Source organism: Bradyrhizobium sp. C9 (assembly GCF_002532045.1).
Taxonomy (GTDB): Bacteria; Pseudomonadota; Alphaproteobacteria; order Rhizobiales; family Xanthobacteraceae; genus Bradyrhizobium.
The window spans coordinates 1-56,277 of record NZ_NWTG01000035.1; the positions used below are offsets into that span (position 1 = coordinate 1).

Annotated in this window: 53 protein-coding genes, 1 tRNA gene, 1 pseudogene and 1 riboswitch (1 of these 56 only partly in view); of the genes and pseudogenes, 21 read left to right on the forward strand and 34 right to left on the reverse strand. The window is 64.3% G+C overall.

The genetic code is table 11. The features are described 5' to 3' along the window. Positions 1-96: 96 nt before the first annotated feature. From CO675_RS36530 to CO675_RS36545, 4 genes and pseudogenes are all read right to left on the reverse strand, one after another. Positions 97-492, reverse strand: a pseudogene (locus tag CO675_RS36530) (endonuclease domain-containing protein). Between the two features lie 225 nt (positions 493-717). Further along, entirely contained in the window at positions 718-1,449 is a 732-nt protein-coding gene (locus tag CO675_RS36535) for an ABC transporter ATP-binding protein (protein WP_097676729.1), read from the reverse strand. Beyond that, positions 1,446-3,215 carry a branched-chain amino acid ABC transporter ATP-binding protein/permease gene (locus CO675_RS36540; RefSeq protein WP_097676730.1) on the reverse strand — a complete coding sequence of 590 codons (1,770 nt, stop codon included), beginning with the start codon at positions 3,213-3,215 and terminating at the stop codon, positions 1,446-1,448. The genes CO675_RS36535 and CO675_RS36540 overlap by 4 nt, the downstream gene beginning before the upstream one ends. Before the next feature lie 5 nt (positions 3,216-3,220). Next, positions 3,221-4,261 (reverse strand): branched-chain amino acid ABC transporter permease, encoded by a 1,041-nt coding sequence (locus CO675_RS36545; protein WP_198964876.1) that lies wholly within the window; start codon positions 4,259-4,261, stop codon positions 3,221-3,223. A gap of 179 nt (positions 4,262-4,440) precedes the next feature. Here CO675_RS36545 and CO675_RS36550 point away from each other — a divergent pair, with 179 nt between their 5' ends. After that, on the forward strand, positions 4,441-4,959 hold the full coding sequence (locus CO675_RS36550) for a MarR family winged helix-turn-helix transcriptional regulator (protein WP_097676731.1): 519 nt from the start codon (positions 4,441-4,443) through the stop codon (positions 4,957-4,959). 109 nt (positions 4,960-5,068) lie between these two features. Here CO675_RS36550 and CO675_RS36555 read toward each other — a convergent pair whose 3' ends face one another. The 11 genes from CO675_RS36555 to CO675_RS36605 form a co-directional block, all read right to left on the reverse strand. Continuing rightward, a complete protein-coding gene (locus CO675_RS36555; protein WP_097676732.1) occupies positions 5,069-6,352 on the reverse strand; it encodes a glycerate kinase type-2 family protein in 1,284 nt (427 codons plus the stop codon). Between the two features lie 21 nt (positions 6,353-6,373). Then, positions 6,374-7,606, reverse strand: a complete 1,233-nt coding sequence (locus CO675_RS36560) for an ABC transporter substrate-binding protein (RefSeq protein WP_097676733.1) — start codon at positions 7,604-7,606, stop codon at positions 6,374-6,376. A gap of 188 nt (positions 7,607-7,794) precedes the next feature. After that, positions 7,795-9,021, reverse strand: a complete 1,227-nt coding sequence (locus CO675_RS36565; RefSeq protein WP_097676734.1) for an ABC transporter substrate-binding protein — start codon at positions 9,019-9,021, stop codon at positions 7,795-7,797. A 160-nt stretch (positions 9,022-9,181) separates the two neighbouring features. Beyond that, positions 9,182-10,411, reverse strand: coding sequence for an ABC transporter substrate-binding protein (locus CO675_RS36570; protein WP_097676735.1), 1,230 nt, complete (start codon positions 10,409-10,411; stop codon positions 9,182-9,184). 228 nt (positions 10,412-10,639) lie between these two features. After that, positions 10,640-11,866, reverse strand: a complete 1,227-nt coding sequence (locus CO675_RS36575; RefSeq protein ID WP_097676736.1) for an ABC transporter substrate-binding protein — start codon at positions 11,864-11,866, stop codon at positions 10,640-10,642. 118 nt (positions 11,867-11,984) lie between these two features. Further along, positions 11,985-13,214 carry an ABC transporter substrate-binding protein gene (locus tag CO675_RS36580; RefSeq protein ID WP_092119463.1) on the reverse strand — a complete coding sequence of 410 codons (1,230 nt, stop codon included), beginning with the start codon at positions 13,212-13,214 and terminating at the stop codon, positions 11,985-11,987. 29 nt (positions 13,215-13,243) lie between these two features. Then, complete coding sequence (locus CO675_RS36585; protein WP_097676737.1) at positions 13,244-14,260, reverse strand: branched-chain amino acid ABC transporter permease; 1,017 nt, start codon at positions 14,258-14,260, stop codon at positions 13,244-13,246. Between the two features lie 2 nt (positions 14,261-14,262). Further along, positions 14,263-15,141 carry a branched-chain amino acid ABC transporter permease gene (locus tag CO675_RS36590; protein ID WP_097676738.1) on the reverse strand — a complete coding sequence of 293 codons (879 nt, stop codon included), beginning with the start codon at positions 15,139-15,141 and terminating at the stop codon, positions 14,263-14,265. 12 nt (positions 15,142-15,153) lie between these two features. After that, positions 15,154-15,867: an ABC transporter ATP-binding protein gene (locus CO675_RS36595; protein ID WP_097676739.1), complete on the reverse strand. Its 714-nt coding sequence runs from the start codon at positions 15,865-15,867 to the stop codon at positions 15,154-15,156. Beyond that, on the reverse strand, positions 15,864-16,661 hold the full coding sequence (locus CO675_RS36600) for an ABC transporter ATP-binding protein (RefSeq protein ID WP_050406254.1): 798 nt from the start codon (positions 16,659-16,661) through the stop codon (positions 15,864-15,866). The genes CO675_RS36595 and CO675_RS36600 overlap by 4 nt, the downstream gene beginning before the upstream one ends. A gap of 69 nt (positions 16,662-16,730) precedes the next feature. Beyond that, entirely contained in the window at positions 16,731-17,597 is an 867-nt protein-coding gene (locus tag CO675_RS36605) for an IclR family transcriptional regulator (protein ID WP_097676740.1), read from the reverse strand. Between the two features lie 169 nt (positions 17,598-17,766). Between CO675_RS36605 and CO675_RS36610 the strand changes: the two genes are divergently transcribed. From CO675_RS36610 to CO675_RS36630, 5 genes are all read left to right on the forward strand, one after another. Then, positions 17,767-19,863: a 3-hydroxyacyl-CoA dehydrogenase NAD-binding domain-containing protein gene (locus CO675_RS36610; protein WP_097676741.1), complete on the forward strand. Its 2,097-nt coding sequence runs from the start codon at positions 17,767-17,769 to the stop codon at positions 19,861-19,863. A 175-nt stretch (positions 19,864-20,038) separates the two neighbouring features. Beyond that, positions 20,039-21,724, forward strand: a complete 1,686-nt coding sequence (gene pimA / locus CO675_RS36615) for a dicarboxylate--CoA ligase PimA (RefSeq protein ID WP_097676742.1) — start codon at positions 20,039-20,041, stop codon at positions 21,722-21,724. A gap of 106 nt (positions 21,725-21,830) precedes the next feature. Further along, on the forward strand, positions 21,831-23,021 hold the full coding sequence (gene pimC / locus CO675_RS36620) for a pimeloyl-CoA dehydrogenase large subunit (protein ID WP_097676743.1): 1,191 nt from the start codon (positions 21,831-21,833) through the stop codon (positions 23,019-23,021). Positions 23,022-23,167: 146 nt separating this feature from the next. Continuing rightward, positions 23,168-24,313 (forward strand): pimeloyl-CoA dehydrogenase small subunit, encoded by a 1,146-nt coding sequence (gene pimD / locus CO675_RS36625; protein WP_097676744.1) that lies wholly within the window; start codon positions 23,168-23,170, stop codon positions 24,311-24,313. A 119-nt stretch (positions 24,314-24,432) separates the two neighbouring features. Continuing rightward, positions 24,433-25,206, forward strand: coding sequence for an SDR family NAD(P)-dependent oxidoreductase (locus CO675_RS36630; protein ID WP_097676745.1), 774 nt, complete (start codon positions 24,433-24,435; stop codon positions 25,204-25,206). 183 nt (positions 25,207-25,389) lie between these two features. Here CO675_RS36630 and CO675_RS36635 read toward each other — a convergent pair whose 3' ends face one another. Next, positions 25,390-26,598 carry an O-succinylhomoserine sulfhydrylase gene (locus CO675_RS36635; protein WP_097676746.1) on the reverse strand — a complete coding sequence of 403 codons (1,209 nt, stop codon included), beginning with the start codon at positions 26,596-26,598 and terminating at the stop codon, positions 25,390-25,392. A 76-nt stretch (positions 26,599-26,674) separates the two neighbouring features. Beyond that, positions 26,675-26,754, reverse strand: a riboswitch (SAM riboswitch). A gap of 122 nt (positions 26,755-26,876) precedes the next feature. On the opposite strand from CO675_RS36635, the gene CO675_RS36640 reads away from it, so the two are divergent. The 3 genes from CO675_RS36640 to CO675_RS36650 all read left to right on the forward strand — a co-directional run bounded on the left by CO675_RS36640 (position 26,877) and on the right by CO675_RS36650 (position 30,980). Further along, positions 26,877-27,983: a 2'-deoxycytidine 5'-triphosphate deaminase gene (locus CO675_RS36640; protein ID WP_097676747.1), complete on the forward strand. Its 1,107-nt coding sequence runs from the start codon at positions 26,877-26,879 to the stop codon at positions 27,981-27,983. A gap of 168 nt (positions 27,984-28,151) precedes the next feature. Next, positions 28,152-29,201, forward strand: a complete 1,050-nt coding sequence (locus CO675_RS36645; RefSeq protein WP_097676748.1) for a hypothetical protein — start codon at positions 28,152-28,154, stop codon at positions 29,199-29,201. A gap of 336 nt (positions 29,202-29,537) precedes the next feature. After that, the gene (locus CO675_RS36650) at positions 29,538-30,980 is read left to right on the forward strand and encodes an MATE family efflux transporter (RefSeq protein ID WP_097676749.1); all 1,443 of its coding nucleotides are present in this window, start codon (positions 29,538-29,540) and stop codon (positions 30,978-30,980) included. 147 nt (positions 30,981-31,127) lie between these two features. Here the strand turns inward: CO675_RS36650 and CO675_RS36655 are convergent, their stop codons facing one another. From CO675_RS36655 to CO675_RS36670, 4 genes are read right to left on the reverse strand one after another with little or no spacing between them, the layout of a single operon-like run. Next, positions 31,128-31,544 (reverse strand): SRPBCC family protein, encoded by a 417-nt coding sequence (locus CO675_RS36655; RefSeq protein WP_097676750.1) that lies wholly within the window; start codon positions 31,542-31,544, stop codon positions 31,128-31,130. A 36-nt stretch (positions 31,545-31,580) separates the two neighbouring features. After that, positions 31,581-31,940, reverse strand: coding sequence for a VOC family protein (locus CO675_RS36660; RefSeq protein ID WP_097676751.1), 360 nt, complete (start codon positions 31,938-31,940; stop codon positions 31,581-31,583). Between the two features lie 56 nt (positions 31,941-31,996). Then, the gene (locus CO675_RS36665) at positions 31,997-32,848 is read right to left on the reverse strand and encodes an AraC family transcriptional regulator (protein ID WP_097676752.1); all 852 of its coding nucleotides are present in this window, start codon (positions 32,846-32,848) and stop codon (positions 31,997-31,999) included. A gap of 9 nt (positions 32,849-32,857) precedes the next feature. Further along, positions 32,858-33,436 (reverse strand): methylated-DNA--[protein]-cysteine S-methyltransferase, encoded by a 579-nt coding sequence (locus CO675_RS36670; protein WP_097676753.1) that lies wholly within the window; start codon positions 33,434-33,436, stop codon positions 32,858-32,860. Positions 33,437-33,636: 200 nt separating this feature from the next. On the opposite strand from CO675_RS36670, the gene CO675_RS36675 reads away from it, so the two are divergent. The 3 genes from CO675_RS36675 to CO675_RS42055 all read left to right on the forward strand — a co-directional run bounded on the left by CO675_RS36675 (position 33,637) and on the right by CO675_RS42055 (position 35,677). Further along, complete coding sequence (locus CO675_RS36675; protein WP_245453071.1) at positions 33,637-35,157, forward strand: glycosyltransferase family protein; 1,521 nt, start codon at positions 33,637-33,639, stop codon at positions 35,155-35,157. A 107-nt stretch (positions 35,158-35,264) separates the two neighbouring features. Beyond that, positions 35,265-35,338 (forward strand) — tRNA-Gly (locus CO675_RS36680). Between the two features lie 144 nt (positions 35,339-35,482). After that, a complete protein-coding gene (locus tag CO675_RS42055; RefSeq protein ID WP_502693443.1) occupies positions 35,483-35,677 on the forward strand; it encodes a DUF3551 domain-containing protein in 195 nt (64 codons plus the stop codon). On the opposite strand, the gene CO675_RS41220 is transcribed toward CO675_RS42055, so the two are convergent. Both CO675_RS41220 and CO675_RS36690 read right to left on the reverse strand, forming a co-directional pair. Beyond that, positions 35,613-35,939, reverse strand: a complete 327-nt coding sequence (locus tag CO675_RS41220; protein ID WP_198964879.1) for a hypothetical protein — start codon at positions 35,937-35,939, stop codon at positions 35,613-35,615. The two genes, CO675_RS42055 and CO675_RS41220, sit on opposite strands and share 65 nt — an antisense overlap. 145 nt (positions 35,940-36,084) lie before the next feature. Then, entirely contained in the window at positions 36,085-37,104 is a 1,020-nt protein-coding gene (locus CO675_RS36690) for an LLM class flavin-dependent oxidoreductase (RefSeq protein WP_097676756.1), read from the reverse strand. Positions 37,105-37,350: 246 nt separating this feature from the next. Between CO675_RS36690 and CO675_RS36695 the strand changes: the two genes are divergently transcribed. Both CO675_RS36695 and CO675_RS36700 read left to right on the forward strand, forming a co-directional pair. After that, positions 37,351-38,517 (forward strand): NADH:flavin oxidoreductase/NADH oxidase, encoded by a 1,167-nt coding sequence (locus CO675_RS36695; RefSeq protein ID WP_097676757.1) that lies wholly within the window; start codon positions 37,351-37,353, stop codon positions 38,515-38,517. A gap of 38 nt (positions 38,518-38,555) precedes the next feature. After that, positions 38,556-39,485, forward strand: coding sequence for a dihydrodipicolinate synthase family protein (locus tag CO675_RS36700; protein WP_097676758.1), 930 nt, complete (start codon positions 38,556-38,558; stop codon positions 39,483-39,485). 362 nt (positions 39,486-39,847) lie between these two features. Here the strand turns inward: CO675_RS36700 and CO675_RS36705 are convergent, their stop codons facing one another. The 7 genes from CO675_RS36705 to CO675_RS36735 form a co-directional block, all read right to left on the reverse strand. Next, positions 39,848-41,017: a cytochrome P450 gene (locus CO675_RS36705; RefSeq protein ID WP_097676759.1), complete on the reverse strand. Its 1,170-nt coding sequence runs from the start codon at positions 41,015-41,017 to the stop codon at positions 39,848-39,850. Between the two features lie 103 nt (positions 41,018-41,120). After that, complete coding sequence (locus CO675_RS36710; RefSeq protein ID WP_097676760.1) at positions 41,121-41,918, reverse strand: helix-turn-helix transcriptional regulator; 798 nt, start codon at positions 41,916-41,918, stop codon at positions 41,121-41,123. 131 nt (positions 41,919-42,049) lie between these two features. Then, complete coding sequence (locus CO675_RS36715) at positions 42,050-42,412, reverse strand: nuclear transport factor 2 family protein (protein ID WP_097676777.1); 363 nt, start codon at positions 42,410-42,412, stop codon at positions 42,050-42,052. 94 nt (positions 42,413-42,506) lie between these two features. Beyond that, positions 42,507-42,827 (reverse strand): cupredoxin domain-containing protein, encoded by a 321-nt coding sequence (locus tag CO675_RS36720; protein ID WP_198964877.1) that lies wholly within the window; start codon positions 42,825-42,827, stop codon positions 42,507-42,509. Between the two features lie 11 nt (positions 42,828-42,838). After that, positions 42,839-43,360 (reverse strand): DUF4142 domain-containing protein, encoded by a 522-nt coding sequence (locus CO675_RS36725; RefSeq protein ID WP_097676761.1) that lies wholly within the window; start codon positions 43,358-43,360, stop codon positions 42,839-42,841. A 94-nt stretch (positions 43,361-43,454) separates the two neighbouring features. Further along, positions 43,455-44,144 (reverse strand): RNA polymerase sigma factor, encoded by a 690-nt coding sequence (locus CO675_RS36730; RefSeq protein ID WP_097676762.1) that lies wholly within the window; start codon positions 44,142-44,144, stop codon positions 43,455-43,457. Between the two features lie 104 nt (positions 44,145-44,248). Next, positions 44,249-45,196 (reverse strand): LysR family transcriptional regulator, encoded by a 948-nt coding sequence (locus CO675_RS36735; RefSeq protein ID WP_245453072.1) that lies wholly within the window; start codon positions 45,194-45,196, stop codon positions 44,249-44,251. A 68-nt stretch (positions 45,197-45,264) separates the two neighbouring features. On the opposite strand from CO675_RS36735, the gene CO675_RS36740 reads away from it, so the two are divergent. Then, complete coding sequence (locus tag CO675_RS36740; protein ID WP_245453073.1) at positions 45,265-46,341, forward strand: aromatic ring-hydroxylating dioxygenase subunit alpha; 1,077 nt, start codon at positions 45,265-45,267, stop codon at positions 46,339-46,341. Positions 46,342-46,538: 197 nt separating this feature from the next. Beyond that, on the forward strand, positions 46,539-47,690 hold the full coding sequence (locus CO675_RS36745) for an alpha/beta fold hydrolase (RefSeq protein ID WP_502693442.1): 1,152 nt from the start codon (positions 46,539-46,541) through the stop codon (positions 47,688-47,690). A 78-nt stretch (positions 47,691-47,768) separates the two neighbouring features. Here CO675_RS36745 and CO675_RS36750 read toward each other — a convergent pair whose 3' ends face one another. The 3 genes from CO675_RS36750 to CO675_RS36760 all read right to left on the reverse strand — a co-directional run bounded on the left by CO675_RS36750 (position 47,769) and on the right by CO675_RS36760 (position 50,652). Then, positions 47,769-48,119: a RidA family protein gene (locus CO675_RS36750; protein WP_097676765.1), complete on the reverse strand. Its 351-nt coding sequence runs from the start codon at positions 48,117-48,119 to the stop codon at positions 47,769-47,771. An 80-nt stretch (positions 48,120-48,199) separates the two neighbouring features. Continuing rightward, positions 48,200-49,123 (reverse strand): CE1 family esterase, encoded by a 924-nt coding sequence (locus tag CO675_RS36755; protein WP_097676766.1) that lies wholly within the window; start codon positions 49,121-49,123, stop codon positions 48,200-48,202. A gap of 71 nt (positions 49,124-49,194) precedes the next feature. After that, entirely contained in the window at positions 49,195-50,652 is a 1,458-nt protein-coding gene (locus tag CO675_RS36760; RefSeq protein ID WP_097676780.1) for a CDGSH iron-sulfur domain-containing protein, read from the reverse strand. Positions 50,653-50,757: 105 nt separating this feature from the next. On the opposite strand from CO675_RS36760, the gene CO675_RS36765 reads away from it, so the two are divergent. From CO675_RS36765 to CO675_RS36780, 3 genes are all read left to right on the forward strand, one after another. Next, on the forward strand, positions 50,758-51,105 hold the full coding sequence (locus CO675_RS36765) for a winged helix-turn-helix transcriptional regulator (protein ID WP_097676767.1): 348 nt from the start codon (positions 50,758-50,760) through the stop codon (positions 51,103-51,105). 53 nt (positions 51,106-51,158) lie between these two features. Next, a complete protein-coding gene (locus CO675_RS36775; RefSeq protein ID WP_143279206.1) occupies positions 51,159-52,061 on the forward strand; it encodes a type 2 periplasmic-binding domain-containing protein in 903 nt (300 codons plus the stop codon). Between the two features lie 196 nt (positions 52,062-52,257). Beyond that, positions 52,258-53,229, forward strand: coding sequence for an MBL fold metallo-hydrolase (locus tag CO675_RS36780; protein ID WP_158231360.1), 972 nt, complete (start codon positions 52,258-52,260; stop codon positions 53,227-53,229). A 192-nt stretch (positions 53,230-53,421) separates the two neighbouring features. Here CO675_RS36780 and CO675_RS40770 read toward each other — a convergent pair whose 3' ends face one another. Further along, positions 53,422-53,904, reverse strand: a complete 483-nt coding sequence (locus tag CO675_RS40770; protein WP_158231361.1) for a lipocalin-like domain-containing protein — start codon at positions 53,902-53,904, stop codon at positions 53,422-53,424. A gap of 302 nt (positions 53,905-54,206) precedes the next feature. Here CO675_RS40770 and CO675_RS40775 point away from each other — a divergent pair, with 302 nt between their 5' ends. Then, complete coding sequence (locus CO675_RS40775; protein WP_158231362.1) at positions 54,207-54,662, forward strand: lipocalin-like domain-containing protein; 456 nt, start codon at positions 54,207-54,209, stop codon at positions 54,660-54,662. 356 nt (positions 54,663-55,018) lie between these two features. Further along, positions 55,019-55,378, forward strand: coding sequence for a hypothetical protein (locus CO675_RS36795; protein ID WP_097676782.1), 360 nt, complete (start codon positions 55,019-55,021; stop codon positions 55,376-55,378). 91 nt (positions 55,379-55,469) lie between these two features. Here the strand turns inward: CO675_RS36795 and CO675_RS36800 are convergent, their stop codons facing one another. Continuing rightward, on the reverse strand, positions 55,470-56,277 hold the 3' portion of the coding sequence (locus tag CO675_RS36800; protein WP_097676772.1) for an FAD-binding dehydrogenase. 851 nt of this gene lie beyond the right edge of the window; the window shows 808 of its 1,659 coding nt (coding positions 852-1,659); its start codon lies off the right edge, out of view; it ends in the stop codon at positions 55,470-55,472.

Below are 56,277 nucleotides of genomic sequence, written 5' to 3' on the forward strand. Positions count from 1 at the left end.
CTTCTCTCCGTGCTTGGCCATATGCGATAGCCCTACCTGGAGGGGGAGGGTCGCTTCGCATCGCGTAAGCGATGTGAAGCGGGGTGGGGTGACGGTCTATCGTCGTCGATGGTGCTTCAGCGGCACGGCTTCGACCCCGCGAGCGCCGTAGATCTCGACATAGATGCGCTCCAGCACGGCGTTGAGGTCAGCCGTGATCTCCGAATTCCAGAACCGGATGACTCGATAGCCCTCTTTCTCCAGCCACTCCTGTCGTTCGCGATCGTGCTTCGCGGTCTCGTCCTCATTGTGGTGTCCGCCGTCGAGTTCGATAATCAGCCGTTTCGCCGGGAGAAGGAAGTCGACGATTTACGGGCCGATTGGCGCCTGTCGTCGGAAGTGTGTGCCGTCGGTCGGCAGCTCCTTTAGAGCTCGCCACAGAATCCGCTCGTGCGGCGTGGTATTCGCGCGCAGCTTCTTCGCAGTCGCTCTTCGGATCGATGCCGAGACCATTTGTGTGGCTTCACCCCACCCCGATCGCACCCGACGATGCTGCGCATCGCCGCGCGCGCTCGACCCTCCCCCTCCAGGGGAGGGTGAAGTGGAGCGCAATCCTTGCGCGAATGCAAGTCGATGGACGGCTGTTACCCTCCCCTGGAGGGGGAGGGTCGCTTCGCAGCGCGTCAGCGATGTGAAGCGGGGTGGGGTGACAGTCTCTCCGCTACGAAACTGCGCGTTCTAGATCGCGCTTTCGCCTTCGTGCTGGAAGCCGAGATAGCTCGCGGCGACGCCTTTGTTGGCGGCGATATCTTTCGCGGTGCCGGACAGCACGAACTCGCCGAGCTCCATCACATAGGCGCGATCGGCGATCTGCAGCGCGGCCTGGGCGTTCTGCTCGACCAGCAGCACCGAGACGCCGGCGGCGCGGAGCTCGCCGACGATGCGGAAGATGTCGGCGACGATGATCGGGGCGAGGCCGAGGCTCGGCTCGTCCAGCATCAGCAGTTTCGGCGCGCCCATCAGCGCGCGGCCCATCGCCAGCATCTGCTGCTCGCCGCCGGAGAGCGTACCGGCGAGCTGCTTGCGGCGCTCCTTGAGCCGCGGAAACAGCGTGTAGACCCGCTCCAGCGAAACGGCCGCGGTTGCCTTCGCGATCCGGAAGGCGCCGAGCTCGAGATTGTCCTCGACATTCATGGTGCCGAACAATTCGCGATGCTCGGGCACCAGGCTCAGGCCGGTGGCGACGCGGTCCTCGATGTCGAGCGGTGCCATGTCGACGCCCGCGAAGGTGGTGCGGCCCCGCAGCGGCAGCACGCCCATGATGGCGTTGAGCAAGGTGGTCTTGCCGGCGCCGTTGGCGCCGATGATGGTGACGATCTCGTTCTCGCCAACGTCGAGCGAGACGCCGCGCACGGCCTCGACCTTGCCGTAGGCGATATGAACGTCGGCAACCGTCAGCAACGCACTCATGCGGCGGCTCCGAGATAGGCCTTGATGACGTCGGGGTTGCGTTTGATCGCGGCCGGCGTGCCCTCGGCGATCTTGGTGCCGAAATCCAGCACCACGATGCGGTCGGCGAGATCCATCACGAATCCCATGTCGTGCTCGACCAGCAGCACCGACATGCCGCCGTCGCGCAATTGCCGCAGCAACGCGGCGAGCCGCTGCTTCTCCATGTGGCGCAGCCCGGCCGCCGGCTCGTCGAGCAGCAGCAGCATCGGGTCGACGCACAGCGCACGCGCGATCTCGACGATGCGCTGCTGGCCGAGCGACAGCGAGCCCGCGAGCTGGTCGATCTGCTCGGACAGGCCGACGCGCGCGATCTGCCGCGCGGCTTCCGCCAGCAACCTCGCCTCGTCAGCGCGGTCGAGCCGCAGCATGCTGGAGATCGCCCCGGAATTGCCGCGCAGATGCGCGCCGATCGCGACGTTCTCGAGCACGGTCATGTCGGGCACCAGCTTGACATGCTGGAACGTGCGGGCGACGCCGAGCTTGACGACCTCCTGCGGCGGGGCGTTTGCGACCTCGTTGCCGAGCACGGCGATCTTGCCGCTGGTTGCGGGCAGCACGCCGGTGATCAGGTTGAAGGTCGTGCTCTTGCCGGCGCCGTTCGGGCCGATCAGCGCGACGATCTCGCGGGCGTTGACGTCGAACGAGACGTCGTTCACCGCGAGCACGCCGCCGAACTGTTTGCGCGCCTTGTCGATGTGCAGCAGGATCGGAGAGGTCCCCGCCGCCCGCTCACGGTGTTCCAGCTTCACCGACGTGTCCGGCGTCTTTCGGGCCGGCTTGAACGGCAGGTGCGACATCAGCCAGGGCCAGACGCCCTGCGGTGCAAGCTGCAACAACAGCACCAGCATGATGCCGAACACGATGGTCTCGAGCTGGCTCTGGCCGCCGAAGATGTAGGGCAGGTAGCTCTGCAGCACCTCTTTCAGGATCACGACGATGCCGGCGCCGAGCACGCCGCCCCAGACGTAACCGGCGCCGCCGACGACGGCGATGAACAGATACTCGATGCCGGCCTGTGCGCCGAACGGCGTCGGGTTGGCGGCGCGCTGGAAATGCGCGTAGAGCCAGCCGGACAGGCCGGCCAGCACCGCGGCATAGATGAACACCAACAGCTTCGCACGCGGCGTCTGCACGCCGAACGCCTCGGCCGCGATATGCCCGCGCCGCAACGCGCGGATAGCGCGCCCGGTGCGGGAATCCAGCAGGTTCATGGTCAAGAGCGCGGAGAGCAGCACCGCGACCCAGATCGCGTAATAGATCGTGTCCGGGCTCAGCATCCTGAACGAGCCGATCGAGAGCGGCGGAATGCCCGAAATGCCGTCGTTGCGGCCGAGGAACTCGAGCTTGCTGAACAGATAGAACAGCCCGATGCCCCAGGCGATGGTGCCGAGCGGCAGATAGTGACCCGACAGCCGCACCGTGACGAGGCCGAGCAGCACCGCCGCAATGGCGCTGACCAAAAGCGAAGCCGGCAGCGTCAGCCACGGCGAGACGCCATAGGCGGTGGTCAGCACCGCCGTGGTGTAGGCGCCGAAGCCACAGAATGCGGCCTGTCCGAACGAGGTGAGGCCGCCGACGCCGGTGAGCAGCACCAGCCCCATCGCGACCAGCGCGGCGAGGCCGATATTGTCGAGCAGCACGATCCAGAACGGCGGGATGCCCGGCAGAAGCGGGATCACCGCCATCACGAGCGCAAAGATGATGAGAGGAAGCCGCTGCGTCATCGCGCTCAATCCTTCTCTTCCTCGACCTGGGGCGCTGCGAGCGAGCGCAGCACCAGGACGGGAAGGATCAGCGTGAACACGATGACTTCCTTGAAATTACTTGCGTAGAACGACGAGAAGGCCTCGACGATGCCGACCACGATGGCGGCGACCGCGGTCAGGGGATAGCTGACCAGGCCGCCGATGATGGCGGCAATGAAGCCCTTAAGGCCGATCAGGAAGCCGGTGTCGTAATAGAGCGTCGTGATCGGCACGATCAGGATGCCCGAAATCGCGCCGATCACGGAGGCGAGCAGGAATGCGATCTGGCCCGACAGCGTAGTGCGGATGCCGACCAGGCGGGCGCCGAGGCGATTGACCGCGGTGGCGCGCAGCGCCTTGCCGGTCTTGGTGTAGCCGAAGAACAGCCACAAGGCGACGATGAAGCCGACCGTCAGGGCATACACAGCAAGGCTCTGGCCGGTGAAGCGCAGCGGACCCGCAGTCACCGCGGCATTCGACAGCGCCGGGGCGCGCAGGCCCTCGGCGCCGAAGAACACCAGGCCGAGGCCTTGCAGCGCCAGATGGCAGCCGACCGAGGCGATCAGCAGCACCAGCACGGAAGTGTGCGCGATCGGCTGGAACGCGATGCGATAGAGGAACAGCCCGATCGCCGCCACGATCAAGAGCGCCAGCGCGATGTTGATGGCGATCGGCGTGTTGGGACCGACCAGCGCATAGACGAGGCCGAGCAGCGCGACGGGAAAGACGATGTTGAGCGCGACCGAGCGCATCACCAGGCGGGCATGCAGCGCCTTGCGGGCGAAGAACAGATCGAGCGCGAACGCGACAAGGCCCATCGCGACGGCAAGGCGTACGGTGCCGGGTACCTGCCCGGTCGCGAGCATGGCGTAGCTCAGCGCGCCGTAGGTGACGAATTCGCCCTGCGGGATCAGGATCACCCGCGTCACCGCGAACACCAGCACCAGGGCCAGCCCGAGCAGTGCGTAGATCGCGCCGTTGGTGATGCCGTCCTGCAGCAGGAACAGCATGATCGTCGTGTTCAAGGCCGAGCGCTCCCCCTTAAGCGTCGGGCGGCCGCAGCCGGCTGTGCCGGTCGGGTCGGCCGATGCCGGCTGTTGATAGCCGCCGATATTTGATATGGTGCATAACGATTATTAGATATAATCTCAAGGTCCCCGAGCGTCCCGCGGGGTTTTTGTACCGGGATTGCGAGCCTGGAGCGATGACTGTTTCCAAAACCGCCTCCGATGCCGTCAGATCGTCGCGTGCCCTGCGCCGGGAACCGGTCGATCCTGCCGGGGACGACAGCATGCTGCAACTGGGCGAACTGTCCGGACTGCTCGGCTATTCGCTGAAGCGTGCGCAGCTCAAGGTCTTCGAGGACTTCCTGCGCTGCGTCGCGCCGCTGCAACTGACGCCGGCGCAGTTCTCGGTGCTGCTGCTGCTGGACAAGAATCCGGGCCGCAACCAGACCGAGATCGCCAACACGCTCGGCATCCTCAGGCCGAATTTCGTCGCCATGCTCGACGCGCTGGAGAGCCGCGACCTTTGCGCGCGGATGCGCTCCACCAACGACCGGCGCTCCCACATCCTGGTCCTGACCGACAAGGGCCGCGCCGTGCTGGCGCGCGCCAAGAAGCTGGTCGCCAACAAGCACGAGGCGCGGCTGATCGAGGTGCTCGGCCCGGCCAACCACGCCGCGCTGCTGGAAATGCTGGCCAAGCTCGCGCAGGAGTTTTGAGAGACGATAGTCGCTCCACCGTCGTTGCGGGCGAAGCGAAGCAATCCATTCCTCCGCTCGGGGAAGCATGGATTGCTTCGTCGCTACGCTCCTCGCAATGACACGTGAATCAGTCCACCAAAATCACCCTGACGTCGTTGACGTTGGTCAGCGTCGGGCCGGTCAGCAGCAGATCCCCGGTCTGGGCGAAGAAGCCGGTGGCGTCGTTGTTCTCGAGGTAGGCCCTGGGATCGAGGCCGATCGATTTCATCTTCGCGAAGGTTGCCTGATCGATCACGGCTCCGGCGGGGTCGGTCGCGCTGCCGGCGCCGCCGTCGGCACCGTCGGTGTCGGCGGCGAGCGCCGAGATGTCGGGCGTTCCCTTGAGCAGGTCGGCCAGCGCCAGCGCGTATTCCTGGTTGGGGCCGCCGCGGCCATTGCCGCGCACCGTCACCGTGAGCTCGCCGCCGGAGATGATCGCAACGCGCTTGCCCTCGCTGCGCGCCTTCAATGCGAGCCGGGCGTGCCCGGCCGCGACGTCGCGCGCCTCGCCTTCGAGATCGGCGCCGAGCGCGATGGTCTCGTAGCCGGCGTCCTGCGCGACCTTCACCGCGGCGTCGATCGAGGCCTTGGGCTTTGCCAGCAGCTCGAACGTCGCGCGCGCAAAGGCGGGATCGCCCGGCTTGCAGCTCTCGTTCCTGGGATCGTCAAGGGCGCGGCGGACCGCGTCGTCGACCGAGAGATTGTACTTGGCGACCAGCGCGCGGGCGTCCGCCAGCGTGGTCGGATCCGGCACCGTCGGCCCCGAGGCGATCGCGGAGGGATCGTCATGCGGCACGTCCGAAATCGCCAGTGTGACGATCTCGGCGGCGTGCTGGCCGGCGCGTGCCAGCCGCCCCCCTTTGATGCGCGACAGATGCTTGCGGACGATGTTCATCTCGCCGATCGGCGCGCCGGAGCGCAGCAGCGCGCGGTTGACCTGCTGCTTCTGGGCAAAGCTCACGCCTTCGACGGGTGCGATCCAGTTCGCCGAGCCGCCGCCGGTCAGCAGCACCAGCAGCAGATCGTCGGACGTGGCTTCCGCTGCCAGCCGCAGCGTATCGTCGGCCGCGCGCAGGCCGGCTTCATCGGGCACCGGATGGCCGGCCTCGACCACCTTGATGCGGCGGGTCGGCACGCCATGGCCGTGCCGGGTGGTGGCGATGCCGACCAGCCGCGACGATTCGAGGCCGAGCGTGTCGAGATAATGCCGCTCCGCCGCCGCGGCCATGGCGCCGGCGCCCTTGCCGGCGGCGAGACAGATCACGCGTCCCTTCGGCGCCGGCCGCAGCCGCGATGCCAGCACGACATCGGGATGCGCAGCCGCCACAGCGGCATCGAAGATCGAACGCAGGAAAGGACGACGGTCGGTCATGGCTGTGCTTTCGTTACGCGGTCAGTTTCCGCCGACTTCGCCGCTGATGACGTCGCCGAACAATTGCCAGCGCTCGCCCTTGAACTGCATCAGCTGCAATTGCTCGATCGGCTGGAAGTCGGCGGGCCCGGTCGACAGCGTGACGCCGGGCAGCAGGCCGCCCTGCGCAAACTGCTTCAGGCTCGCCGCCTGCTTCATCACATTGGCGCGGGTGAGGTCGTCGCCGCAGCGGCGCAACACCTCGACCATCGTGGTCGCCATGTTGTAGCCGGTCATCGCCGAGGCATCGACGCGGTTGGTGTCGGGCAGGTACTTGGCGAGCAATTCGTCGAACGCCTTCATGCCGGCGTCGTCCTTCCACTGCGGATCGCTGGCGTCCTTGGCGTAGGCCGCCGAGATCACGCCCTGCGCATTGTCGAGGCCCGCCGGACGCATCACCGTCGCGGTGGAGGCCGAGACGTTGGAGACGATCGTCATTGGCTTCCAGTTCATCTCGCCGAGCTTCTTGATCGCCTGGGCGCCGAACTTCGGCGTGGTGAAGAAGATGATAACGTCGGGGTTGGCGGATTTCAGCCGGACCACATGGGAATCGATGGTGGGCTCGGCGACCTCGTAGCTTTCCTTGGCGACGATCCCCGCGGGATTGCCGGCGAAGCCGTCTTCGAGGCCCTTCAGGTAGTCCTTGCCCATGTCGTCGTTCTGGTAGAGCACGGCGACCTTGGCGGCGGGATTCTCCTTGTGCAGATACTTCGCGTAGATCCGCGACTCGCTCTGGTAGCTCGGCAGCCAGCCCATGGTCCACGGGAACGCCTTCGGATCGTTCCACTTGGTGGCGCCGGTGGCGACGAACAGCTGCGGCACCTTCTTGGCGTTGAGATATTTCTGGATTGCGGTGTTGGAGGCGGTGCCGAGCGTGCCGAACAGGAACAGCACCTCGTCGCTCTCGACCAGCTTGCGCGCCTGCTCGACCGCCTTCGGCGGCGAATAGGCATCGTCATAGGAGATGAAATTGATCTTGCGGCCGTTGATGCCGCCGTCGTCGTTGACCTTCTTGAACACCGCCGCCATCGCCTTGCCGACCACGCCATAGGCCGACGCAGGGCCGCTATAGGGCACGATGTTGCCGATCTTGATCTCGGTGTCGGTCGCACCGGTGTCGTATTTCTTCTGCGCCCATGCGGCATTGCCGGTCACGGCGGCGATGGCGAGGCCGAGCAGGGCGGTTGCGACACGGTGACGGATCGGCTTCGGCATTTCCCGAAAACTCCTTGTTGTTGCCGGCGCAAGGGCACCGGGTTCTCTGCGGTTGTTGCCGGTTTTCCTAGCGCATTGCCGGGCAAAGTGTAAGCAGGCATCGCCCGGGCGGGCCTGCCCATGGTGAATGAAAAGCCCCCTGCGACGGTATCGCAGGGGGCCATTGTCGGTCGATTGTCGGCAGGAAATCAGCCGCCGACGTCGGCGCTGATGATATCGCCGAACAGTTCCCATTTCTCGCCCTTGAACTTCATCAGCTGCAACTGGCTGATCGGGGCGAAATCGTTCGCGGCGGTGTTGATCTTGATGCCGGGCAGCAGCACTTCGGTGCGGAAGTCCTGCAGGCTCGCCGCCTGCTTCATGATGTTCTCGCGCGTGAGGTTGTCGCCGCACTGCTTGAGCACCTGAACCAGGGTCTGCGCCACGCCGTAGCCGACCACGGTGCCGCCGTCGAGCTTGTCGCCCTCGGGGAAGTCCTTGGCCATGAAGGCGTAGAATTCCTTCATGCCGGGATCATTGTCCCATTGCTTGTCGGATGCGTCCTTCAGGTAGGCGGCGGAGATGATGTCCTGCGCATTCTCGAAGCCGGCCGGTTTGATCACGCTGCCGACCGAGGCCGACACGTTGTTGAGGAAGTGCGTCGGCTTCCAGCCGATCTCGGCGACCTTCTTGATTGCCTGCGCCGCGAATTTCGGCGTCGCGATGTCGATGAAGACGTCGGCGTTGCTGGCCTTCAGCTTGACGATGTTGCTGTCGATGGTCGGCTGGGAGGTCTCGAAGCTCTCTTCGGCGACGATCATGCCGGCGGCCTTCTGGCCCAGGCCGTCCTTCAGGCCCTTCAGATAGTCCTTGCCGTAATCGTCGTTCTGGTAGAGCACGGCGATCTTGGCGTTCGGCATGTTCTTCAGGATGTACTTTGCGTAGATCTGAGTCTCGCTCTGGTAGTTGGGCTGCCAGCCCATGGTCCAGGGAAAGTCCTTCGGATCGTTCCACTTGGTGGCGCCGGTGGCGACGAACAGCTGCGGCACCTTCTTGGAGTTCATGTATTTCTGGATCGCCGAGTTCGACGGCGTGCCGAGCGAGTTGAAAATCAGCAGCACCTCGTCGCTTTCGACCAGCTTGCGCGCCTGCTCCACGGCTTTCGGCGGCGAGTAGGCGTCATCGTAGGAGATGAAGTTGATCTTGCGGCCGTTGATGCCGCCGGCGTCGTTGATTTTCTTGAAATAGGCGGCCTCGGTGCGGCCGATGATGCCGTAGGCGGAGGCCGGTCCGCTATAGGGCATGATGTTGCCGATCTTGATCTCGGTGTCGCTGGCGCCGGTGTCGTATTTCTTCTGGGCAAGCGCAGCGCTGCTGGATGTCGCGACGATCGCGAGCGCGGCGGCGAGGACTGCAAGTCTTGTGGTAGCGGACATCTATGTCTCTCTCCCTGTTGTCAGACGAATGTGTCGCGGCCCTCTTGTTTCGACGGCTCTGTTATTTGACTGCAATGATTAGCATTTCGGGCGGCCCGTCTCAATGAAAGCCCCTGCGACAATGCCGCAGGGGCTCTGGTCTTTAGTCGACAATTTCGGGTTAACCGCCGACGTCGCCGCTCAAAATCTCGCCAAAGCGCTCCCAGGTCTGGCCCTTGAAGCGGATCAATTGCAGTTGCGAGAGCGGCGCGAAATCGGTCGCCGAGGTGTTGACCTTGACGCCCGGCAACAGGCCGCCGGGTTCGTAATCGCGGATGCTGGCCGCCTGCTTCATGACGTTCTCGCGGGTCAGGTCGTCGCCGCACGCCTTGAGCACGTGCACGAGGCCCTGCGAGACGATGTAGGCGTACATCACGGAGGCATCGGCGCGGTTCGCTTCCGGATAGTATTTATCGAGGAACTCGTTCCAGGCGATCATTGCCTTGTCGGTCTTCCACTGCGGGTCGGTTGGATCCTTGAAATATTGCGACGAGATGATGTCCTGGGCATTCTCGAAGCCCGCGGGCTTGATCACGCTGCCGATCGATCCGGAGACGTTGTTGAGGAAATGCAGCGGATGCCAGTTGAGTTCGGCGTTCTTCTTGATCGCCTGCGCCGCGAATTTCGGCGTCGTGATGTTGAAGAACACGTCGGCGCCGGAGGCCTTGAGCCTGACGATGTGGGAGTCGATGGTCGGCTCCGTCACCTCGTAGCTGTCCTCGGCGACGATCATCGATGCCGCCTTGGCGCCGAGCCCGTCCTTGAAGCCCTTCAGATAATCCTTGCCGTAATCGTCGTTCTGGTAGAGCACGGCGATCTTGGCGTCCGGCTTGTTCTTCAGGATGTATTTTGCGTAGATGATGGACTCGCTCTGGTAGTTGGGCTGCCAGCCCATCGTCCAGGGAAATTCCCTCGGGTCGTTCCACTTGGTGGCGCCGGTCGCGACGAACAGCTGCGGCACCTTCTTCTGGTTCATGTATTTCTGGATCGCCGAGTTCGGCGGCGTGCCGAGCGAATTGAAGATCAGCAGCACCTCGTCGCTCTCGACGAGCTTGCGCGCCTGCTCGACGGTCTTCGGTGGTGTGTAGGCGTCGTCATAGCTGATGTAGGTGATCTTGCGGCCGTTGATGCCACCCTCGGCGTTGATCTTGCGGAAATAGGCCTCTTCGGTCTTGCCGATCACGCCATAGGCGGAAGCCGCTCCGCTGTAGGGCATGATGTTGCCGATCTTGATTTCGCTGTCGGAGGCGCCGATGTCGTATTTCTTCTGCGCGGCGGAGGGACTCGTGGTCGCTGCGAGCAATGCGAGGGCAGCCGAAATGGCCCCCAACCGCAAATGGATAGCAGGCATTTTGATCTCCCTTGGATCACGGTGAATGTGTGTCACGATTTTTGGAGTGGGAGCACTTTGCGGCTCCTTCCGACATTGAATACCTTTCGTCTGGTGCCAGCAACAGAAAGCCCCCCGCGGCGCTGCCGCGGAGGGCGTCATTTAGTCGAACGCGTTGCGAGGAAAGCCGGCGCTGCGGAATCGCTTCGCGACACACGCGAAGCGTTTGCGTGGAGATCGTGCGTCGTCCTAGTTGCTGAGCCCGCTCGAGATGATGTCGCCGAACAGCTCCCACTTCTCGCCCTTGAAGCGCATCAGCTGCAACTGCTTGATCGGCGCGAAGTCGGTGGCGGAGGTGTTGATGCTGATGCCCGGCAGCAGCGTGCCGGGGACATAGTCCTTCAGGCTCGCGGCCTGCTTCATGATGTTCGCACGGGTGAGATCGTCGCCGCACATCTCCAGCACCTGCGCCATGGTCTGTGCGGCGGCGTAACCGTAGGAGGTGGCGCCGTCGAGCTTGTTGGCGTCGGGATAATCCTTCTTGAGGAAGGCAAGGAATTTCTCCATGCCCGGATCCTTGTCCCATTGCGGATCGGCGCCGTCCTTGAGATAGGACGCGGACAGGATGCCCTGCGCGTTCTCGAAGCCGGCCGGCTGCATGACGCCGCCGACCGAGGCCGAGACATTGGCGACGAACTGCAACGGTGTCCACGCGATTTCGGCGGCCTTCTTGATCGCCTGCGCCGCGAATTTCGGTGACGTAATGCTGATGAAGGTATCGGCTCCGGCGGCCTTCAGCTTGACGATGTGATTGTCGATCGCAGGCTCCGACGTCTCGTAAGCCTCTTCGGCGACGATCATCGAGGCCTTGTCGCCGAAAGCGTCCTTCAGGCCCTTGAGGTAGTCCCTGCCGAAATCGTCGTTCTGGTAAAGCACGGCAACCTTGGCGTCTGCCTTGTGCTTCATGATGTATTTTGCGTAGACCCGCGCTTCGTCCTGGTACGACGGCTGCCAGCCCATGGTCCAGGGATAGTTCTTGGGGTCGTTCCACTTGGAGCCGCCGGAACCGACGAACAGCTGCGGCACCTGCTTCTCGTTCATGTACTTTCGGATCGAAGCGTTGGTTGCGGTACCGACCGAGCCGAACACCAGGAGGACCTCGTCGTCCTCAACCAGCTTGCGGGTTTGCTCCACCGTCTTGGCCGGCGAGTAGTTGTCGTCATAGGAGATGAACGTGATCTTGCGGCCGTGGATGCCGCCGGCCTGGTTGATCATCTTGAAGTAGGCCGCCTCGGTCCTGCCGATCACGCCATAGGCCGAGGCGGGGCCGCTGTAGGGTGCGGTGTTGCCGATCTTGATCTCGGTGTCGCTGGCCCCGGTGTCGTATTTCTTCTGCGCCAGCGCGACATTGCAGCTCGTCAGGATCAGAGCCAATGCGGACAACAGCGCCGTCAGGGACGGACGTGCGGCAGTCATGGTTTCCCCACCTCGAGTTCTTAGTTTGCAGTATTCAATACCATCGGCGCGGGGCGTCAACAAAAAGCCCCCGCGACGGAGATCGCGGAGGCTGTTGTTTTATTCCCGCAGTGCAACGTCACTCAGAGGGGACGTCGCCGGAAATGATGTCACCGAACAGTTCCCACTTCTGACCCTTGAAGCGCTGCATCTGAAGCTGGGCGATCGGGGCGAAGTCGGTGGCGGAGGTGTTGATCTTGACGCCGGGGAGCAGGGTGTCGGGCGTAAAGTCCTTCAGGCTCGCCGCTTGCTTCATGACGTTGGCGCGGGTCAGATCGTCGCCGCACATTTCCAGCACCTTGGCGAGCGTCTGCGCGGCACCGTAGCCGTAGACATAGCCGCCGTCGGTCTTGTCGGCGCCCGGCATGTACTTGTCGAGAAACTCCGACCACTTCTTCATGCCGGGGTCGTTATTCCACTGCGAGTCGGCGCCGTCCTTGGCATAGGCCGCCGACAGCACGCCCTGGGCGTTGTCGAAGCCGGCCGGCTGCATCACGCTGCCGACCGAGGCCGACACGTTGGTGATGATCTGCAGCGGCTTCCAGCCGAGCTCGGCGGTCTTCTTGATGGTCTGCGCGCCGAATTTCGGCGTGGTGTAGATCAGCAGCACGTCGGGATTGGCGGCCTTGATCTTGACGATGTGGCCGTCGATCGACGGCTCGGACACCTCGTAGCTCTCCTCCATGATGATGCTGGAGGCCGCCTTGGCGCCAAAACCGTCCTTGGTGCCCTTGAGGTAGTCTTTGCCGAAATCGTCGTTCTGATAGAGGATCGCGACCTTGGCGTCGGGCTTCTCCTTCATCAGCCACTTGGCATAGATCTGGGCTTCGCTCTGGTAGCTCGGCTGCCAGCCCATGGTCCACGGGAAGTTCTTCGGGTCGTTCCACTTGGTGGCGCCGGTGGCGACGAACAGCTGCGGGATCTTCTTGGAATTCAGGTACTTCTGGATCGCGGTGTTGGACGGCGTGCCGAGCGGGTTGAAGACCAGCAGCACTTCGTCGCTCTCGACCAGCTTGCGCACCTGCTCGACCGCCTTCGGCGGCGAATAGGCGTCGTCATAGCTGACGAAATTGACCTTGCGGCCGTTGATGCCGCCGCGGTCGTTGATCATCTTGAAGTAGGCTTCTTCGGTCTTGCCGATCACGCCGTAGGCGGAGGCCGGGCCCGAATACGGGATGATGTTGCCGACCTTGATCTCGGTATCGCTCGCGCCGGTGTCGTATTTCTTCTGGGCGAATGCGGCAGTGGACGTCGCGGCAACAGCGACGATCGCCGCGGAAATCGCGGCGATCCGAACGGTAGAAAGCATAATGTCTCCTGGTTTGGTTCTAAAGATTCTTAGTTCTTCTTGAGCTTTGCGGCCAGTTGCTGGGCAACGATCGCAACCTGCCTGGCGCCGTGCGGCACGAGGAAGATGACGAGGAACAGCAACACGCCGAACACCGCGCCGGAAAGACCCTTCGAGATGCCTTCGGCGATGTTCGGCACGAAGATGATGAAGGCGCTTCCGACGATCGAGCCGGGCAGCCAGCCGACGCCGCCGACCACCATGCCGAGGAACAGCGAGATCGCGAGCTGGATGGTGTAGCCGTCGGGCGCCACGAACTGCACCGCGATGGCGCCGAGACCGCCGGCAACGCCGGTGATGCCGGCCGAGACGCCGAACGCCAGCGTCTTGTACAGCGCGACGTCGACGCCCATCGCGGAGGCCGCGATCTCGTTGTCGCGGATCGCCATGAAGGCGCGGCCGGAGCGCGAGCGCAGCAGGTTGACCGAGGCGATGTAGATTCCAATCGAGACCGCCAGGGTGAAGTAGTAGAGCCACATGTCCTGCGACATCGGCAGCCCGAACGGGGCATCCGGCTTGGTGACGACGAGGCCCTGCACGCCGCCGGTCCAGTGCTCGAAATAGCCGAGCTTGAGCAGCTGCGGCATTGCGGTGGCGAGCGCGAAGGTCGCGAGCGCCAGATAGACGCCGGAAAGCCGCAGCGCCGGCTGGCCGAACAGGAAGCCGAAGCCGAAGCAGACGATGCCAGCGATCGGCAGCGTCAGGGCATAGTTCATGCCCGCATGCTCCATCAGAATCGCCGATGTATAGGCGCCGACGGCATAGAACGCGCTCTGGCCGAGCGAGAACTGGCCGCTTCCGCCGGTCAGGATGTTGAGCGCCATCACCGCAAGCGCGTAGATCAGAAGCATCGTCATCTGGAAGATGATGAAGTTCTTCACGAACAGCGGGATCAGGATCAGCGCGGCAAGTACGACCAGCGAGGTGCCGTAGCCCAGCGTCATGGCACGCTTGGGCACAGCCTCGACGGCGGCGGCTTCTGTGACGATTTCTTCAGCGGCGCTCATGATCAAACTCGCTTGACGATGGCGCGGCCGAACAGGCCTGCCGGTTTAACGACCAGGACGACGATGATCAGCGCAAGCGCGATCGGAAGTTTCAGCTCATTGCCGACACCGGGGATGTAGGTGCCGACGAGGTTCTCGAAGATGCCGACCAGGAAGCCGCCCATCACCGCGCCGAACGGCGAGGTCAGGCCGCCGAGCACGGCTGCGGCAAATCCGTAGATCAGCACGCCGAGCATCATGTTCGGCTCGAGGAACACCACCGGCGCAATCATCATGCCGGCGATCGAGCCGATCGCAGACGCCATGCCCCAGCCCAGCGCGATCATCCAGGAGGTGTTGATGCCGACCAGCCGCGCTGATTCAGGCAGCGAGGCGGCCGCCCGCATCGCAAGGCCGACCCGGGTGAAGCGGAAGAAGAAGAACAGCAGGAGCAGCATCAGCAGCGTGATGCCGATCATGCCGGCCTGGTGGGTCGAAATCAGCTGGCTGCCGAGGAACGGCGAGGAGCCGAACGGCGTCGGATACTGCTTGATGGTGAAGTCCCAGATCAGGCCGGCGACCGAGTTGATGATCGCATACAGCGCGATGAAGCCGGCGACGTTGGTCAGGATCGGGGCCTTGGCCAGCGGCTTGAACAGCAGCCGCTCGATGATGATGCCGGCGGCGAACGAAAAGGCGACGGTGAGCACGAAGGCGCCCCAATATGGCACGCCCCATTGCATCAGCTGCCAGGACACGAAGGTCGAGAACATCGCCATTTCGCCCTGGGCGAAATTCAAATGGTCGATGGCCTGGTAGATCATCACGACCGCGAGCGCCATGCAGGCATAGATCGCGCCCGTGGCGATGCCGGCCAGGACCTGGTTGGCAAAAAGCTCCATTGTGCCAGCTCCTCAGTAGCCGAGATAGGATTTGCGGACGTCTTCGTTGTTCGCGATGTCCTTGGCATTGCCCGACATCACGATCCGTCCGGTTTCGATCACATAGGCCTGGTCGGCGAGCTCGAGCGCGAGCTGCGCGTTCTGCTCGACCACCAGGATGGTCACCTTTTCCTCGCGATTGATCTTGCCGAGGATGCGGAACAGGTCGCGCACGATCAGCGGCGCGAGGCCGAATGACGGCTCGTCGAGCAGCATCAGGCGCGGCCGCAGCATCAGCGCGCGCGCCACCGCGAGCATCTGCTGCTCGCCGCCGGACAGCGTGCCGGCTTGCTGGGTGTAGCGCTGCTTCAGTACCGGGAAATGTTCGTACATCCGCTCGATGTCGGAGCCGATGGCGTTCTTGTCGGAACGGCTGATGGCCCCGAGCTGGAGATTTTCCTCCACCGTCATGTTGGTGAAGGTACCGCGGCCCTGCGGCACATGGGCGATGCCGAGGCGGACCACATTTTCAGTGGAACGGGTGCCGATCGGCTTGCCCTCGAACTCGATCGCGCCGGTCGAACGCACCATGTTGCAGATCGCCCGCAGCGTGGTGGTCTTGCCGGCGCCGTTGGCACCGAGCAGGGTGGTCAGCGAACCCTCGTTGAGCGAGAAGGAGAGGCCGTGCAGGGCCTGGACCTGACCGTAATAGGCGCGCAGGTCCTTGACGTTGAGCATCGCGGTCATTGGTCCTTGCTCCCCAGATAGGCCTTGATGACGTCGGGGTCGGCCTGGACCTGGGCCGGCGTGCCTTCGGCCAGCTTGCGGCCGAAATTGAGCGCGACGACGTGGTCGGCGATCGACATCACGAGACCCATGTGATGCTCGACCAGCAACACCGTAATTTTACGGTCATCGCGGATTTTGCGGATCAGGTCGCCGAGCACGTAGACTTCCTCGTGATTGAGGCCGCCGGCCGGCTCGTCGAGCAGCAGGATCTTCGGATCGGCGGCCAGGGCGCGCGCCAGCTCGACGCGCTTCTGGGTGCCGAACGGAAGTCCGGAGACCACGGTGTGGGCGACGTCCTCGAGATCGAGATAGCCGAGGATGTCGTGCACCTTCTTGTTCATGTCGCTCTCGCCGCGGCGAACCCAGGCGAGACGCAGCGAGTCGCTGACGATGTCGCTCGAGGTGCGGGCATGCGCGCCGACGCGCACATTGTCGATCACGGACAGATTGGGAAACAGCGCGACGTTCTGGAAGGTGCGGCCGATGCCGATCTCGGCGATCCGGTGCGGCGGCCGCGACAGGATGCTCTTGCCTTCCATCAGGATATCGCCGGACGACGGCTGGTAGAGCCGCGACAGGCAATTGAACAGCGTCGTCTTGCCGGCGCCGTTCGGTCCGATCAGGCCGAGGATCTGCCCATGGCGCATGTCGAACGACACGCCATTGAGTGCGATGATGCCGCCGAACACGACGCTGACGTCGCGAACCGCGAGCAGGGGATCATTCCCCTGCGCGAGCTGTGCCTGCGTCATCTCGTCTCGCCCGCCATCTCTGAGCGGTGCGAGCAGCCCTGCGATGGATTTCGCCGGACGCGATGGAGGCTATCTGATCCCCTCGGCCAAACGTGCAACTTTCCCTCCTACTCTAGACTTTTTGCTTTGTTCTTTTTTGGATTGCGGCGCTATTCCACCGAGCGCCTGCTCGATGTTCCTTACCATCGCGACAAGGCGAGGTCCAATGTCGTTGAGTAATCTGTCTTCCGTGAAGCGGAATGCCGGCGCGCCGCAATTGAAGGCGTAAGGACCGGTTCCGTCGTTCAATTTCAATGCAACGCCGGCTGCTGCGACGTCGTTCTGCCAGTCACCGGTGGACAGTGTGAAGCCGTGCTTCGCCACCGTCTCGCCGGAGCGCTCGATGCCGTCGCGGATCTTGGCCCAGCGACTGCCATAGTGATCCCGCAGCTCACGCAGTAGAGCCGCACGCTCTTCGGGTGGCAATGCCCAAATATAGGCACGCCCCATCGCGGTGGTCGCGATCGGCACCCGCGAGCCGACGTCGAGCTGCACGCCGAGCGCCAGGCCGTTCCGGCTCTGGCCGAAATAGATCATGCTGTGACGATCGCGGCCGCCGACAGCGACCGCGCCGCCGGTCGCGCGCATCACTTCTTCTCGATACGGCTCGGACAAATGCCGAACGCCGAGATTGGCGAGCGCGGCGTAGCCGAGCGCCATCGCCGACGGTGCGAGCTGATACTTTTCGAATTTCGGTACAGGTGTAAGGTATCCCAGCTTGGTCAGCGTGTAGGTCAGCCGGGAAATGGTTGGCTTCGGTAATTTGGTGCGGGCTGCAATCTCCTGATTGCCGAGCAGCCCGTCATTGGGTTGAAATGCACGCAGGACATCCAGTCCGCGGGAAAGCGCGACGACGAAATTCCGATCGGTCGCTGCTTTCTTGCTGGCGCGCTTCATTCCCTGCCCTTGTCATGCTCGTTGACAAGGCTCGTGCTTCAAAATAACCCTCCGTGTCAAGATGTGGAATTAAATTTCGCAGTGCGAAATTGGTCTAATCTAGCGGCTCGACGCAAGTCGTGCAGCTACTCAACGCAAGTTCAAGAACAAGCATCCAGGGAGAGTCCCGGTGAGTGAAGTCGTCAAGCTCGAACGTCATGACAATATTGCCGTCGTCACGGTTAACAGTCCGCCTGTGAATGCGCTGAGCGCTGCCGTGCGCGGCGGCATCTTCGAGTGCATCAAGAGCGCGATCGATGACGCGCAGGTCCAGGGCATCGTGCTGACCTGCGCCGGCCGCACCTTCATCGCCGGCGCCGACATCACCGAATTCGGCAAGCCGCCGAAGCCGCCCGGCCTCGCCGAAGTGCTGAGCCTGATGGAAAGCTCGCCGAAGCCGATCGTTGCCGCGATCCACGGCACCGCGCTCGGCGGCGGCCTCGAGGTCGCGCTGGCCTGCCACTATCGCGTCGCCACCAAGGACGCCAAGCTCGGCCTGCCCGAGGTGAAGCTCGGCTTGCTGCCGGGCGCCGGCGGCACCCAGCGCCTGCCGCGTGCGGTCGGTCCCGAGCTCGCGGTCAAGATGATCGTCGGCGGTGATCCGATCAGCGCGGATGCCGCGCTGAAGGCCGGCCTGATCGAGGAGATCGTCGAGGGTCCGGCGTCGGGCGGTGAGGCATTTGCGCGCAAGGTGGTCGCCGAGAAGCGTCCGCTGCGCAAGCTGCGCGACGACGACTCCAAGCTCGCCGCGGCCAAGGCCGACCGTTCGATCTTCACCAATGCGGTCGCCGCGCTGACCAAGAAGTCGCGCGGCCTCGAGGCGCCGTTCGCCGCCGCCGATGCCGTCGGCGCCGCGATCGACCTGCCGTTCGACGAAGGGCTGAAGAAGGAGCGCGAAGGCTTCCTCAAGCTGATGAACGGCGAACAGTCCAAGGCGCAGCGCTATGCGTTCTTCGCCGAGCGCGAAGCCGCCAAGATCTCCGGCGTTCCCGAGGGCACCAAGGGCCGCAACGTGGCGCGCGTCGCCATCCTCGGCGCCGGCACCATGGGCGGCGGCATTGCGATGTCGTTCGCCAATGCCGGCATCCCGGTCACCCTGATCGAGACCGGCGAGGAGCAGCTCAAGCGCGGCATGGGCATCATGCAGAAGAACTACGAGGCGACCGCCGCGCGCGGCGGTATCCCGGCGGACGCGCCCGCCAAGCGCATGGCGCTGATCAACGGCGTCGTCGGCATCGAGAACATCGGCGACGCCGATCTGGTGATTGAGGCGGTGTTCGAGACCATGGCGGTCAAGAAGGAAGTGTTCGGCAAGCTCGACCAATACGCCAAGCCGGGCGCGGTGCTGGCCTCCAACACCTCCTACCTCAACATCGACGAGATCGCGCGGTCGACCAAGCGTCCGCAGGACGTGCTCGGCATGCACTTCTTCTCGCCGGCCAACGTCATGAAGCTGTGCGAGATCGTGCGCGCCGACAAGACCGCGCCCGACGCGCTGGTGACTGCGGTGTCAATCGCCCGCAAGATTGCAAAGGTGCCGGCCGTGGTCGGCGTCTGCGACGGCTTCGTCGGCAACCGCATGCTGGCGCAGCGCGGCAAGCAGTCCGAAAAGCTGTTGTTCGAAGGCGCCCTGCCGCAGCAGGTCGACGCCGTCGTCACCAAGTTCGGCATGCCGATGGGTCCGTTCGCGATGGGCGATCTGGCCGGCCTCGATATCGGCTGGCGCTCGCGCAAGGACCGCGGCATCAAGTCGGAGATCGCGGACGCGCTGTGCGAAGCCGGTCGTTTCGGCCAGAAGACCGGCAAGGGTTACTACAAGTACGAGCAGGGCTCGCGCGCGGCGCTGCCCGATCCGGAAGTCGAGAAGCTGATCGACGAGACGCTGGCGCGCCTCGGCCGCAAGAAGCGCGTCGTCAGCGACGACGAGATCCTCGAGCGGATGATGTACCCGATGATCAACGAAGGCGCGAAGATCCTCGCCGAGGGCATCGCGGCGCGTCCGTCCGACATCGACGTGGTCTGGCTCTATGGCTATGGCTGGCCGATCTATCGCGGCGGCCCGATGTTCTGGGCCGACACCGTGGGCCTCAAGCACATCGCCGATCGCCTGGCCTTCTACGCCAAGGAGACCAACGATCCCTCGCTCGAGCCGGCGCCGCTGCTGAAGAAGCTCGCGGACGAAGGCAAGACCTTCGCCTCGCTCGCCGCAGCGTCGAAGGCGGCGTGATCACCTTCGGCGATACAACGGCAGTGACAGGGTTCCCTCTCCCCTTGCGGGAGTGGGTGAGGGAGAGGGCTGGCCGCATCGGCGTTGCCCGTGTGCCGCCCCTTTCCCAACCCCTCCCCACAAGGGGGAGGGGAGCCATCGCGCCGGTGCTCACCTCACATCAGTCGATACATCCATGACCTATCCCGGCGAACAATATTATCCCAAGGGCGTGCAGTGGAGCGACGAGATCACGCGCGGCACGCTACCGGACCTGCTCTCGAATGCCGCCGCCGAGTTCGGCGCGCGTCCGGTGCTCGAATTCCGCGATCGGCAGATCAGCTACAGCGAGCTGGAAGCACTGGTCGAGACCGCGGCGGCCGCCTTCATGCGGGCCGGTTACGGCAAGGGCACTTCGGTCGCGCTGTTTCTCGGCAATTCTCCTGACCATCCGATCAACTTCTTCGGCGCGCTGAAGGCCGGAGCACGCGTCGTGCATCTGTCGCCGCTCGACGGCGAGATCGCGCTGTCGCACAAGCTCTCCGATTCAGGCGCACGTGTGCTGGTCACCAGCAACCTGTCGGCGCTGTTGCCGACCGCGCTGAAATTCCTCGCCAAGGGCCTGCTCGATCGCCTGATCGTTTGCGAGGATGATCATTGGGGCAAGGTCGGCACACCGCAGACCGCGTTGCCTGATAATCCCGCGATCATCACCCACCGGCAATTCATCGACGGCGCAGTCAAGCCGTCGCAATGGCCCGCCGTCGACGTCGAGGACGTCGCGCTGCTGCAATACACCGGCGGCACCACGGGCCTGCCCAAGGGCGCCATGCTCAGCCATGGCAATCTCACCGCCGCGGTGTCGATCTATGATGTCTGGGGCAAGCCGGGGCGGCTCGAACGCAACGCGATCGAGCGCGTGATCTGCGTGCTGCCGCTGTTTCACATCTATGCGCTGACCGTCGTGCTGCTGTCGGTGATCCGGCGCGGCCATCTGATCTCGCTGCATCAGCGCTTCGACGTCGAGGCCGTGATGCGCGACATCGAGGTCAAGCGCGCGACGGTGTTTCCCGGCGTGCCGACGATGTGGATCGCGATCGCCTCGCTGCCCGACCTCGACAAGCGCGATCTGTCCTCGCTCGTGGTCGCCGGCTCCGGCGGCGCGCCGCTGCCGGTCGAGGTCGCCAAGATCTTCGAGCGCCGCGTCGGCATGAAGCTGAAGAGCGGCTGGGGCATGACCGAGACCTGCTCGCCTGGCACCGGCCATCCCAAGGAAGGGCCCGAGAAGCCGGGCTCGATCGGGCTGATGCTGCCCGGCATCGAGATGGACGTGGTGTCGCTGGAGGATTCCACCAAGGTGATGCCGGTCGGCGAGGTCGGCGAAATCCGCATCCGCGGCCCGAACGTCACCAAGGGCTACTGGAACAGGCCGGCGGAGACCGCCGAGGCCTTCGTCGGCGACCGCTTCCTGACCGGCGACATCGGCTACATGGACGCAGACGGCTATTTCTATCTGGTCGACCGCAAGAAGGACATGATCATCTCCGGCGGCTTCAACGTCTATCCGCAGATGATCGAGCAGGCGATCTACACGCATCCCGCCGTGCAGGAAGTGATCGTGATCGGCATTCCCGACGATTACCGCGGCGAGGCGGCAAAGGCCTTCATCAAGCTGCGCGACGGCGAGAAGGCGTTCTCGATCGACGAGCTGCGCGCGTTCCTCACCGGCAAGGTCGGCAAGCATGAGCTGCCGGCCGCGGTCGAGTTCGTGGCTGAATTGCCGCGCACCCCGGTCGGCAAGCTGTCGCGTCACGAATTGCGCCAGCAGCAACCGAAGACATCTCAGGCCGCGCAACAAACCGCATCAGGATCGCGCTCATGATGGACGATATGGTGCAATGAATCCGTTGCCCCGGCTCCAGTGCGCAATCGCGCGCAAGGCCGGGACGACCAGGAAAGAAGCAGTTGAACCTTAAAAGGAGGATCCGATGGATCTCGCTTTCACCAAGGAAGAGATAGCGTTTCGCGAGGAGGTACGGGAGTTCTTCAAGAACAACGTGCCGCCGGAGACCCGGCGCAAGCTGCAGGAAGGCCGCCATCTGTCGAAGGACGAGATGGTCACCTGGTGGCGCATCCTCAACAAGAAGGGCTGGGGCGTCACCCATTGGCCGAAGGAATATGGCGGCACCGGCTGGACCACCGTGCAGCACTACATCTTCAACGAAGAGCTGCAGTCCTATCCCGCGCCGCAACCGCTCGCCTTCGGCGTCAGCATGGTCGGCCCGGTCATCTACACCTTCGGCAATGAGAAGCAGAAGAAGGAATATCTGCCGCGCATCGCCAATGTCGACGACTGGTGGTGCCAGGGCTTCTCGGAGCCGGGCTCGGGGTCGGACCTCGCCTCGCTGAAGACCAAGGCGGAGCGCCGTGGCGACAAGTGGATCATCAACGGGCAGAAGACCTGGACCACGCTCGCCCAGCACGCCGACATGATCTTCTGCCTCTGCCGCACCGACAACAATGCGAAGAAGCAGATGGGCATCTCCTTCATCGTGTTCAGCATGAAGTCGAAGGGCGTCACCGTGCGCCCGATCCAGACCATCGACGGTGGCCACGAGGTCAACGAAGTGTTCTTCGACGACGTCGAAGTTCCTGTCGAGAACCTGATCGGCGAGGAGAACAAGGGCTGGGATTACGCCAAATTCCTGCTCGGCAATGAGCGTACCGGCATCGCCCGGGTCGGCGTCTCGAAGGAGCGGCTGCGCCGCATCCGCGCGCTGGCCTCCAAGGTCGAGTCCGGTGGCCGTCCGGTGATCGAGGACCCGGCGTTCCGCGAGAAGCTCACGGCCTGCGAGATCGAGCTGAAGGCGCTCGAGCTGACCCAGCTCCGCGTCGTCGCCGACGAGGGCAAGCACGGCAAGGGCAAGCCCAACCCGGCTTCCTCGGTGCTCAAGATCAAGGGCTCGGAAATCCAGCAGACCACCACCGAGCTGCTGATGGAGATCATAGGCCCGTTCGCCGCGCCCTATGACGAGCACGGCGACGCCGGCTCCAACGAGAGCATGGATTGGACCGCGCAGATCGCGCCGAGCTACTTCAACAACCGCAAGGTTTCGATCTACGGCGGCTCCAACGAGATCCAGCGCAACATCATCAGCAAGGCGGTGCTGGGGCTGTAAGCCTCACCATTATCGTCATTCCGGGGCTTCGCGTAGCGAAGAGCCCGGAATCCATAACCACCATCGTGAGTATGGATTCCGGACCTGCCCCTTCGGGTCATCCCGGAATGACGCCGCGGATAGCACTTTGAAAATAGGGAACGAACATGGATTTTGATCTGTCCGAGGAGCAGCGGCTTCTCAAGGAAAGCGTCGACGGTTTGCTGGCGGATGCCTACGACTTCGATGCGCGCAAGAAGTACATGAAGGAGAAGGGCGGCTGGAGCAAAACGCTCTGGGGCAAGCTCGCCGAGCAGGGCCTGCTTGGTCTGCCCTTCGCCGAGACCGACGGCGGCTTCGGCGCCGGTGCGGTCGAGACCATGATCGTGATGGAAGCGCTCGGCAAGTCACTGGTGGTCGAGCCCTATCTCGCCACCGTCGTGGTCGCCGGCGGCTTCCTGCGCCATGGCGGCTCGGCCGAGCAGAAGGCCAAGTACATTCCCGGCATCATCGACGGCAGCAAGACCTTCGGCTTTGCGCAGCTCGAGAAGAACTCGCGCTACGACCTGTTCGACGTCGTGACCACGGCGAAGAAGAAGGGCGACGGTTGGGTGATCGACGGCGAGAAGTTCGTCGTGCTGAACGGCGAGAACGCCGACACCTTGATCGTGACCGCGCGCACCAAGGGCGGCCAGCGCGACAAGGCCGGCATCGGCGTGTTCCTGGTTCCGGCGGACGCCAAGGGCGTCACCAGGAAGGGCTACCCCACCCAGGACGGCCTGCACGCGGCCGACATCACCTTCACCAATGTCGAGGTCGGTGCGGATGCTGCGATCGGCGATCCCGAGAACGGCCTGCCCCTGATCGAGCGCGTGGCGGACGAAGCCCGCATTGCGCTGTGCGCGGAAGCCGTCGGCGCGATGGACGAGTCGCTGAAGGAGACCGTCGAGTACATCAAGACCCGCAAGCAGTTCGGCGTTGCGATCGGCTCGTTCCAGAGCCTGCAGCACCGCGCCGCCGACATGTTCGTGGCGCTGGAGCAGGCCCGCAGCATGTCGATGTTCGCGACCATGGCGTCGGACTTCAGCGATGCCAAGGAGCGTTCGTCCGCGGTCGCGGCCGCCAAGGTGCAGGTCGGCAAATCCTTGAAGTTCGTCGGCCAGCAGTCGATCCAGCTTCACGGCGGCATCGGCATGACCATGGAGGCCAAGATCGGCCACTACTTCAAGCGGCTGACCATGATCGAGAACACGCTCGGCGACACCGACTACCACCTCCGTCGCGTCAGCGAGAGCGGCGGCCTGTTGGCTTGATCGTCATTCCGGGCTCGCGAAGCGAGAACCCGGAATCTCGCGCCATAACTTCTGGATTCCGGGTCTGCGCCTTACGGCGCATCCCGGAATGACGCGTCAATAACAGGGAGGCAACAACAATGAAGAACACCCCGTTCGATCTCACCGGCCAGGTTGCGGTCGTCACCGGCTCGAGCCGCGGCATCGGCCGTTCCTCGGCCGAACTGCTGGCAAAACTCGGAGCCAAGGTCGTGATCTCCTCGCGCAAGGCTGATGCCTGCCAGGAAGTCGCCGACGGCATCAAGAAGGCCGGCGGCGATGCGCTCGTCATCCCCTGCAACATCGCGCGCCGCGCGGAGGTCGAGGGTCTGATCTCCGGCACGATGAAGCACTACGGCAAGATCGACATCCTGGTCTGCAACGCGGCGGTGAATCCCTATTACGGCCCGCTGCTCGACATCACGGACGAGGCCTTCGACAAGATCATGGGCTCCAACGTCAAGAGCAACATCTGGCTGTCAGCGCTGGCGATCCCGCAGATGGCCGAGCGCGGCAAGGGCTCGGTCGTCATCATTTCCTCGATCGGCGGACTTCGGGGGTCTACGGTGATCGGCGCCTACGGCATCTCCAAGGCAGCAGACTTTGCGTTGTGCCGCAGCCTCGCCGGCGAATGGGGCCCGAAGGGCGTGCGCGTCAATTGCGTGGCGCCGGGCCTCGTGAAGACCGATTTCGCCCGCGCGCTGTGGGAGGATCCGGACAATCTGAAGCGCCGCACCGCGTCGACGCCGCTCCGCCGCATCGGCGAGCCCGACGAGATCGCGGGCGCGGTGGCCTATCTCGCTTCCGATGCCTCGACCTTCATGACCGGCCAGACCATCGTGGTCGACGGCGGCGTCACGACGGCGGCGACTTAAGGCCGGCTTTCTTCGCCTCTCCCGCTTGCGGGGGAGGCCGACGCGCGACGAGCGATGCGAAGCGTCGTCGGGGGCGCGGCGGGTGGGCTCTCTCCACGAAACGACTCGTGGAGAGAGCCCACCCCAACCCTCCCCCGCAAGCGGGAGAGGGGGCGCAGCCCGCTTGGGGCCTCTACCTTCGCCTTAAACCTGCTCCAGCGCGCGCTCGAAATCCTCGATCAAATCGTCGGGATGCTCGAGCCCGGCCGAGAAGCGAATGAAACCTTCGCTGATGCCGAGTTCGGCGCGGGCCTCCGGCGCCAGGCGCTGATGCGTCGTGGTCGCGGGATGCGTGACGAGGCTCTTGGCATCGCCGAGATTGTTGGAGATGCGCGAGATCTTCAGCGCGTTGAGGCAGCGGAAGGCGCCGGCCTTGCCGTCCTTGACCTCGAAGCCGACCAGCGTCGAGCCGGCGCCCATCTGCTTCTTCACCGTCGCGGCTTGCGGATGATCGGGGCGGCCGGGGTAGACCAGCCGCGTGATCTTCGGATGGCTTGCCAGCGCCTCGGCGATCTTGGCCGCGTTCTCGGTCTGGGCGCGGACCCGGACGCCGAGCGTCTCCAGGCCCTTCAGCAGCACCCAGGCGTTGAACGGCGACAGCGACGGGCCGGTCTGGCGCATGAAGTTATGGATGTGTTCGGCGATGAAGGCTTCCGACGACAGGATGACGCCGCCGAGGCAGCGGCCCTGGCCGTCGATATGCTTGGTCGCGGAATAGACCACGACATCGGCGCCGAGCGACAGCGGGCTCTGCCAGATCGGCGTCGCGAACACATTGTCGACGATCAGCCGGGCGCCGCCGCTATGCGCGATCTTGGCGATCGCGCCGATGTCGAGCACGTCGAGCGTCGGATTGGTCGGACTCTCCAGGAAGAAGGTCTTGGTATTTGGCCGCAAGGCACGCTGCCACTGGTCGAGATCGAGGCCGTCGACCAGCGTCGTCTCGATGCCGTAGCGCGGCAACAGGTCCTGCACGACGTAGAGGCAGGAGCCGAACAGGGCCTTCGACGCCACCACGTGATCGCCGGCCTTCAGCGGCGCGAGGATCGCGGTGGTCACCGCGGCCATGCCGGTCGCAGTCGAGCGCGCGGCTTCCGCGCCCTCGAGCTCGATCATGCGGCGCTCGAACATCGCAATGGTCGGATTGGAATAGCGCGAATAGATGAAGCCGGGATCCTGGCCTTTGAAGCGCGCCTCGCATTGCTCGGCGGTGTCGTAGACGTAGCCCTGGGTGAGAAACAGCCCTTCCGACGTCTCCCCGAACTGCGAGCGCAGCGTGCCGCCATGGACGAGGCGGGTTTCGGGACGAAGGTGGGCAGTAGACTTGGATTCAGAAGACTTGGATTCAGACATGTGACCTCCGAAGTGGCCATTTCCCTCGGAAACTGGCCACAAAAAAACCGGCCTGGAGAAACCTCCACAAGCCGGGATCACACTGTCCCCGGCCTGTTTAGCGACTTATTTAACGTGGCTGCAAGCCGGCCGGCTCAAATCACCACGGGATAAGTGCAGCTGATATTCCCTCGCGCCCTTTCCGTCAAGACGGTCATCGGATAACCCGTAAAAGCCCATAATTTGGGGCTTGGTGGCCGCTCGGAGTATGATTTTGGGCCATCCTGAGGGACCACATCGTGTCGTTCACGCTGGAAGATGAATCCAACGGAATCCTGCCCGACCGCATGATCGCGGAGATGGCGGAGGCCGGCCTCATTCTGCCCGCCTACGACTTCGTCGAGAGCCAGATCCAGCCGGCGAGCCTCGACCTCCGCCTCGGCGATATCGCCTACCGCGTTCGCGCCAGCTTCCTGCCGGGGCCCGATGCCACCGTCGCGGAGCGGATCGACCAGCTCAAGCTGCACGAGATCGATCTCTCCGACGGCGCGGTGCTGGAGACCAATTGCGTCTACATCGTGCCGCTGCTGGAGAGCCTCGCGCTGCCGCCGGAGATCGTCGCCGCGGCCAACCCGAAGAGCTCGACCGGACGGCTCGATGTCTTCACCCGCGTGATCGCCGACGGCACCCGCCGCTTCGACATGATCGGCGCCGGCTATCACGGTCCGCTCTATGCCGAGATCTCACCGAAGACGTTTCCCGTGCTGCTGCGCGAGGGCTCGCGGCTCAGCCAGGTCCGTTTCCGGATCGGCGAGGCGACCTTGACCGCCGACGAACTCGACGCACTGCACGCCGCTGAGCGGTTGGTCGATGCCGACGATGCCGATCTCACCCACGGCGTCGCGCTCTCGGTCGATCTGTCCGGCGAGAACTCCGGCGGCTTCGTCGGCTATCGCGCCAAGCGCCACACCGGCGTGGTCGATGTCGATCGCCGCGGCGGCTATTCGGTCGAGGAATTCTGGGAGCCGATCAAGGCGCGGCCCGACGGCAGCCTGATCCTCGATCCCGGCGAGTTCTACATCCTGGCGTCGAAAGAGGCTGTGCAGGTGCCGCCGGATTACGCCGCGGAGATGGTGCCGTTCGATCCGCTGGTCGGCGAATTCCGCGTCCACTATGCCGGCTTCTTCGATCCCGGCTTCGGCTATGCGGGCGCGGGCGGCAAGGGCGCGCGCGCCGTGCTGGAAGTGCGCTCGCGCGAGGTGCCGTTCATTCTCGAGCATGGCCAGATCGTCGGCCGCCTCGTCTATGAGCGCATGCTCGAGCGTCCCGATGCGCTCTATGGCCAGCGCATCGGCTCGAACTATCAGGCGCAGGGCCTGAAGCTCTCCAAGCATTTTCGCGTGTAGCGGAATTTCTCCGCTGTCATTCCCCGCGAAAGCGGGGAATCCAGTACGCCGCGGCTTCTCAATAGCCACCGCCGGTCCCGAGTCGGGCGATGACAGCGAACATGTGTCTGGTTGCGTCGCATCTATCGCGATGACAAACTCCTGCAAAACAAGAGATCGGGAGCACGTATGACTCAGGAGCAGGACGCGCGCGAAGCGCAGTGGCGGAAGTGGCGCAGCGTCGCCGATCTCTATCACGCCTTCTTCACCGGATTGATCCTCACCGTGGTGACGCGGCGCGGCACCGCCGATGCCGCCGAGTTCGTCTTCCGCGTGTTTCGCCGCCAGCAGCAGGAGCGCTTCCTGCCCGGCTTGAAGAAGCTCGGCCTCGACGGCTTGCCGCCTGCGGTCGCGGCCGCGCAATATCACTATCTCTCCAACTGGATCGGCGGCGTGCATGTCGAATACATGTACGAGACCGACCGCAAGGCCTGGATCCGCTATCCGCCGCCGCGCTGGATCTGGAAAGGCACCGCGATCTGCGGCGTGCCCGGCGAGGTCTCGCGCGCGATGCTGCGCGGCTGGCACGCCAACAACGGCGTCGCGCTCGGCGATCTCAGGCTCGGCTTCGTCTGCACCAAGCAGAGCGTCGACGGCCAGGACGGGCTTGAGGGCTATTACTGCGAATACGATCATCCGCTTGAGCTCGACCAGCGCCTGGTGTTCGCGCGCCATCTCGAGGCGCCGCTGTTCGACCCGAAGACCGCGCCGGCATTGCCGGTCGACAGCTGGCCGAAGCCGCGGCTGGAAAAGGCCTATCGCAACTACGCGATGGAATATGTGAAGACGGCCGCGCCCGTCATCGTGCAGGTGTTCGGCCCGGAGGATGCGAGCTATCTGCTGCACCTCACCGGCAAGCTGATTGGCATGCAGTATTTCGACGAGGTCGCAGCGGCGCTCGGCGGCCGCCGCGGCCGTGCGGCGGAATTTGCCGCATTCCTGCTCGCGCTGTTCGAGTCGCAGGATGATGTCGCTGAGATCAGCGCGTCCGAGGGCCAGTTCGAGATCCGCCAGCAGGGCTGGAAGCTGATGGCCGACGTGTCCGATTATCACCCGGCCTGCGCCAGCGCCCTGACAGGCTTGTTCGAAGGGCTGGCGGCCGGCTGCGGACGGCATATTCCGGTGCATCTGAAGCCGAATGGCGCCGCCGGCGCGCCGTTCGTCTGGTCGATCGGCTAGACACAGATCACCCTCCCCTGGAGGGGGAGGGTCGGCTCACAGCGAGCGAAGCGAGATGTGAGGCGGGGTGGGGTGATCTCTCCACTCAGGCAGCGCCCGATATGAGAAACCTTCACCCCACCTCGGTTCGCATTTCATGCGAACCGATCCTCCCCCTCCAGGGGAGGATGACCTGTATCTAGCCGTTCGTGTGGTCGATCGGCTAGGTCAGAGGTTCATCCGGATTCACCTGCAATCGCGCAGGCCCCCCTTGCGTCCCGCGCACGTGGAATCCGCGTTCGCCATGGTAGGGAAACACCATGGCGCGGCTCCCGAAGATCGCGCGTGGGAGTAGAAATGTCCGATCTCGGCCTCGCCGAAATACCTGTCGACGAACAAGAACGGCCGCTGCCGCCGCCGGTCACGAGACCCGCGCGCAACGCGCTGCTCGACGGGCCGATCTTGCGCACGCTGTTGTGGCTGGCGTGGCCGAACGTGATCGCGCTTTCCGCCGGCACCTGCGTGGTGATCGCGGAGACCTCCTATATCGGCCGGCTCGGCGTCGAATCGCTCGCGGCGATGGCGTTGGTGTTTCCCTGCGTGATCCTGACCATGACGATGTCCGGCGGCGCGATGGGCGGCGGTGTCGCGTCCGCAATTGCGCGCGCGCTCGGTGCCGGCGAGATCGAGCGCGCCTCGACCCTTGCCATGCATGCGCTGCTGATCGGATTGACGTTCGGCGCCACCTTCATGCTGGGGATGCTGATCTTCGGCCCGCGCCTGCTTGAATTGCTCGGCGGCCGCGGCAACGTGCTGGCGAACGCGATCGCCTATTCGCAAATCTTTTTCGGCGGCGCGATCCTGCCCTGGCTGATGAACACGATGGCCGGCATCCTGCGCGGCACCGGCAACATGAAGCTGCCGTCGACCATGATCCTGTCCTCGGCGGTGTGCCAGATCATTCTCGGCGGCACGCTCGGGCTCGGCCTCGGGCCTGTGCCGCAATTCGGCATGCGCGGCGTCGCGGCGGGTTCGCTGATCGCCTATTCGATCAGCATCAGCGTGATGAGCTGGTATCTGTTCTCGGGCCGCGCCCGCGTGAAGCCGAAGCTCAAGGGGTTGCGCGTGCAATGGGCGATGTTCATCGACATCCTCAGGGTCGGCGCGGTCTCCTGCTTCTCGCCGCTGCAATCGGTTTTGACGATCTCGATCTTCACCCACATGCTGGCGCAGTTCGGCACCGCGGTGCTCGCCGGTTACGGCATCGGCGCGCGGCTCGAATTCATGCTGACCTCGGTCGCGTTCGCGGTCGGCATCGCCTCGGTGCCGATGATCGGCATGGCCGTCGGCGCCGAGCGCGTCGCGCGTGCCCGGCGCATCGCCTGGACTGCGGGCACGATGTCGTTCCTCGCGGTCGGCGTGGTCGGCAGCTTCATCGCCGTCTTCCCCGACCTCTGGGTCAACCTGTTCACCAACGATCCGCATGTGCGGGCGACCAGCCATCAGTACCTGTCGACCGCCGCGCCGATGTACGCCTTCATCGGCCTCGCGATGTCGATGTATTTCTCCTCGCAGGGCGCTGCGAAGGTGCTGGGTCCGGTGCTGGCGCAGACCGCGCGGCTGATCTTCATCGGCACCGGCGGCTGGTGGCTGTCCACGCATGAGGCGAGTGCGCAGGATTTCTTCACACTCGCCGCCGCATCGATGGGCGTGCTCGGCGTGCTGTCCTGCCTCAGCGTGATCCTGACACGCTGGGGCAAGTCTGCACCGGTCGCCGAGGCGCAGCCGGCGTTGTCTTAAGCTATTGGACCGGTCATCCTGTTTCTCCCCGCCCTGCTGAGGTGCGAGCTCTTGCGAGCCTCGAAGGATGGGCGGCCACAGTCGGGCCGTCGACCCTTCGAGACGCGCGCAAGTGCGCGCGCCTCAGGGTGACGGTGATAGGGTTGATCACGCCGCGTTCTTGTCCCTGGCCGACCGGGCCTGTGCGGCCTGCATCGCCGCCGCACCGAGGTCCATCTGCGCGTCCATGTAGGGCGCGATCTCGTGCGGCAGCACATCGGCGATCCACACCACCCGGCAGCGCGCGTCACCCTCGGCAAACACCTGCACCGAGGCGGAATGCTGCTTCACCCGCTCGCTGGTGATCGCATAGACCAGCCGACGTCGCGTGTCGTCGCAATCGACCAGCGTCTCGCGCGCCACGGTGCCGTTGGCGAAGCTGACGGTGCGGACGTCGCCGTTGCGTTGCGTGTCGGTGACGAAGCCCGGCACCAGCCGCGTATGCAGCGCGCCGAAATCGCGCAGTGCGTCCCAGACATGATCGGCCGGCGCGTCGATCGGGATGTCCTTGTGAATCGAAGCCATGGAATGTGGTCCTTTGATCAGAATGACGATTGAGATTTAGCTCGACACCGCCTCGACATTGTTGCCGTCGGGGTCGAGCAGGAACGCCGCGTAGTAGGTCGGGCTGTAATCCTTGCGATGGCCTGCCGCGCCGTTGTCCCTGCCGCCGGCCTTCAGGCCCTCGGTGTGGAACGTCTTGATCGCGTCGTGGCTCGGGGCGCGGAACGCGATGTGGGCGCCACCCTGCGCCTTGCCCTTGTGCAGATGCAGCCAGAGCGCGGGCTCGCCCTTCGGGCCGAAGCCCGCGCCGCTGTCGTCGCGCGAGCACAGCACGAAGCCGAGCGGCGCCAGCACCGCGGTGTAGAAGCGCACGCTGGCGTCGAGGTCGGCGACGCGCAATCCGATGTGATCGTACATGATGGGGTCTCCAGTCGTTGGGCGCGTCGACGGACGCGCGGACCGGAAGAACCTAACTATTGCAGCGCAAGGCGTTCTTGGAAAATCTTGCGGTCGCCGCGGGAGTCTCCGCGGAATTCCTGGCGGAATTTCAGCGGCGAGGCGCCGGCGGCGCGGTGGAAGCTGCGCACGAAATTGGAGAGATCGCCAAAGCCGACCTCATAGGCGATGTCGGTGACCGGGCTGTCGTCGTCCACCAGCCGTCTTGCCGCATGACGCAGCCGCGAGCGCACCAGATATTGATGCGGAGTCACGCCGAGCACCGCGGAAAACAGCCGCAGGAAATGGAAGGTGCTCAGGCCGGCCTGCTCCGCGGCATCGTCGAGATCGATCTGGTGGTGTGAATTGGCGTCGATCCACAGCGCCGCTTCAACTGCGCGGCGGCGGTCGCGCAGGCCGGCGGTGAGGGGCTTTGCCTTGCGATCGGACACCAGCTCGACAAGGCGGCTGGCGAGCAGGTGGCCGACCTCATCGAGGCCGACGTCGCTGTTGCCAGCTGCCGCCGTTTGGGCGAGCTCGCCGATCACCATCAATTCGGGCAGCGGCGGCACCGAGCCGACCTGCCAGACCGAGGTGCGGTCGCCGATGGTCTCGACCAGCTCCGGGTCGAGGAAGAACGACAGGCATTCGTCGCCGACCACATGGTCGTGCGTGCAGGTGTATTCATCGCCGGGATGGCCGACCAGGATCGAGCCGGCCACCAGCTCATGGAAGCGGCCGCGGCAATGGCAGCCGAAGCTGCCGCTGCGCACATAGGACACGGAATGGCAGGCGAACTGTTCGACGAACGGCTTGTCGCCGGGCTCCGCCGTGCAGCGAAACTCGTTCACCGTGATGCGATCGCGCTGCAACAGCGTGGTCCGGGTCATACTCCAGATTTAGGCTTGCGGTCGGGGCCGTGCAACGGGCAGCAGCACGTCGAACAAGGTCTTGCTGGTGGTCGGCTGGGCCCCTTCGATCGAGAGCAGCCGCCGCTTGGAGACGCTGCCGCCGTTTTGCGAGATCCGGTCGGCATAGTGGCCCGCCTCGAGCACGCGGTGGCAGGGCACGATGATCATGAAGGGATTGCGGCCGAGCGCCTGCGCCACCGAATAGACTGCGCCGGACGCACGCAGGGCGCTCGCCACCTCGTCATAGGTCCGGGTCTCGCCGCGGGGAATGCGGCGCACCGCCTCGTAGACGCGCTGGTTGAAGGCCGGGATGCTGCTGATGTCGAGCGCAACGCTTGTGAGATCGGCGTTGCCGCCGCGCAGGATCGCCGCAATGCCCTCGATCGCGACCTCGATCTCCTCGGGGGGCCGCAGCTCGCGCGCGTCGGGGTAGTTCTGGAACAACCGTTTGCGGGTTTCGATTTCGCGGAGCTCGGGAAGCTGGACCCCGGCAATGCCGGCTTCGCCCCATGCGATGCCGCATCGGCCGATTGCCGTGTCGAAAATGGTATACCCACGCCCCGCCATGACGCGACCAACCCCCACAACGATCATAACATCGTCGCGGTCCGGCGCATCCGGAATCTTGACGATTGGTTAAGCATGTTGCGGCCGGCGCTGTGTGACCTCGACAACGTCCGGTCACGCATCCTCCGGTCACGCATCTTAAAGGCTTTGCCAGCTATCTGGTCGCCGGCATGCTGCTCCAAAAGACGATCAGCGGAACGATGACCAGCACGAGCGCCGAAGCCGCGGCCGGCAGCGCAGGCATGGTCGGCCGCGCCAGCGGGCGTGTTCACCCGCTCTTCGCGTTGCTGCTGCTGGCGCTGGTCTTGCGCGTTGCGGCCGCGGTCTGGCCCAACGTGATCTATCCCGACGAGACCTATCAGTATCTCGAGCCGGCGTGGCGGATGCTCGGCCATGACGGCATCTTGACGTGGGAATGGCGCGACGGCATTCGCGGCTGGTTGCTGCCGACCTTGATGGCCGGGCCGGTTGCCCTCGGCGATGCGATTGCCCCTGCCGGCGCAGGTGCGTTCCTGGTGCCGCGTCTGATCGCCGCATGCGCGTCGCTGTCGATCGTGGCAAGCGCCTGGTTCCTCGGCGCACGGATCTCGCGCACCCATGCCGTCGTCACGGCCTTCGCGGCCGCGATCTGGTTTGAATTGATCATGCTCGCGCCGCATACATTGGGCGAGCCGCTGGCGACAGCGCTCATCGTTCCGGCAGCGCTGCTCATCACCGATGGTCCGTCACCGCGGCGTCTGTCGATCGGCGGCGCCTTGCTCGCCTTCGCCTTTGTCTGCCGCTTCCAGTTTGCGCCGGCCATCGCCGTGCTGGCCCTCGGGGCCTGCTGGACGCGCTGGCGAAACTTGGTTCCGCTGGTCGCCGGCGGGCTGGTTGCGCTGTTGATCGCGGCCGCGATCGACCTTGCGCATGGCAGCGTGCCGTTCGCGTGGCTGATCGCCAATATCAGGGAAAACCTTGTCCACGATCGCGCCATCGAATTCGGCGTGTCGCCGCCGTCGGCCTATCTGATCGACTTCATGACCGTGTGGTCGGTGGCGATCCTGCTTCCGCTCGCTGCGATCTGGCGTGGCTGGCGGCACGCACCGCTGCTCGCGACGGCGGCGCTGGTCAACCTCGTCTTCCACAGCCTGATCGCGCACAAGGAATACCGCTTCATCTTCCTGTCGGTGGTGCTGTTCACCATCGTCGCGGCGCTGGGATCGGCCGATTGGGTGCAATGGCTGCGTGCAAGACACAAATGGCGCCGCTGGGCATTGCCGATCGTCCTCGGCGGCTGGGCGCTGCTGTCGGTGGCGCTGGCCGGCACCAGCGACGAGATGCGCGAGTACTGGACCCGCGGCGTCGGCGCAGCGCGGCTTGCGGCTGAGCTGCGCCGCGATCCGCAGATGTGCGGCCTTGCGCTTTACGACGTTCGCTTCCAGCAATTGCCGGGGCGGGAGCGATTGGTCGGCCCGGTGCCGCTCTATGCGCTGCAGCCCGCCGATCCGCTCGCCGAGCTGATCCTGCCGCCGCTGCTGCTGCGGGCGACCCAGCCGGCCTTCAACCGCATCCTTGCGCGGCCCGAGGCCGCAGGCGATCTGCCGGCGGATTTTTCACGGCAAAGCTGTGCCCGCGTCGGCTTCAGCGACGCCTGCATCTATGCACGCGGCGGAAGCTGCGACGCATCCACCGCTGCGCCCTTTGTCATCAATGACGTGCTCGTGAGGATGGGCTGGTAGCGGGCGGCGATGCGGCGATCGGTGTCAATGCGCGCTTGATCCTCTGCCTCGGGCCGGGCTATGGTCCGGCGGTCGCACCCACGGGGCGACCTCAAGCAATTGAGATCGCGGGCGTAGTTCAATGGTAGAACGGCAGCTTCCCAAGCTGCATACGAGGGTTCGATTCCCTTCGCCCGCTCCAGTCCCAAAGCTATATTGCAAGGGACGATCTTGTCGGCGAGACGATGTATTTCTCGGCAATAGCGGGAGACTAGACGTGAGGTTGCTTGGAGCGCTGCTGCTCGCGCTGGGCGCGCTTTGCGCGACGAAGCCGGCGTCGGCACAAATGTATGATCCTCGCTATCCAGTCTGCATGCGTGTTTACGGGGAACTGGTCGGCGATCGAATGGATTGTATCTTCATGTCGATGCAGGAGTGCCAGGCCAGCGCTGCGGGGAATCCGGCAACCTGCCTGGTTAACCCCTTTTATGCGCCAAGTAATGCGCCAAGGCCGGTGCGTCCCGGCAAGCCTGAACGATGACCTTTTCCGCTTGTATCCGCGAGCGTTCATTTGAGATCAATGTATGGAATGGTGGTACTACGCGCTGCTTGCGATTGTTGTGATCGGATGCGTATTTGCCGTTCGCGCCCGTCGCGGCGGTAATTCGATCGAGGATGAGGAATTGAACCGGCGGATCGATGAGCGCGTCGATCGCCTCGATCTCACGCGCCGCAATCGCGATCGGGATTCCTGACCTGCTCCCGGAATGATCCCGGGATCCTACGGCGGTCTGTTCACGCAACGTGCGCGCCTAACGCACTGTACCCGACCTGTTCTTCTCACAAGGCGCAGTTATGTTTCCGTAGTTCTCCGCGTTTGAGAACGGAGTTCCGCCGGAACCCGAGAGCGGCCAAAGTGGCCGAGCTTTCGTCATCCTTCGGTGGTGATCAGCGCCATCCCATGGCGGGTGCGACTTGAGTCAAGATGCTCTCGATCACATGCGCGTTGTAGGCGACGCCGAGTTGATTGGGCACGGTCAGCAGCAGGGTGTCGGCCTCCGCGATCGCCTCGTCCGTCTTGAGCTGCTCGATCAGTTTCTCCGGCTCGGCGGCGTAGCCGCGGCCGAAGATCGCGCGCGTCCGCTCGTCGATGAAGCCGATCTGGTCTTCCTCCTGCCCATTGCCGAAATAGGCGCGGTCGCGGTCGTCGACCAGCGCGAAGATGCTGCGGCTGACCGAGACCCGCGGCTCGCGGGTGTGGCCGGCCTCCTTCCAGGCGGCGCGGTAGGCGCGGATTTGCGCGGCCTGCTGGATATGGAAGGCCTCTCCGGTCTCGTCGCTCTTCAGCGTCGAGCTCTGCAGGTTCATGCCGAGCTTCGCCGCCCAGACCGCGGTGGCGTTCGAACCGGCGCCCCACCAGATGCGCTCACGCAGGCCTTCGGAGAGCGGTTCGAGCCGCAGCAGGCCGGGCGGGTTGGGAAACATCGGCCGCGGATTCGGCTGCGCAAAACCCTGTCCGCGCAGCATATCGAGGAAGATCTCGGCATGACGGCGGCCCATGTCGGCGTCGGTCTCGCCTTCGCCCGGCTGATAGCCGAAATAGCGCCAGCCATCGATCACCTGTTCGGGCGAGCCGCGGCTGATGCCGAGTTGCAAACGTCCCCGCGCGATCAGGTCGGCCGCGCCGGCGTCCTCGATCATGTAGAGCGGATTTTCGTAGCGCATGTCGATCACGGCGGTGCCGATTTCGATCCGGCTGGTCTTGGCGCCGACCGCCGCCAGCAGCGGGAAGGGCGAGGCCAGCTGGCGGGCGAAGTGATGGACCCGAAAATACGCGCCGTCCGCGCCGAGCTCTTCGGCGGCGACCGCAAGGTCGATCGATTGCAGCAGCACGTCCGCGGCCGAGCGGGCCTGGGATTGCGGGGAGGGCGTCCAGTGCCCGAACGAGAGGAATCCGATTTTTTTCATATCGGCAATGTAGGCATGTCAGGCGCGAATTGCGAATGGTGGCGTGACCCGGCGATGACGGAAAATGTTTACCAACCGGGAAAAATATCTGCAGCACGTGTTGCGGGTTTGCCGATCGCGCCGCTGTGGACGCGCTGCATGCGCGCTGGTCCTGCCGCCTGCGCCACAGTGCGGCTTGCGATCAGCTCGCGCGCCGCCTAGCTTTCGGCCACCATTTCTCCCGCCACCACGTTCCCGCAGGACCCGATGTCGCAGCCGTTTCTGTTTCAGCCGATCACGCTTCGCGGCGTGACCTCCCGAAACCGTATCCTGATTTCGCCGATGTGCCAGTATTCGGCGACCGACGGCCTCGCCAATGATTGGCACCTTGTTCATCTTGGCAAGTTCGCCCAGGGCGGCGCCGGGCTCGTGATGGTCGAGGCCGCGGCGGTCGCCGCCGAGGGGCGCATCACCCATGGCGATGTCGGCATCTGGAACGACGAGCAGATTGCGCCGCTCGAACGCATCGCCGCCTTCCTGAAGGACAACGGCGCGGTGCCCTCGATCCAGCTCGCGCATGCCGGCCGCAAGGCCAGCATGCAACGCCCTTGGTACGGCAATGCCGCGCTCGACGCGGCCGACTGCGCCCGCGGCGATCTGCCGTGGCGGACTGTTGCGCCGAGCGCGATCCCGATGGAGGAAGGCTGGCTGATGCCGCACGCGCTCGATGCGGCCGAGCTCGCCGCACTGCGCGAGCAATGGCGCCGCGCCACCCTGCGCGCGGTGGAGGCCGGCTTCGAATTCGTCGAGGTGCATTGCGCACACGGCTATCTGCTGCACGAATTCCTCTCGCCCTTGTCGAACCGCCGCAGCGACGCCTATGGCGGCGACCGCGCCGGGCGGATGCGCTATCCGCTCGAGATCATCGAGACAGTGCGCGCCGCCTGGCCCGCGGAGCGGCCACTGGCGGTGCGCATCTCCTCGGTCGATGGTGTAGAAGGTGGCCTGACGCTCGAAGATCAGGTCGCATTCGCCCGCGAAGCCAAGGCGCGCGGCGCCGATCTGATCGATTGCTCGTCGGGCGGCTTGCTCGGCTCGGCAACCGCGGCGCGGATTCCACGCGGCTACGGCTTCCAGGTGCCGTATGCGGAGGAGATCCGCCGCGCCGCCGAGGTCGCCACCATCGCGGTCGGCCTGATCCTGCATCCGCAGCAGGCGGAGGATGTGCTCGCCAACGGCCAGGCCGATTTGATTGCGATCGGCCGCGAGGCGCTGTTCGATCCGAACTGGCCGCTGCATGCCGAGCTTGCGCTTGGCGGCGGCGGCGGCGAGGTGTTCGCGTCTTGGCCGAAGCAGTATGGTTGGTGGCTGGAGCGGCGCGAGCCGGGCCTGCGCAGGCTCGAAGGTCCGCCGCTGCCGTTCCGCAAGGTGTGACGGACCAAGCTGCGATAGTTCACGAGGGAGGATTTGACATGACGAATTCGGCACAGCGTCCCTATCGCGGCGTCTTCCCGGTGGCGCCGACCATCTTCGACGCCAACGGGAATCTCGACCTCGACGGGCAGCGGCGCTGCATCGATTTCATGATCGATGCCGGCTCGCACGGCATCTGCATCCTCGCCAACTTCTCCGAACAGTTCGTGCTGACCGACGCCGAGCGCGAGACCGTGATGCATGCGGTGCTCAAGCACGTCGCGGGCCGCATTCCCGTGATCGTCACCACGACGCATTTCTCCTCGGCGGTGTGCGCCGCGCGCAGCCGCGAGGCGGAGGCCGCGGGCGCCGCGATGGTGATGATCATGCCGCCCTATCACGGCGCGACCTTCCGCGTCGGCGAGCCGGGCATCTACGAGTTCTATCGGGTGGTGTCGGATGCCATCAAGATCCCGATCATGATCCAGGATGCGCCGGTCGCGGGCACGCCGCTCTCGGTGGACTTCCTGGCAAGGATGGCAAAGGAGCTCGCCAACGTCAGGTACTTCAAGATCGAGGTGCCGATGGCCGCGGGCAAGCTGCGCGGCCTGATCGAGAAGGGCGGCAGCGTGATCGAAGGGCCGTGGGACGGCGAGGAGGCGATCACGCTGATGGCCGATCTCGATGCCGGCGCCACCGGTGCGATGACCGGCGGCGGCTATCCCGACGGCATCCGCCAGATCATGGATCCGTTCTTCGCCGGCCGCCGCGACGAGGCCGTGCAGGCCTATGCGCGCTGGCTGCCGCTGATCAACTACGAGAACCGCCAATGCGGGCTGGCTGCCTGCAAGGTGTTGATGCGCGAGGGTGGCGTCATCAAGTCGGACGCAGTGCGGCACCCGTTGCAGCCGTTGCATCCGGCGACGCGCGCCGGCCTGATCGAGATCGCGCGCTCGCTCGATCCGGTCGTGCTGCGCTGGGGGCGCTGAGCGCTGAATCGGCTCAAGCGGCGTACTCGCTGCACCTCTCCCGCTTGCGGGGCAGGTTGCTTCTGCGAGGGCGTTCTCTATGAGAGCGAGGAGCGCCGGGCATGTCTCGGCGGATTGAGGATATCCAGCGATGCCCATCAGCGCTCGCCAGAAAACCTTCTGGTTGCATAATTGGCTTTCGTAATCGGTGGTAGTCGAGTTATGTTGAGACTTGATGGAGCTGGTATTTGACAATTCTGAGCTTAACGGCATCTGGGGATCTGAAGCCCCAGACACCCGGATTGCGGCTTTGATGCAATCCGACCTCTTCCAGCGAGCGGGGCGAGGTGAACCGGAGCCCGTCGCTCGATGCGAAGTAGACGCTACGCATCCCACGTCACCGGCAGATCCAGCAGGCCGCGGAACGCCCAGCCGCCGATCCGGGGCGGTTTGTCCTCGATCAGGCGCAGATTCGTCAGCCTCTCGAAAATTGCGGGCAGCGCGACGTCCGCGACCATGGCGCGCGAGGCCCAGGCGCCGGCGCAGAAATGCGGACCGGCGCCGAACGCGATGCTCTTGCTGGCGTCGCGGCGCACGTCGAATGCATCAGGCCTCTCGAAGTGCTTTTCGTCGCGGTTGGCCGAGCCGAACATCAGGAACACGCGCTCGTTGGTCTCGAATGCAACGTCCCTGATCGTCCAGGGCTTTGCGATCCGCCGCGGCGACATCCCGATCGGCGAGATCCAGCGCGCATATTCCTCGAACACCTGCAGCCACGGGATCGCGCCGCTCACGGCCAGCGCCAGCTGATCGGGGTGGGTCAGCAGCGCCCACACCGTGCCGGCGATAGCGTCGCGCGGCTCGTTCTGGCCCCCTGAGATCGCGAGCTTGATGTTGGCGCGCATGCTCTCCATCGGCATGTCGGTCTGCAGCAGCACGCCGAGCAGGCTGAGGTCGGGCGTCTTGCGCAGCCTGGGGACCATCTCGTCGATCGCGGCGTCGATGCCCGAGGTCGCCGCATGGCAGCGCGCCTCGATCGCGGGATCGCCGGTGTAATTGGCGATGCCGTCGATCATGCCCTGCGACCAGGCGTTCATGTCCTGGAAGCGCATGTTGGTGAGGCCGGTGATCGATTTCAGGCATTCGGCCGAGAATGGCAGCGCGAAGGCCTGCACGAAATCCACCGTGCCGTCCGGCTTCAACTCGTCGAGGATGCGCGTTGCATGTGCTGCGAACTGTGCGGTCCAGTGCGATCTCACCGTCTTCGGCGATACCGCCGGGAAGATCGCCTTGCGCTCGTTCATGTGCGCGTCGCCGTCCTTGCGCATCATGTTGTGGCCCATGAGCTTGTTCATCAGCCCCTCGGGCTGGTGCGACGAGAACACGTCGATCTGCTTCTCGGAGACGAAGATGTCGTCGCGGTTGCACAGCAGCGTGCTGCCGAGCTGCGGCACGAAGGCGATCGGCGCTTCCTTGCGCATGCGCGCCAGCGTCGGATAGGGATCCTGCCAGAAGGCGGGGACGTCGATGTCGAAATGGGGAGCGGTGCTCACGACGTGATCTCACGTTGGCCTTGAGGTTCGTACCGAGCATAGGCCGGCAGCCGTGGCCGGTCTGTCCCTACCGTTGGGGACAGCGGGAGGTGCTCAGACCCCTTCAGTTCAGCTGGCGTGCCGATGCCATCAGGCGTAGCGCGATCGCGAACAGCTCGTTCTGCGAGGAGATGCCGAGCTTGTCATAGGCGCGCTTGCGATAGGTGAGGGCGGAGTGCAGGCCGATGCCGAGCTCGGCGGCGATCGCTTCCGAGCTGAGGCCCGAAAGGATGCCGAGGCAGACCTCTTTCTCGCGGCCGGTCAGCCGGGCCAGCGGTTCGGCGGTTGCAAACAGCGTCTTCAGCCGCGCGATCGGATCGGCATCCGCTTCCGCGTCACGCTGGAAGTGCCGCGCCACCGCTGCGGTCAATGCGGGCGCCACCGCGGCGAGGCGCGCGATCTGCTCGCGGCTGAAGCGGCCTTGCGCGGTGATCTGATAGAAATTGACGTAGAAACAGGTATCGCCGGTCCAGATCGCAGCGGCGAACTTGTCGACGATGTCGGAATCGTCGAAGAAGATCTTGCGGTAGCCGTCGCTGTACATCCGGCGGGCAAAGGTCGGCAACACGATCGGCACGGCCTGCGCCTGCCCCTCGAACACCGCATCGCGGTTCGGGTCAGCCTGATGGAAATGTTCGGAGTAGGCGATCCCGAGGTCGCGGCCGGTCGGGATGTTGCCGACGTCGAGCAGGCACGCGGCGGACCGCGGGCCCGTGAACGAGAACACCATGCAGTGACCGACACCGGCGACGCGGCGTAGCGCGCCGATCAAGGCTTGCGGAAAGCCGTCGCGGCCGATCGCCAGCAGCGCCGGCGTGATGTCGCTGATAACAGAAGTCTTGAAGGCGAAATCTGCCTTCATGGCGTCCTCCCTGTGTTTCGGGAAGACTAGCAGCGACATCGCGGGGGTGGAAGCGGTTGGCATTCTGGCCCCGTCTCCTCGTCATTCCGGGCTCAGCCCTTCGGGCTGCCCCGGAAATGACGGAGATCGCCTCAGGCGCCCGGCACCTGGTCGAGGAAGCCGGTGATGCTCCGGATCCGGCCCTCCTTCAACGTGGCGAAGTCGGTGCCCTTGATCGGGCTGTCGACGCCGTCGGGCCCGAGGCCCCAGGAGAAGCGGACATGGTCGCCGAACCCGTTCGGCTCGCCGATCAGCTTGAAGGTGAAATCCGGAAACTTCTGCTGCACGCCCGCGATCAGCGCGTCGACGCCGTCATGGCCGTCGCCGCTCATCATCGGGTCGACATAACGCGCGTCGGCGGTCCAGTTCTCGCTCAGCATCTCGCGCCGCCGGCTCGGCATCCGCTCGTTCCAGAGCTCGATATAGCGGCGGGCGACGGTGGTGTGGTCGGTCATGCTGCTCTCCATCTGATGGGCCGGACTGTGCGGCTGTCCGGACTATCGAAGGTTCGCGTGCACCGATCGATTACCTCGCAGGTCATCGCGCGAGCTATGGAGTGATGGTCAGCACTGCCTTCATGTTGGGGTGGAAGCGGCAGTAATAGTCGACGGTCCCGGCCTTGGTCAGAACCGACCTGGCCGCCTTCTTCGGCGCAATCGTCACGTCGAAGTCGCCATTCTTCGCCGTGGCGGTGTGCGCCAATATGTCCTTGTTGACCCATTCGATGGTGTCGCCGACCTTGGCCGATGCCTCGGCCGGCGAGATCACCATATTCTCCATCACGATCTGGATGGTAGCTGCATGCGCCGGGACAGCCATCGCGCCGAGCGCGAACAACGCGAGCGTTACGAGATAGCGTCCGGGCGACATCGCGCGTCTCCCTACTTCATGCCCGCCGCAACATGTTCGGCATGCTGCTCGTGGCCCTGGAAGATCTTCAGGCCGGTCTGCAGCAGGCTCTTCAGCTCGGGATTGCTGGCCGACGGGATCAACTGCGTCTCCAGCGCGGTGTTGACGGTCTTGTGGTAGGCGACCTCGTTGTCGATATAGGCCTTGTCGTAGGCTGCGCCCTTCAGCTTGCCGAGTTCGGCGAGCTTGTCGGCCGCCTGTTTCGACAACGCCTTGCTGGTGTCGTTGTCCTCCGGCGTCACCTTCAGCTTCTTGACGAGGTCGAGCGCCTGCTTGTTCACCGCCTCATGGTCGCGCGCCATGTCCTTGGCGAACGCCTTGACGTCCTTGTTGGATGCTTTGCTCTCCGCCTGCTTGGCGGCGTTGATGTCGATCACACCTGCCGTGTAGGCGATGTGCGCGATCTGCGGATCGGTCAGCTTTGCGCCCTGGGCCAGCGCAGCGCTGGTGAGAACGCCGAGCGCGGCGACCGCGATGCTCAATCGAACGAACATGGTTTGACACTCCTGTTGAGCCGGGCGTAGCGCACGGCACGTCGTTGCTTGCACAGGAGTTGGATGGTGCTGACAGCCAGAGGTTCCCAAAAAACTATGCTGTGACGCCGAGCCGTTTCAGGACCGCCTCGGTCAATCGCTCGCAACGCCGGCCCGCGAAGGGAAAGGCCTCCATCACGATGGGGCCGATCTTCCGCTCGACATTGTCGCGCAGCATGGTCCGGGCGCGGTGCAGACGGGTCTTCACGGTTTCCGGCTTGAGGCCGAGGATGTCCGCGGTCTCCTCGACATTCATGCCCTCGATCACACGGGTGATGAAGACGAGGCGGAACGCCTCGGGCAGTTCGTCGATCGCGTGCTCGACGACATGCTGGATTTCGCGCTGGGCCATAGATTTTTCCGGATCGTCCGCTGACGACAGCGGGAACGGGATGATTTGGGCTTTTGCGGCGCCGTTCGGCAGCTCGGACCACTCCACGCTCGCGCGCTTGCTGCGCAGGCGGCCGAGCGCTTCGTTCATCGCGATGCGCGACAGCCAGGTCGAGAGGCTGGAGTCGCCCCGGAACTGGTCCAGACGGGTGAAGGCGCGCACGTAGGCGTCCTGAACCACATCCTCGGCCTCGTTGTCGTTGCGGAGGATGCCGCGCGCCAGCCGGAACAGCCGGCGATTATTCGCCTGCATGATGGTGCGGATCGCGGCCTCGTCGCGGGCGAGCGCGCGTTGCACGAGCTCGGCATCGCCTGAGCGGATCGGCGGCAGGGACGTGACATGGGCCTGGCGCATGGCGGGATCGCCCTCACTGTTGGCGGTATACTACCATTGGATGCCGGTGGGCCGGACAGGTTCCCGAGAAAATGGCGATCGGCCAAAAAGACCCAGTCGGCGGGCTACGGCCTGATATAGGCCTCCGGATCGCCGCGCGCGTGCGCTTCCATCGCATCGAGGAAGCAGCGAACTTTTGCCGGGACAAATTGCCGCGCCGGCAGCAGCGCATGCACGTTGAGCGGCTCGCAGGCATGGTCCGGCAGCAGCCGCCGCAACTCGCCGGCCGCGACCGCGGCGCGGGTGTAGCTTGCGGTGACCCGCAGCACGCCATGGCCGGCGAGCGCCGCCTGCAGGCGGACATGCGCGTTCGAGCTGGTGAGGCGCGCGTGGTCCACCGCGAGATGCTCGACCGCGCCGCCGGGTGCGGTGATCGCCCATGGCGGATCGCTGGGACCGGTCAACAGCGGCAGCTTTCTCAATTCGTCCAGCGTGCGCGGCTCGCCGAATTTCTCCAGCAGCGCCGGCGCCGCGAACAGGCCGCGCTCCAGGGTGAAGACGCGGCGGATCACGATGCCGGCCGACGGCAGCGGCGCCTCCAGCATCGCGAACACGATGTCGTAGTTCTCGGCGATCGGACTAACGATGTCGTGCTCGACGTCGATCCGGATCGCGAGCTCCGGATAGCGGCCCATCACGGCACAGGCGACCGGCCCGGCGTGGTGCGCGCCGAATTCGTACGGCGCCTTGATGCGCAAGGTGCCCGCGACCGCGCTGGACATCGCCAGCGCCTCGCTGTGGGTGTCGTGCAGCGCGGCGAACAGCGGGCGCACCTTGCGATAGATGGTCTCGCCGGAATCGGTCAGCCGCAGATGCCGCGTGGTCCGCTCGATCAGCCGCAGTCCGAGATTGGCCTCGAGACGCTGCACCGCAGCACTGAGGCTCGATTTGGGATGCCCGAGCACGCGCGCGGCCGCGGTGAAGCCGCCATGCTCGACAACCTCGCAAAACAGCTCCCAGTCGCGCCACTCCATGGCCGATTGTCCATCCAGCGGTACAGTGTGTCCAGCCAAATCGGATTATCCCGATGACCGGGATCACTTAAACCTGATTGCAAGCAACATTGCATTGGGAGGCTGACATGGCAGTTGACTTGGCCGACGACGGAATTTTCCTGCGCAACGCCTGGTATGTGGCGGCGCTGAATCACGAGCTGATCGACGGCAAGAAGCTGGCGCGCACCATCCTGGAGCGGCCGATCGTGATCTATCGCGGCGCCAGCGGAAAGGTGGTCGCGCTCGACGACCGCTGTTGCCATCGCGCCGCGCCGCTCTCGATGGGGCGCGTCGAGGGTGACGACATCCGCTGCATGTATCACGGCATGAAGTTCGCGGCCGACGGCAAGTGCATCCAGATCCCCGGCCAGGATGCGATCCCCGCCAAGCTCGGCGTGCGCAGCTATCCGGTGGTCGAGCGCTACAACATGATCTTCATCTGGACCGGCGATGCCGAGAAGGCCGATCCGAAGCTGATCCTCGACTATCCGCCGCTCGAGGATCCCAAATGGCGCGGCCTGCCGGGCTACATGCACTACAAGGCCAACTGGCTGCTGATCGTCGATAACCTCAGCGACTTCGCGCATCTCGCCTTCGTGCACACCAACACGCTCGGCGGATCCGAGGAATACGCCTACAAGACCAAGCCGGTCGCGATCGAGAAGCTGGACGACGGCTTCCGCGTCGAGCGTTGGCACATGGGCGCCGATGCGCCGCCGTACCACAAGAAAGTGATTTCCAACCGCGACGACCAGGTCGATCGTCGCAATATCGGCCGCATGATCGTGCCGGGCATCTTCACCCTCGACACCACGTTTGCGCCGGCGGGGCAGGGCGCGGAGAAGGGCGTTCAAGTTCCGGGCACGCGGTCATACCGCAACGCGCAGTTCATGACGCCGGAGACGCGTTCCTCGACGCACTTCTTCTGGAATTACCTGCACGATTTTGACATCGACAATCCGAACATCGCGCTGTCGCTGCGGCATTCCCTCGAGGAGGCCTTCAACGAGGACAAGGATTTCATCGAGGCGCAGCAGAAGGTGCTCGACGTCGATCCGGACTATCAGCTGCTTGCGATCGGTGCCGATGCGCCGCTGACCTATTTCCGCTGGCTGTTCGCACGCCGGCTCGAAGCGGAGAAGGGCGCGGCGCGGGCCGCATGATTGGGTGAATCGATGGCTGTTGCCGCTTGGCGGCAAGCCGCGCCGGGATCGCGAGATCGTGACGTTTCGGCGTGGCTGCCGCTCCGGCCGGTTTGGCGTAGACTCATCTAAGCTGAATTTGTCGGTTCTTGATCAGGGTCAAGGTTTTGACCCGCGCTGGCCAGATTATTTCGGTAACGATCGATCGGTGAACGAGCTTGCCCGAAAAGGTGGACCCATCGGAACGACGTGCGAGCACCGGCTGGCCGCAGGATGCTTGGCTATGGCCGTTTGAAGCCGCGCGATTGGCGCTGGACTTCTACGCGCATTGGTATCCCAATCGTGCGCCCGAGCCGACGGATTCGCCCGGTGAAGCGGCGGCGCTGCCCTGGACGACGGCTCACACGGTCGCGCTTGAACTGGCGTCGATGAGCCTGCTGGATTTCTCGAGCGCGGCAGAAGGCCACCCGCTGCTCATCTGCGCGCCCTATGCGCTGCACCGCGCGAAGATAGCGGATCTTGCCCCCGGCCACAGCCTGATGGAGGCTTTACAGAAGGCGGGTATTGCACGCCTCTATCTCACCGACTGGCGCTCGGCGGGCCCGGAGATGCGATTTTTCTCCATCGACACTTTTTTGTCCGATCTCAACGTGGCCGTCGACACGATCGGGCCGCCGGTCGACCTTGCCGGCCTCTGTCAGGGCGGCTGGCTGTCGTTGCTTTATGCGGCGCGCTTTCCCGGCAAGGTGCGGCGGCTGGTGCTGGCGGGCAGCCCGGTGGACATTTCGGTGCCGTCGGATCTCTCCAGGATGGTCGCCTCGCTTCCCCAGCAAGGCTTCGAGGCGCTGGTCAGCCAGGGCGATGGGATCGTCAGTGGCAAGCACATGCTGCAGATCTGGAGCGCCCCACTTCGCATGCTGGACGTCGAAGCGGCGCTGCAGCGTCGGCTCGACGGGAAATCGGATGATGCACGGACGCTGCTCGATCGCTTCATTCGCTGGAACAGCGAGACGCTCGATCTGCCGGGCACTTACTACCTCGAAGTGACCGACTGGATCTTTCGCCAGAATCGGATCGCGGCCGGAGACTTCGTCGCGCTCGGTCGCAGGATCGATCTTGCTGCGGTGGAGCAGCCTGTCTTCCTGCTCGCCGCGGAGAACGACGTCGTCGTTCCGCCCGACCAGGCACTTGCGACATTACGACTGCTGGGGACCCCGCCCGCTTGGCTGCAATGCGACACCGAGCGGTGTGGTCACCTCGGCCTGTTCATGGGCCGCAGGGCTTTGGCCGGTTCCTGGCGCCGGATTGCGCGCTGGCTTCAGTCCGATCTCGGTGAGGCTGCGGGTGAGCGATCGCGGATCAGCGCGTGAGTGCAAAAATGAAAATGCCCCGAATTGCGCTCTGCAATCCGGGGCATCGGAGATTAGTCGCGATGACCTGCGCCGCGCTTACTTCGCCGCGACGACCATGATCTCGACATTGTACTGCGGCGCCGCGAGCTTGGCCTCGACGGTGGCGCGAGCCGGGGTGTTACCCTCCGAGACCCACGAGTCCCACGCCGCGTTCATCTCGGGGAACGTCTTCATGTCGGTGATGTAGATCGTCGCGCTGAGCAGCTTCGACTTGTCGGTGCCGGCCTTGGCGAGGTGGCCGTCGATGATCGACAGGATGTCCTTGGTCTGGTCGGTGACGCTGCCGCCCGCGGCCTTGCCGGCGACGACGCCGGCGAGATAGACGGTGTTGCCGTGCACGACGACCTGGCTCATGCGCGGGCCGGTTTCGAAACGCTGAATGCTCATTTGGGTCTCCACTTGAATGGCAGGCACTGTCTACCGCGCCGTGCAGCCCACCGCTACTGCGCATTTTGCAGACGTACATTTCACGCAAAGCGCGCGAAGAACGCCCAAATCGTGTCGGCGCCGTCGATGTCGCCGTTTTGCGGCCCGAGCAGTGTCGCCGCCAATTTCGTAAAATGCGCGTCCGGGAAGTGGCCGGGCATGCGGTGACCGCCGCCATTGACGCGGTAAAGCACCACGTCACGTCCCTGCGGGCAGGTCGAGTCGATCCGCGTGACGGTCGATTGATCGGACGGATTGCGGTCGGGCAGATCGGTGGTTGCGGCGTCCTTGGTCTCGCAGCCATCGATGCGCCGCCAGAATTCCAGTGTGCGTTCGGTCGACCAGAACCCGTCGACGGCAAAATAGCTTCTGCCGCGGCCGCCTTGATAGGGGATCAGGGGATCGACGGTGCCGTTCATCAGGAGCATCGGTACCGGACGTGCCGGCCGGCAGGCCCCCGCGGACTCATCGGTCAAATTCATGACGACGCTGGCTGCCGCGGCGAACAGGTCGGCGCGTTCGCAGGCCAGCGTCATGGCCATCGCGCCGCCGTTGGAGATGCCGGTGACATAGACCCGCTTGGGATCGGCGATGCCGTCGGCCACGAGCTTTGCAATCAACTGGGTGATGAAGGCGACGTCGTCGGTGCCTTCCGGCGGCGGATTGCCGGCGCGCCGTGCGTCCGGCCGGGAGTCGGCCCAGGCATGGTTCAGTCCGTCGGGATAGACCGCTGCAAAGCCGTCGCGCCTGGCGATCAATGGCCACGATGTCCGCGTGATCATGTCGGCACTGCTTTGGGTCTTGCCGTGCAGCACGATCACGAGCGGCGCCGGCTTCGCGGCCGGGGCCTGCAGCGTGAAGGTCCGCGTCGTGCCGTTGACGATGAGCGAATCCGCAGCCGCCGGCCCACTGCTCAATGCAAGTGCGCCGGCCAGTACCAGCAAGTCGATTGAACAGCGTCGCATTGAAACCCGCCTTTGCGGCGATTGCAGCACGCCGGCGAGGCGGGTTCAACCAGTCCGTCCCGAGCGTGGCTTCACGATCCGGTCGGTGCATCCCGCGTATCGGCCCAGCGGGCGAACAGCGCGATCTGTTCGGCCGGCCAGGCGCCGTCGCACGGCATGGTGCCGGCTTCCAGCCGGGCCAGGATCTGCCGGCAGTGCTTGGCGACATCAGCCTCCTTCCAGAGATCGAAGGCGAACAGCATCGAGTTGCGATCCATCGGCCGGAACAGCGGCCGGATGTGCTGCTCGAACTGAACGGCCTCGCCGGGACCGGGCAGCGCGATACCGGCTTCGTTCGCGGTTTCCGCATCGCCCGCGATTGCGGACGGCCGCGCGGCGGGGGTCGCGTTGCAGACCCACCACCAGCGCGGCACCGGCATGTTCGGCGGCGGCTTCGCGCCGGCGCCGGAATTCTCCACCGCGATCCGCGAGCCCCATTCGATATAGGCCACGAACGCGGCGCGGAATTCCGGATCGGACGGCAGCCCGGCATCGTCGGCGCTCTGCACCATGTAGGTGGCCCACAGCGCGCGCTGCTCCGGCCTGATCTCCTTGCCGATGTGCTGCGACACCATCCGCCGATAGCCGCCATAGCGTTCGGTGTAGAAGCGCGGGCCGCCGAACACTTCGCTGAGCCAGGCCGCCACCCGTTCGGGATGGTCCGGCGACATCTCGGCGAATAGCGGGCCGAGCAGGGGATCCTCCGGCACGTAGCGGCTGTAGAAGATGCGGGTCATGTCGAGCAGGGCGGGATAGCCGCCGGCCCATTCGAACAGCGTCGGCTCGCGCATCGGATCCGGAACCGGATCGTGAAATTCAACATCCCAGTGCATGCCGCTGCAGAACGGCTTGTTCAGCGACGAGCCGCAGCGGCACAGGCTGACATGCTCCTGCGACGCACCCGCATTGCGCGCGACCGGCGCGCCATCCTCGTCGACCAGCTCGACGCGACCGGTCACGCGATACGGCCCGTCCTTCGACACTTCGATCTGCGGCGGCCGGTCGACGTCGGACAGGTTGGCGTCCCGCGCGGGGCCGATCCCGATGCCGAGCGCGCCCGACGGGCAGCGGCGCACCGCATTGATGAGATCGTCGAGGCGCGCGCCGCTCGGCGCGACGAACGGCTCCTCGCCGAGATGAAACACCGCGTTGAGCCGGTCGGTGCAGAAGCCGGAATGCGCACAGGTGCCGCGATTGTCGAACACATGCGCCTGCTGCCCGGCGTAGATGTCGAGCTTGTCGGGCACGCGCCGCGGATACCTGGCGTCGGTGAAGCCGCGCGCGACGTGGCTGTCGTCGCAGAACGGCTTGGTCTGCGATTGTCCGCAGCGGCACAGCCGCACCGGCGCTTCGGCTGCAACGCGCACGCCGAGATGATCGACGATCGGAATGCCGGGCTCCGGTTCGTAGGGGCCGTTGCGTCTGACGATGATGCGCTTGCGCGGCTGCTGTTTGTCGTTTGGGGCTTGGGCGGAACTGTCTTCTGTCATGCCTTGCATTGATCCCTAAGCTCGCCCAACCCGTGCGAAGCGTGCTTAGATGGATCGATGGCGGCGCTCAACGAACCAGATGGAAAGTGCCGCGGGAGAGTTGCGATGATCCGCAAGACCAAGCGCAAATATGGTTGCCCGGTCGAGTTCTCGATCGATCAGCTCAACGGCAAATGGAAGACCGTGATCCTGAGCCGGCTGAAGGTTAAGCCGGTGCGCTACGGCGAGCTGCGCCACGACATCCCGCAACTCAGCGACAAGGTGCTGACTGAACGGTTGCGCGATCTCTGCAATTCAGGCTTCGTCAAGCAGGAACGCGGCGGTGGTACCTCGCGCTATTGCCTCACCAAGCGCGGCGAGATGCTGGCTCCGATGCTTCAGGCGCTCTATGATTGGGGCGAGGCCAACGCCGACACGTTCGGCGTCCGCTTCCTCAGCGCGGAGGCGGATTAGAGCATGGGCTCATGGCGCGCGGCCAGCCATAGCCGGACAGAGGTAGTCCGCAGTTGGACGCTGACGAAGCGGACGTCAGCCAGCCGACAATCTCCGCTGAAACCGTCGTGATCCGACTCGGACATCAGGACCAATGCAATCCTCATCATCGGTTGGTAGAATTGCACTGCGTGTTCCTTTTGGAAGGGATGCACATGAAACGGCTTCTCTTATCGATTGCTGCATTGCTGGGGATGTCCGGCGCGTTATTCGGGCAGACTTCGCTTGTGTCGGAGATCGCGCCGGGTGGAAAGCTGCGGGTCGGCATGATTGCCATTACCGTGCTCGGAGGTGTGGCCGAACCCGTCGCGGGTTTCGTCGGGCAGAGGTTGGGTGCCGCCGTTGAGCCGGTGATGTACCCGAGCCCGGAAGCCTATCTACAAAGCTTCGGCAAGGCTGAATGGGACATCGCCATAGGGCCACGTGTCCTTGCTCCGGCGGACAAGGCGGATTCAACTGCAAACCTTTGGGCCATAAGTCTCATTTACGTCGCCGCGCCGGGAACAGAATTTCCTGATATCGCCTCCGTGGACAAGACAGGTGTACGGATTGGCACCATCCGTGGCGCTCCGTCCGACCGCGTGCTGACGCGGGAGATCAAGGCCGCTGAGATCGTCCGTATCCCTCTAAGCCCGACCATCGCGGCTGACGCAGCCGACCTACTGCGCTCCGGCAAAGCAGACGTCTTTGGCGCAGACTCCGGCGTCGGGTATCCCGCCGCCGAAGCCCTGACCGGCGCCAAGATCGTGCCCGGCGCCTTTGGGACGGTTCTGGTGGCGGCCGCATTGCCGAAAGGCCGCTCTCCGGCGGCGCAGGCTCTGCTCGCGACGCTTGTCGAAGAAGCAAGACAGAGCGGCGTGGTGCAGAAAGCGATCGACGCGAAGGGCCTCAAAGGTGTGAACGTCGTCTCGAAATAGCCGGACACGACGAAGACCTAAGCTCGCTTTTGGCTCGTCCGAGACATGCCAACTGCACCGAGCGATGTCAGCTTTTAGGGGTATCCCGGATGGTAGGTGCTCATGCCGGGCTCTTCTCTGTTTGACCCAAAGCCGACGTTGTCCGGTGATCGCCCCCCTGATACGCTTGATCAATCAAACAATCTGGGGGCGTACGATGTTCGAAATCTTGCGTCGCGACCTGATACTTAGCGCAGCCGGTGCTTACGCTGCGTTTGGACTCGACAAGCCGATCACGTTTGTCGACGCGGCTCACGCTCAACAGTCCGTCACGCAACCTTTCCGCAAATACAAGGTCGGCGACATTGAAATCTTCTCTCTGATCGATGGCATGCGTGACGTTCCGCTGCGGGAGGGCATGGTCAGGAATGTCAGCATCGACCAGGTCAAGACCGTGTTGCGTGGTGCCGGTTTTCCCGACAATCAGGCGCCGCTACGGTTTATCGTCATGGCGCTCAAGCTGCGCGATCAAGTGGTCCTGATCGACTCGGGCACGGGCGGTCATCCGATTTATGGTGAGGGGAACGGCCGGCTGTTCGAGAGCATGGCGGCGGCAGGCCTTGACCCCAAGGCAGTCAAGACGATTCTCATCTCCCATCTCCACGGCGACCATATTTATGGCCTCATGAATAATGAGACCAATGCCCAAGTCTTCCCGGATGCCGAGATCGTGGTGCCCGCTGCGGAGTTGAAATGGTGGACACGCCCGGGAGTGGAGTCGATCGATCTCGGACCGACGCGCAAAGGCCTTGCCCGGCGCATTCAAGCTACCGTGGCGACGTGGAAAAACGTCAGACCTTTTGAGGGAGAATCAGAGCTTCTGCCCGGCGTACGCGCCGTAGAGGCGCCCGGCCACAGCCCGGGGATGGTGGCGCATCTGGTGTCATCCGGCAGCCAACAGTTCCTGATCAGCGCCGATGTGGTCAATCTTTCGCCCCATATTCAAACAAATCCGGAATGGCAGCTTGCCATCGACCAGGATCCGCAAATGGCCGTCGAAACGCGAAGGAAGATCTTCGATCGCGCGGTCGCCGACAAGCTGACCATTTCGGGTACTCACTGGTTGATGCCGAACGTCGGCACGCTGGCCAAGGATGGCAGCAGGTACGTATTCGTAGCCGAGGGGTAATATTCCCGCGACACTATCTGTTGGCGATTGGAACACGACTGCTGCTCGTCGCGGAGAACCGGTCGGCACTTGAGTCAGCTTCTGGCCTTTTTCGGAAATGCCGCGCTTGCTATCGAAAGTTCGGTGTCGGGGGTGAAGCGGATGTCACAGCGCTTCAGCGTGCACGAACGTCGAACACCGGCCCGGCCGGTCTTAGCGTTCGCGCTCCCAGGTGAGGGTTCCGACTACCTTCTTGCCGGGATAAACGGCGCTGGCTTGCTCAGCCGTTCGAATGATCAGCTTGTCACCCTGCAACCTGAAAAATCTCACCTGGTCCTGCCCGGTCAGAAGCTCGTTCCAGGATATATCGACCTTGGTCGTGAACTTGTCGTCCTCGATGGTAAATGGGCCGGTGTAAACCATCAGCGTCTTGAGGAGAGCTGCTGACTCTGCATCGTTTGCCGCCGGCTTGCGATTTGCCGCCGCGATGACGAATGCCGCGTATCCGTCCGGCGTGATGAGCGCCCTGCCTTTCGGATTGCGACCAAACGGTTCGGTGACGTCTCCACCGATGATCTGAATGGTCCACGAAGTCAGCTTCCAGCTGCCGGCCAATCGCCTCGCTGTGTCCTGCGCGAGAGCCAATCCAGGCGCAAAATAGCAATACACGACAACAGCGAGGGCGAAGAAGCGCATATGCTGTCCTCCTATGAAGGAACAGACTTCGAGTATGGCCATACTAACCACGGGGAATGAAACCTGCGAGCCCCGCGACGACTGCCTCCTGGTCCCGCCACGCCAGATTCTTCGGGCCGCGGAGTGGAAGCAGGTTCGGTATTGGCCCCGGGTGCGGACTTGGCGGCCTATCTTACCCGTCTCGCCCGCGCATGGTACCATCCGGGCTGCTCGGCCGATGCTATCGATCCTCGCTTTGGAATAGACCAATGACTTTGCGGGCAATTTTAGCCGCATGCGCTGTTGTGGCCTTTGGATTGTTGATGATGACGATCGACGCACCTGGTCAGAAGCAATCGCTAAAAGATCAGCTGGTGGGCACGTGGACGCTGCTCTCGTGGGAGCAGAAGAAAGGCGACGGCACCAAGATCGAGCGTTATGGGGCCGCTCCGAAAGGCACCGCGTTCTTTGATGCGGGTGGGCGATACATCATCACGGTGATGCGCTCGGATCGAGCCAAGTACGCGAGCAATACCCTGTGGCAGGGTACACCCGCGGAAAACAAGGAAACCGCCGACGGCACGATAACCTACTTCGGAACGTATTCCGCCAACGAGGCAGATAGCAGCATCGCAATCCACGTCGAAGGCAGCTCTTTTCCAAACTGGAATGGCACCGAACAGAAGCGCTTTGTCGCGATTGCAGCGGACCAACTGACGTTGACCGTTCGTCCCCCGGCGGGAGATATCGTCGACGTGATTTGGAAACGAGCGAACTGATCTGGCTATCACATCTGCTGTTGGCCCGTCGTGACCGTTGCCTGCGGCACGAACCTGGTCGCTATAAGAGCAAAGCGGATGTGTTACCTGCCGGGCTTATGGGCACACGGTTTGGCGCAAGGTGAGATCAAGCTGTGGCGGGACATTCGCGCAATTTCGGAATATTAGAAATATACCCCTGAGTTGCCCGAGGTGTCAAGTTCCCTGATCGCTCCGGGCACCGCCGGCTACTGTGCATGGGGTTGTTTTCGATATTTTGGCAACGCCCCTGCGACGAACTGATTTCCGGCCGGAACCTTACGCAAGGAAAGGTCGTTGTCGCGGGATGTTGGGGGCAATCAACACAAGGAATGCTCATGCGCATCCGCATCTCGACGGCATCCATCATTGCTGCTGCACTTTCGCTCGGAACACCTGCCTGGGCGCAAACGCAGGGAACGCAACCTAAGGCGCCGCCGCAGGCTCAATCTGAGGAATCCACCACCATCCGGACCATACAGGTCGTGGACGTCAAGGAACTCAAGCCCGAAGTCCGGTCGAGGGTCGAGGCTGTCATCGCCAAGGCAAGCGAGGACGACCTGAAGAACCTGCGTGGTTCCATCGACGCCTCCCAGGAAGCGACGTCCGCGCTCAAGGCGAAGGGACTGAGTTCTGCGCAGGTCGTCGCAGTCAATCTCTCCAACGGCATCCTGACGCTGTTCACCAAGCTCGCCTGACGAAGTTTCGCAGCCTGAAGACATTCGGACTGAACAACAAAGGCCCGCCGGTTCCAGCCGGCGGGCCTGCTGCATCTCGGAACAGCGCGCGCTAGCCTACCGCCTTCGCGGCCGCGCGCCCGGCGTTGCGGCCCGAGAACAGGCAGCCGCCGAGGAATGTTCCCTCCAGCGAGCGATAGCCGTGCATGCCGCCGCCGCCGAAGCCGGCGGCTTCACCGGCCGCGTAGAGCCCGCGGATGATCTGGTGATCATTGCCGAAAACGCGTGAATCCAGGTCAGTCTCGAAGCCGCCGAGGGTCTTGCGGGTGAGGATGTTGAGCTTCACCGCGATCAGCGGACCGTGGTCGGGATCGAGGATGCGGTGCGGCTTGGCGGTGCGGATCAGCCGGTCGCCGATATAGCGCCGCGCATTGTGCAGGTTCATCACCTGCGCGTCCTTGACATAGGGGTTGGTGATCTCGCGGTCGCGCGCCTCGATCTGCGTCTTGATGGCCTCGAGGCTCAAGAGATCATTGCCGACGAGCTTGTTCATGGCGCCGACGAGGTCGGTGAGATTGTCGCGCACGATGAAGTCGGCGCCGTGCTGCTTGAAGGCCTCGACCGGCGCCGGCGCGCCCTTGTTGGTGGCGCGCTTGACCGTCATGCGCCAGCTCTTGCCGGTAAGGTCGGGGTTCTGCTCGGAGCCCGACAGCGCGAACTCCTTCTTGATGATGCTCTGGGTCAGGATGAACCACGAATAATCGTAGCCGGTGCCCATGATGTAATGCAGCTGCCCGAGCGTGTCGGAGCCCGGGAACAGCGGCGCCGGCAGCCGCTTGCCTGTCGCGTCGAACCACATTGAGGACGGTCCCGGCAGAATCCGGATGCCATGACGCGGCCAGATCGGGTTCCAGTTCTGG

Bases quoted from the DNA above. Each gene is read 5' to 3' on its own strand.
- CO675_RS36535 (WP_097676729.1), bottom strand. From the start codon at position 1,449: ATGAGTGCGTTGCTGACGGTTGCCGACGTTCATATCGCCTACGGCAAG.
- CO675_RS36540 (WP_097676730.1), bottom strand. From the start codon at position 3,215: ATGACGCAGCGGCTTCCTCTCATCATCTTTGCGCTCGTGATGGCGGTG.
- CO675_RS36550 (WP_097676731.1), top strand. From the start codon at position 4,441: ATGACTGTTTCCAAAACCGCCTCCGATGCCGTCAGATCGTCGCGTGCC.
- CO675_RS36555 (WP_097676732.1), bottom strand. From the start codon at position 6,352: ATGACCGACCGTCGTCCTTTCCTGCGTTCGATCTTCGATGCCGCTGTG.
- CO675_RS36560 (WP_097676733.1), bottom strand. From the start codon at position 7,606: ATGCCGAAGCCGATCCGTCACCGTGTCGCAACCGCCCTGCTCGGCCTC.
- CO675_RS36565 (WP_097676734.1), bottom strand. From the start codon at position 9,021: ATGTCCGCTACCACAAGACTTGCAGTCCTCGCCGCCGCGCTCGCGATC.
- CO675_RS36570 (WP_097676735.1), bottom strand. From the start codon at position 10,411: ATGCCTGCTATCCATTTGCGGTTGGGGGCCATTTCGGCTGCCCTCGCA.
- CO675_RS36575 (WP_097676736.1), bottom strand. From the start codon at position 11,866: ATGACTGCCGCACGTCCGTCCCTGACGGCGCTGTTGTCCGCATTGGCT.
- CO675_RS36580 (WP_092119463.1), bottom strand. From the start codon at position 13,214: ATGCTTTCTACCGTTCGGATCGCCGCGATTTCCGCGGCGATCGTCGCT.
- CO675_RS36585 (WP_097676737.1), bottom strand. From the start codon at position 14,260: ATGAGCGCCGCTGAAGAAATCGTCACAGAAGCCGCCGCCGTCGAGGCT.
- CO675_RS36590 (WP_097676738.1), bottom strand. From the start codon at position 15,141: ATGGAGCTTTTTGCCAACCAGGTCCTGGCCGGCATCGCCACGGGCGCG.
- CO675_RS36595 (WP_097676739.1), bottom strand. From the start codon at position 15,867: ATGACCGCGATGCTCAACGTCAAGGACCTGCGCGCCTATTACGGTCAG.
- CO675_RS36600 (WP_050406254.1), bottom strand. From the start codon at position 16,661: ATGACGCAGGCACAGCTCGCGCAGGGGAATGATCCCCTGCTCGCGGTT.
- CO675_RS36605 (WP_097676740.1), bottom strand. From the start codon at position 17,597: ATGAAGCGCGCCAGCAAGAAAGCAGCGACCGATCGGAATTTCGTCGTC.
- pimA (WP_097676742.1), top strand. From the start codon at position 20,039: ATGACCTATCCCGGCGAACAATATTATCCCAAGGGCGTGCAGTGGAGC.
- pimC (WP_097676743.1), top strand. From the start codon at position 21,831: ATGGATCTCGCTTTCACCAAGGAAGAGATAGCGTTTCGCGAGGAGGTA.
- pimD (WP_097676744.1), top strand. From the start codon at position 23,168: ATGGATTTTGATCTGTCCGAGGAGCAGCGGCTTCTCAAGGAAAGCGTC.
- CO675_RS36630 (WP_097676745.1), top strand. From the start codon at position 24,433: ATGAAGAACACCCCGTTCGATCTCACCGGCCAGGTTGCGGTCGTCACC.
- CO675_RS36635 (WP_097676746.1), bottom strand. From the start codon at position 26,598: ATGTCTGAATCCAAGTCTTCTGAATCCAAGTCTACTGCCCACCTTCGT.
- CO675_RS36645 (WP_097676748.1), top strand. From the start codon at position 28,152: ATGACTCAGGAGCAGGACGCGCGCGAAGCGCAGTGGCGGAAGTGGCGC.
- CO675_RS36650 (WP_097676749.1), top strand. From the start codon at position 29,538: ATGTCCGATCTCGGCCTCGCCGAAATACCTGTCGACGAACAAGAACGG.
- CO675_RS36655 (WP_097676750.1), bottom strand. From the start codon at position 31,544: ATGGCTTCGATTCACAAGGACATCCCGATCGACGCGCCGGCCGATCAT.
- CO675_RS36660 (WP_097676751.1), bottom strand. From the start codon at position 31,940: ATGTACGATCACATCGGATTGCGCGTCGCCGACCTCGACGCCAGCGTG.
- CO675_RS36665 (WP_097676752.1), bottom strand. From the start codon at position 32,848: ATGACCCGGACCACGCTGTTGCAGCGCGATCGCATCACGGTGAACGAG.
- CO675_RS36670 (WP_097676753.1), bottom strand. From the start codon at position 33,436: ATGGCGGGGCGTGGGTATACCATTTTCGACACGGCAATCGGCCGATGC.
- CO675_RS36675 (WP_245453071.1), top strand. From the start codon at position 33,637: ATGACCAGCACGAGCGCCGAAGCCGCGGCCGGCAGCGCAGGCATGGTC.
- CO675_RS42055 (WP_502693443.1), top strand. From the start codon at position 35,483: ATGTATGATCCTCGCTATCCAGTCTGCATGCGTGTTTACGGGGAACTG.
- CO675_RS36690 (WP_097676756.1), bottom strand. From the start codon at position 37,104: ATGAAAAAAATCGGATTCCTCTCGTTCGGGCACTGGACGCCCTCCCCG.
- CO675_RS36695 (WP_097676757.1), top strand. From the start codon at position 37,351: ATGTCGCAGCCGTTTCTGTTTCAGCCGATCACGCTTCGCGGCGTGACC.
- CO675_RS36700 (WP_097676758.1), top strand. From the start codon at position 38,556: ATGACGAATTCGGCACAGCGTCCCTATCGCGGCGTCTTCCCGGTGGCG.
- CO675_RS36710 (WP_097676760.1), bottom strand. From the start codon at position 41,918: ATGAAGGCAGATTTCGCCTTCAAGACTTCTGTTATCAGCGACATCACG.
- CO675_RS36715 (WP_097676777.1), bottom strand. From the start codon at position 42,412: ATGACCGACCACACCACCGTCGCCCGCCGCTATATCGAGCTCTGGAAC.
- CO675_RS36720 (WP_198964877.1), bottom strand. From the start codon at position 42,827: ATGTCGCCCGGACGCTATCTCGTAACGCTCGCGTTGTTCGCGCTCGGC.
- CO675_RS36725 (WP_097676761.1), bottom strand. From the start codon at position 43,360: ATGTTCGTTCGATTGAGCATCGCGGTCGCCGCGCTCGGCGTTCTCACC.
- CO675_RS36730 (WP_097676762.1), bottom strand. From the start codon at position 44,144: ATGCGCCAGGCCCATGTCACGTCCCTGCCGCCGATCCGCTCAGGCGAT.
- CO675_RS36740 (WP_245453073.1), top strand. From the start codon at position 45,265: ATGGCAGTTGACTTGGCCGACGACGGAATTTTCCTGCGCAACGCCTGG.
- CO675_RS36750 (WP_097676765.1), bottom strand. From the start codon at position 48,119: ATGAGCATTCAGCGTTTCGAAACCGGCCCGCGCATGAGCCAGGTCGTC.
- CO675_RS36755 (WP_097676766.1), bottom strand. From the start codon at position 49,123: ATGCGACGCTGTTCAATCGACTTGCTGGTACTGGCCGGCGCACTTGCA.
- CO675_RS36760 (WP_097676780.1), bottom strand. From the start codon at position 50,652: ATGACAGAAGACAGTTCCGCCCAAGCCCCAAACGACAAACAGCAGCCG.
- CO675_RS36765 (WP_097676767.1), top strand. From the start codon at position 50,758: ATGATCCGCAAGACCAAGCGCAAATATGGTTGCCCGGTCGAGTTCTCG.
- CO675_RS36780 (WP_158231360.1), top strand. From the start codon at position 52,258: ATGTTCGAAATCTTGCGTCGCGACCTGATACTTAGCGCAGCCGGTGCT.
- CO675_RS40770 (WP_158231361.1), bottom strand. From the start codon at position 53,904: ATGCGCTTCTTCGCCCTCGCTGTTGTCGTGTATTGCTATTTTGCGCCT.
- CO675_RS40775 (WP_158231362.1), top strand. From the start codon at position 54,207: ATGATGACGATCGACGCACCTGGTCAGAAGCAATCGCTAAAAGATCAG.
- CO675_RS36795 (WP_097676782.1), top strand. From the start codon at position 55,019: ATGCGCATCCGCATCTCGACGGCATCCATCATTGCTGCTGCACTTTCG.